The sequence below is a fragment of the Meiothermus sp. genome (assembly GCF_025060375.1).
In the GTDB taxonomy this organism is placed as follows: domain Bacteria; phylum Deinococcota; class Deinococci; order Deinococcales; family Thermaceae; genus Meiothermus.
Genome location: NZ_JANXCG010000093.1, coordinates 1 through 54,447 on the forward strand (window position 1 = coordinate 1; position 54,447 = coordinate 54,447).

At 65.1% G+C, this 54,447-nt stretch carries 54 protein-coding genes and 1 riboswitch (1 of these 55 only partly in view); of the genes, 20 read left to right on the forward strand and 34 right to left on the reverse strand.

Going from position 1 to position 54,447, the window contains the following annotated elements; genetic code table 11:
- Positions 1 to 14 precede the first annotated feature (14 nt).
- From NZ849_RS11265 to NZ849_RS11275, 3 genes are all read left to right on the forward strand, one after another.
- Complete coding sequence (locus NZ849_RS11265) at positions 15 to 920, forward strand: ABC transporter permease (protein ID WP_295407478.1); 906 nt, start codon at positions 15 to 17, stop codon at positions 918 to 920.
- Between the two features lie 64 nt (positions 921 to 984).
- Entirely contained in the window at positions 985 to 1,239 is a 255-nt protein-coding gene (locus tag NZ849_RS11270; protein ID WP_295407481.1) for a hypothetical protein, read from the forward strand.
- On the forward strand, positions 1,239 to 1,667 hold the full coding sequence (locus NZ849_RS11275; RefSeq protein WP_295407483.1) for a hypothetical protein: 429 nt from the start codon (positions 1,239 to 1,241) through the stop codon (positions 1,665 to 1,667). The genes NZ849_RS11270 and NZ849_RS11275 overlap by 1 nt, the downstream gene beginning before the upstream one ends.
- On the opposite strand, the gene NZ849_RS11280 is transcribed toward NZ849_RS11275, so the two are convergent.
- The 4 genes from NZ849_RS11280 to miaA all read right to left on the reverse strand — a co-directional run bounded on the left by NZ849_RS11280 (position 1,668) and on the right by miaA (position 6,016).
- Positions 1,668 to 2,768, reverse strand: a complete 1,101-nt coding sequence (locus tag NZ849_RS11280) for a hypothetical protein (protein WP_295407485.1) — start codon at positions 2,766 to 2,768, stop codon at positions 1,668 to 1,670.
- Positions 2,765 to 3,532 (reverse strand): PolC-type DNA polymerase III, encoded by a 768-nt coding sequence (locus NZ849_RS11285; protein ID WP_295407488.1) that lies wholly within the window; start codon positions 3,530 to 3,532, stop codon positions 2,765 to 2,767. Before NZ849_RS11285 ends, NZ849_RS11280 begins: the two co-directional genes overlap by 4 nt.
- 99 nt (positions 3,533 to 3,631) lie before the next feature.
- Positions 3,632 to 5,065: an Asp-tRNA(Asn)/Glu-tRNA(Gln) amidotransferase subunit GatA gene (gene gatA / locus NZ849_RS11290; protein ID WP_295407491.1), complete on the reverse strand. Its 1,434-nt coding sequence runs from the start codon at positions 5,063 to 5,065 to the stop codon at positions 3,632 to 3,634.
- A 27-nt stretch (positions 5,066 to 5,092) separates the two neighbouring features.
- The gene (miaA, locus tag NZ849_RS11295; RefSeq protein WP_295407776.1) at positions 5,093 to 6,016 is read right to left on the reverse strand and encodes a tRNA (adenosine(37)-N6)-dimethylallyltransferase MiaA; all 924 of its coding nucleotides are present in this window, start codon (positions 6,014 to 6,016) and stop codon (positions 5,093 to 5,095) included.
- A 36-nt stretch (positions 6,017 to 6,052) separates the two neighbouring features.
- Here miaA and NZ849_RS11300 point away from each other — a divergent pair, with 36 nt between their 5' ends.
- The gene (locus NZ849_RS11300; protein ID WP_295407494.1) at positions 6,053 to 6,457 is read left to right on the forward strand and encodes an Hsp20/alpha crystallin family protein; all 405 of its coding nucleotides are present in this window, start codon (positions 6,053 to 6,055) and stop codon (positions 6,455 to 6,457) included.
- 20 nt (positions 6,458 to 6,477) lie between these two features.
- On the opposite strand, the gene NZ849_RS11305 is transcribed toward NZ849_RS11300, so the two are convergent.
- Positions 6,478 to 7,080 carry a thymidine kinase gene (locus NZ849_RS11305; protein WP_295407778.1) on the reverse strand — a complete coding sequence of 201 codons (603 nt, stop codon included), beginning with the start codon at positions 7,078 to 7,080 and terminating at the stop codon, positions 6,478 to 6,480.
- An 82-nt stretch (positions 7,081 to 7,162) separates the two neighbouring features.
- On the opposite strand from NZ849_RS11305, the gene NZ849_RS11310 reads away from it, so the two are divergent.
- The 5 genes from NZ849_RS11310 (at position 7,163) to NZ849_RS11330 (ending at position 10,829) form a co-directional block, all read left to right on the forward strand.
- Complete coding sequence (locus NZ849_RS11310) at positions 7,163 to 7,831, forward strand: response regulator transcription factor (RefSeq protein WP_295407497.1); 669 nt, start codon at positions 7,163 to 7,165, stop codon at positions 7,829 to 7,831.
- Position 7,832: 1 nt separating this feature from the next.
- The gene (locus tag NZ849_RS11315; RefSeq protein ID WP_295407500.1) at positions 7,833 to 8,798 is read left to right on the forward strand and encodes an ATP-binding protein; all 966 of its coding nucleotides are present in this window, start codon (positions 7,833 to 7,835) and stop codon (positions 8,796 to 8,798) included.
- A gap of 19 nt (positions 8,799 to 8,817) precedes the next feature.
- Complete coding sequence (gene phoU / locus NZ849_RS11320; protein WP_295407503.1) at positions 8,818 to 9,480, forward strand: phosphate signaling complex protein PhoU; 663 nt, start codon at positions 8,818 to 8,820, stop codon at positions 9,478 to 9,480.
- A gap of 63 nt (positions 9,481 to 9,543) precedes the next feature.
- Positions 9,544 to 10,299, forward strand: a complete 756-nt coding sequence (gene ubiE / locus NZ849_RS11325; protein ID WP_295407506.1) for a bifunctional demethylmenaquinone methyltransferase/2-methoxy-6-polyprenyl-1,4-benzoquinol methylase UbiE — start codon at positions 9,544 to 9,546, stop codon at positions 10,297 to 10,299.
- Positions 10,296 to 10,829, forward strand: coding sequence for a hypothetical protein (locus NZ849_RS11330; RefSeq protein ID WP_295407508.1), 534 nt, complete (start codon positions 10,296 to 10,298; stop codon positions 10,827 to 10,829). The genes ubiE and NZ849_RS11330 overlap by 4 nt, the downstream gene beginning before the upstream one ends.
- A gap of 16 nt (positions 10,830 to 10,845) precedes the next feature.
- Here the strand turns inward: NZ849_RS11330 and NZ849_RS11335 are convergent, their stop codons facing one another.
- Entirely contained in the window at positions 10,846 to 11,316 is a 471-nt protein-coding gene (locus NZ849_RS11335) for a peptidylprolyl isomerase (protein ID WP_295407512.1), read from the reverse strand.
- Positions 11,317 to 11,431: 115 nt separating this feature from the next.
- Between NZ849_RS11335 and cysK the strand changes: the two genes are divergently transcribed.
- Positions 11,432 to 12,358 carry a cysteine synthase A gene (cysK, locus tag NZ849_RS11340; RefSeq protein ID WP_295407516.1) on the forward strand — a complete coding sequence of 309 codons (927 nt, stop codon included), beginning with the start codon at positions 11,432 to 11,434 and terminating at the stop codon, positions 12,356 to 12,358.
- Here the strand turns inward: cysK and NZ849_RS11345 are convergent.
- The gene (locus NZ849_RS11345; protein WP_295407519.1) at positions 12,348 to 12,629 is read right to left on the reverse strand and encodes a hypothetical protein; all 282 of its coding nucleotides are present in this window, start codon (positions 12,627 to 12,629) and stop codon (positions 12,348 to 12,350) included. The two genes, cysK and NZ849_RS11345, sit on opposite strands and share 11 nt — an antisense overlap.
- A 151-nt stretch (positions 12,630 to 12,780) precedes the next feature.
- Here NZ849_RS11345 and NZ849_RS11350 point away from each other — a divergent pair, with 151 nt between their 5' ends.
- The gene (locus NZ849_RS11350; protein ID WP_295407781.1) at positions 12,781 to 13,881 is read left to right on the forward strand and encodes a type IV pilus twitching motility protein PilT; all 1,101 of its coding nucleotides are present in this window, start codon (positions 12,781 to 12,783) and stop codon (positions 13,879 to 13,881) included.
- Between the two features lie 125 nt (positions 13,882 to 14,006).
- Here NZ849_RS11350 and NZ849_RS11355 read toward each other — a convergent pair whose 3' ends face one another.
- On the reverse strand, positions 14,007 to 17,264 hold the full coding sequence (locus NZ849_RS11355; protein WP_295407522.1) for a BTAD domain-containing putative transcriptional regulator: 3,258 nt from the start codon (positions 17,262 to 17,264) through the stop codon (positions 14,007 to 14,009).
- A 188-nt stretch (positions 17,265 to 17,452) separates the two neighbouring features.
- Positions 17,453 to 19,561 carry an ATP-dependent helicase gene (locus tag NZ849_RS11360; protein WP_295407524.1) on the reverse strand — a complete coding sequence of 703 codons (2,109 nt, stop codon included), beginning with the start codon at positions 19,559 to 19,561 and terminating at the stop codon, positions 17,453 to 17,455.
- A gap of 71 nt (positions 19,562 to 19,632) precedes the next feature.
- On the opposite strand from NZ849_RS11360, the gene hisA reads away from it, so the two are divergent.
- The 3 genes from hisA to NZ849_RS11375 are packed head-to-tail and all read left to right on the forward strand — an operon-like array spanning position 19,633 to position 22,631.
- Entirely contained in the window at positions 19,633 to 20,334 is a 702-nt protein-coding gene (hisA, locus tag NZ849_RS11365; RefSeq protein ID WP_295407527.1) for a 1-(5-phosphoribosyl)-5-[(5-phosphoribosylamino)methylideneamino]imidazole-4-carboxamide isomerase, read from the forward strand.
- 9 nt (positions 20,335 to 20,343) lie between these two features.
- Positions 20,344 to 20,658: a LapA family protein gene (locus NZ849_RS11370; RefSeq protein ID WP_295407530.1), complete on the forward strand. Its 315-nt coding sequence runs from the start codon at positions 20,344 to 20,346 to the stop codon at positions 20,656 to 20,658.
- Positions 20,655 to 22,631 carry a DHH family phosphoesterase gene (locus NZ849_RS11375; RefSeq protein WP_295407532.1) on the forward strand — a complete coding sequence of 659 codons (1,977 nt, stop codon included), beginning with the start codon at positions 20,655 to 20,657 and terminating at the stop codon, positions 22,629 to 22,631. Before NZ849_RS11370 ends, NZ849_RS11375 begins: the two co-directional genes overlap by 4 nt.
- Here NZ849_RS11375 and pdxS read toward each other — a convergent pair.
- Genes pdxS through NZ849_RS11410 form a run of 7 tightly spaced genes read right to left on the reverse strand, consistent with a single transcriptional unit; the run spans position 22,615 to position 28,917 of the window.
- Entirely contained in the window at positions 22,615 to 23,496 is an 882-nt protein-coding gene (pdxS, locus tag NZ849_RS11380; protein ID WP_295407535.1) for a pyridoxal 5'-phosphate synthase lyase subunit PdxS, read from the reverse strand. The genes NZ849_RS11375 and pdxS overlap by 17 nt on opposite strands.
- A 44-nt stretch (positions 23,497 to 23,540) precedes the next feature.
- Positions 23,541 to 24,686: a polysaccharide deacetylase family protein gene (locus NZ849_RS11385; protein WP_295407537.1), complete on the reverse strand. Its 1,146-nt coding sequence runs from the start codon at positions 24,684 to 24,686 to the stop codon at positions 23,541 to 23,543.
- A 14-nt stretch (positions 24,687 to 24,700) separates the two neighbouring features.
- Entirely contained in the window at positions 24,701 to 25,411 is a 711-nt protein-coding gene (locus tag NZ849_RS11390) for a glycosyltransferase (RefSeq protein WP_295407541.1), read from the reverse strand.
- Between the two features lie 13 nt (positions 25,412 to 25,424).
- Positions 25,425 to 26,534: a phosphoglucomutase/phosphomannomutase family protein gene (locus NZ849_RS11395; RefSeq protein WP_295407544.1), complete on the reverse strand. Its 1,110-nt coding sequence runs from the start codon at positions 26,532 to 26,534 to the stop codon at positions 25,425 to 25,427.
- A gap of 46 nt (positions 26,535 to 26,580) precedes the next feature.
- Positions 26,581 to 27,477, reverse strand: coding sequence for an arginase (rocF, locus tag NZ849_RS11400; RefSeq protein WP_295407546.1), 897 nt, complete (start codon positions 27,475 to 27,477; stop codon positions 26,581 to 26,583).
- A 15-nt stretch (positions 27,478 to 27,492) separates the two neighbouring features.
- Complete coding sequence (locus NZ849_RS11405; protein ID WP_295407549.1) at positions 27,493 to 28,227, reverse strand: 2-phosphosulfolactate phosphatase; 735 nt, start codon at positions 28,225 to 28,227, stop codon at positions 27,493 to 27,495.
- A gap of 12 nt (positions 28,228 to 28,239) precedes the next feature.
- Positions 28,240 to 28,917: a Crp/Fnr family transcriptional regulator gene (locus tag NZ849_RS11410; protein WP_295407552.1), complete on the reverse strand. Its 678-nt coding sequence runs from the start codon at positions 28,915 to 28,917 to the stop codon at positions 28,240 to 28,242.
- Between the two features lie 30 nt (positions 28,918 to 28,947).
- Between NZ849_RS11410 and NZ849_RS11415 the strand changes: the two genes are divergently transcribed.
- The 5 genes from NZ849_RS11415 to NZ849_RS11435 are packed head-to-tail and all read left to right on the forward strand — an operon-like array spanning position 28,948 to position 32,234.
- Positions 28,948 to 29,595, forward strand: coding sequence for an ABC transporter ATP-binding protein (locus tag NZ849_RS11415; RefSeq protein ID WP_295407555.1), 648 nt, complete (start codon positions 28,948 to 28,950; stop codon positions 29,593 to 29,595).
- Between the two features lie 25 nt (positions 29,596 to 29,620).
- A complete protein-coding gene (locus NZ849_RS11420) occupies positions 29,621 to 29,902 on the forward strand; it encodes a hypothetical protein (protein WP_295407558.1) in 282 nt (93 codons plus the stop codon).
- A gap of 2 nt (positions 29,903 to 29,904) precedes the next feature.
- A complete protein-coding gene (locus NZ849_RS11425; protein WP_295407561.1) occupies positions 29,905 to 30,687 on the forward strand; it encodes a nitroreductase family protein in 783 nt (260 codons plus the stop codon).
- Entirely contained in the window at positions 30,688 to 31,731 is a 1,044-nt protein-coding gene (locus NZ849_RS11430; RefSeq protein ID WP_295407564.1) for a 3-oxoacyl-[acyl-carrier-protein] synthase III C-terminal domain-containing protein, read from the forward strand.
- Positions 31,732 to 31,745: 14 nt separating this feature from the next.
- Positions 31,746 to 32,234: an isoprenylcysteine carboxylmethyltransferase family protein gene (locus NZ849_RS11435; protein WP_295407567.1), complete on the forward strand. Its 489-nt coding sequence runs from the start codon at positions 31,746 to 31,748 to the stop codon at positions 32,232 to 32,234.
- Between the two features lie 20 nt (positions 32,235 to 32,254).
- Here NZ849_RS11435 and cimA read toward each other — a convergent pair whose 3' ends face one another.
- The 16 genes from cimA to NZ849_RS11515 all read right to left on the reverse strand — a co-directional run bounded on the left by cimA (position 32,255) and on the right by NZ849_RS11515 (position 51,309).
- Positions 32,255 to 33,841 carry a citramalate synthase gene (gene cimA, locus NZ849_RS11440; RefSeq protein WP_295407570.1) on the reverse strand — a complete coding sequence of 529 codons (1,587 nt, stop codon included), beginning with the start codon at positions 33,839 to 33,841 and terminating at the stop codon, positions 32,255 to 32,257.
- Between the two features lie 182 nt (positions 33,842 to 34,023).
- Entirely contained in the window at positions 34,024 to 35,583 is a 1,560-nt protein-coding gene (locus tag NZ849_RS11445) for a 2-isopropylmalate synthase (protein ID WP_295407573.1), read from the reverse strand.
- Between the two features lie 15 nt (positions 35,584 to 35,598).
- Positions 35,599 to 36,618, reverse strand: coding sequence for a ketol-acid reductoisomerase (gene ilvC / locus NZ849_RS11450; RefSeq protein WP_295407576.1), 1,020 nt, complete (start codon positions 36,616 to 36,618; stop codon positions 35,599 to 35,601).
- 38 nt (positions 36,619 to 36,656) lie between these two features.
- On the reverse strand, positions 36,657 to 37,166 hold the full coding sequence (gene ilvN / locus NZ849_RS11455; protein WP_295407578.1) for an acetolactate synthase small subunit: 510 nt from the start codon (positions 37,164 to 37,166) through the stop codon (positions 36,657 to 36,659).
- Positions 37,167 to 37,190: 24 nt separating this feature from the next.
- Positions 37,191 to 38,876 (reverse strand): biosynthetic-type acetolactate synthase large subunit, encoded by a 1,686-nt coding sequence (gene ilvB, locus NZ849_RS11460; RefSeq protein WP_295407583.1) that lies wholly within the window; start codon positions 38,874 to 38,876, stop codon positions 37,191 to 37,193.
- Positions 38,877 to 39,140: 264 nt separating this feature from the next.
- Positions 39,141 to 40,064 (reverse strand): peptidylprolyl isomerase, encoded by a 924-nt coding sequence (locus tag NZ849_RS11465; protein WP_295407586.1) that lies wholly within the window; start codon positions 40,062 to 40,064, stop codon positions 39,141 to 39,143.
- Positions 40,065 to 40,146: 82 nt separating this feature from the next.
- Positions 40,147 to 40,515 (reverse strand): LysR family transcriptional regulator, encoded by a 369-nt coding sequence (locus tag NZ849_RS11470; RefSeq protein ID WP_295407589.1) that lies wholly within the window; start codon positions 40,513 to 40,515, stop codon positions 40,147 to 40,149.
- Positions 40,516 to 40,531: 16 nt separating this feature from the next.
- Entirely contained in the window at positions 40,532 to 41,212 is a 681-nt protein-coding gene (mtnN, locus tag NZ849_RS11475) for a 5'-methylthioadenosine/S-adenosylhomocysteine nucleosidase (RefSeq protein ID WP_295407591.1), read from the reverse strand.
- 2 nt (positions 41,213 to 41,214) lie between these two features.
- Positions 41,215 to 41,682, reverse strand: a complete 468-nt coding sequence (locus tag NZ849_RS11480; RefSeq protein ID WP_295407784.1) for an S-ribosylhomocysteine lyase — start codon at positions 41,680 to 41,682, stop codon at positions 41,215 to 41,217.
- Between the two features lie 32 nt (positions 41,683 to 41,714).
- A complete protein-coding gene (locus tag NZ849_RS11485) occupies positions 41,715 to 43,124 on the reverse strand; it encodes a TrkH family potassium uptake protein (protein ID WP_295407787.1) in 1,410 nt (469 codons plus the stop codon).
- Positions 43,125 to 43,277: 153 nt separating this feature from the next.
- On the reverse strand, positions 43,278 to 44,762 hold the full coding sequence (locus tag NZ849_RS11490; protein WP_295407594.1) for a TrkH family potassium uptake protein: 1,485 nt from the start codon (positions 44,760 to 44,762) through the stop codon (positions 43,278 to 43,280).
- Positions 44,737 to 46,074 (reverse strand): Trk system potassium transporter TrkA, encoded by a 1,338-nt coding sequence (gene trkA / locus NZ849_RS11495; RefSeq protein ID WP_295407596.1) that lies wholly within the window; start codon positions 46,072 to 46,074, stop codon positions 44,737 to 44,739. The genes NZ849_RS11490 and trkA overlap by 26 nt, the downstream gene beginning before the upstream one ends.
- Before the next feature lie 116 nt (positions 46,075 to 46,190).
- On the reverse strand, positions 46,191 to 47,555 hold the full coding sequence (gene rimO / locus NZ849_RS11500) for a 30S ribosomal protein S12 methylthiotransferase RimO (RefSeq protein WP_295407599.1): 1,365 nt from the start codon (positions 47,553 to 47,555) through the stop codon (positions 46,191 to 46,193).
- A 63-nt stretch (positions 47,556 to 47,618) separates the two neighbouring features.
- Positions 47,619 to 48,755 carry a homoserine O-acetyltransferase gene (metX, locus tag NZ849_RS11505; protein WP_295407603.1) on the reverse strand — a complete coding sequence of 379 codons (1,137 nt, stop codon included), beginning with the start codon at positions 48,753 to 48,755 and terminating at the stop codon, positions 47,619 to 47,621.
- A gap of 28 nt (positions 48,756 to 48,783) precedes the next feature.
- Entirely contained in the window at positions 48,784 to 50,076 is a 1,293-nt protein-coding gene (locus NZ849_RS11510) for a PLP-dependent transferase (protein ID WP_363319603.1), read from the reverse strand.
- A gap of 101 nt (positions 50,077 to 50,177) precedes the next feature.
- Positions 50,178 to 50,352: riboswitch (SAM riboswitch) on the reverse strand.
- A gap of 66 nt (positions 50,353 to 50,418) precedes the next feature.
- Complete coding sequence (locus NZ849_RS11515; protein WP_295407606.1) at positions 50,419 to 51,309, reverse strand: NTP transferase domain-containing protein; 891 nt, start codon at positions 51,307 to 51,309, stop codon at positions 50,419 to 50,421.
- Between the two features lie 91 nt (positions 51,310 to 51,400).
- Between NZ849_RS11515 and NZ849_RS11520 the strand changes: the two genes are divergently transcribed.
- Entirely contained in the window at positions 51,401 to 51,850 is a 450-nt protein-coding gene (locus NZ849_RS11520) for a carbon monoxide dehydrogenase subunit G (protein WP_295407610.1), read from the forward strand.
- 6 nt (positions 51,851 to 51,856) lie between these two features.
- On the opposite strand, the gene guaA is transcribed toward NZ849_RS11520, so the two are convergent.
- Both guaA and NZ849_RS11530 read right to left on the reverse strand, forming a co-directional pair.
- On the reverse strand, positions 51,857 to 53,383 hold the full coding sequence (gene guaA / locus NZ849_RS11525) for a glutamine-hydrolyzing GMP synthase (RefSeq protein WP_295407613.1): 1,527 nt from the start codon (positions 53,381 to 53,383) through the stop codon (positions 51,857 to 51,859).
- Positions 53,384 to 53,425: 42 nt separating this feature from the next.
- Positions 53,426 to 54,447 carry the 3' portion of a hypothetical protein gene (locus NZ849_RS11530; protein ID WP_295407616.1) on the reverse strand. 67 nt of this gene lie beyond the right edge of the window, so the window shows 1,022 of its 1,089 coding nt (coding positions 68-1,089); the start codon falls outside the window, past its right edge; it ends in the stop codon at positions 53,426 to 53,428.

Consider the following 54,447-nt stretch of genomic DNA (forward strand, 5'->3'; position numbering starts at 1 on the left):
TCAGGTAGGGCGTTATGGAAATTGCCATCGCACTTCTGTTCTCAACCCTACGTCAGGCCACCCCACTTTTGCTGACCGCCTTAGGCGGCCTCTTCTCGGAGCGCAGCGGGGTGGTCAACATTGCTCTGGAGGGCATGATCCTCTTTGGGGCAGCCGCGGCGGCCATCACAGTCAACCGGCTCGAGGTGGCCACGGGGGGCGAGGTGGCCTTCTGGATTCCCTGGGTGGGCCTCCTGGCAGGGGCCCTGATGGGCGGCCTGGTTGGCCTAATCCACGCTGTTGCCGCCATCAAATACCGTGCCGACCAGATCGTCTCGGGCACCGCCATCAACATCGCCGCCCTAGGCGCACCCTCCATCGTCCTGCAGGTGCTTTACAACAACACCTCAACCTCCCAGGAAGTGGTCAATCGGCTACCTAACGCGGGCCTAGGGCCCGGCAGCATCCTGGTCATCTTCGCTTTTCTTCTGGTTCCTGTGGTCTGGTGGGTGCTCTTCAAAACCCCTTGGGGGCTCCGCCTGCGGGCAGTGGGCGAGCACCCTGAGGCTGCCGAGACCATGGGGATCAACGTAATCCGCATGCGCTACACTGCGGTGGTTCTCTCCGGGGTGCTGGCCGGCATTGCTGGGGCTTATCTATCCATCGGATTTTTGAACCAGTTCATCCGGGCCATGAGCGCCGGAGCCGGCTTCATCGCCTTGGCCGCGCTCATCTTTGGCAAATGGCACCCCCTGGGGGTGCTCGGCGCCACCCTGCTCTTTGGGTTTGCCCAGGCGCTGGCCATCCAGCTGCAAGGCGGAGACCTCCTGCCGGCTACCCTGGTTCAGGCCCTGCCCTTCGTCCTGACCATGATGGTCCTGGCTGGTTTCATCGGGCGAAGCCGCCCCCCCGCGGCAGTAGGAAAGCCCTACGACAAGTAGTAGTAGAATCAGCCCTAAGGAGGCTGGGGTGCTACAACTTATCCTGTTTGCAGGCTTCGCGTTGATGCTATACAACGCGTACGTCGGCTTCCGCATGAAAAGCCGGGTCCCCGGGGGAATCATCGGCGAGCGGCTGACCCAGCTCAACTCCTTTATTGTGCTCTTCGCCCTAGGCTACCTGGCGGCCGGGCTGCTGACCTGGGGGCGGCCTGCCGACTCCCTCCTGCTCATCATGGGCCTAATTCTGCTGTTGGGCGCGGTCTTCGTGTGGCTGGTGTTGCGCCTGGTGGAGGCTGTGCTGGCGGCCGTAGAAGCCTGATGCGGATTTACCGACAGACCCAAAAACCGCTCGGTGTATTCCTGAGCCGGGAGCAGCGGCTCGTCTACAGCCTGTGCCGTGAAGAGGTGAGCGACATCCTCCTGGCCCAGCGAAGTGGCCTGGCCCTGGACCTGGTTCGCGAAATCCTGAAGCAACTCTGCGCCCAGGGCCTGGTGGAGCTGGTGGCCGAGGACCGCGAGGCAGGGGAATCCATCCCGTCCCCCCTGGAAGCCGCTCGAATCCAGCTCCGCGAAGCTCTACAGGCTGCTTTAGGGGAACAGGCTGTCCAGTACCTTCCGGAACTGGAGACCAAGCAGAGCCTGGCCGAGTTGGAGGAGTGGGCCCGCCGACTGCTGATAAAGCTGCGCCTCGCCATCAGCCAGAAGGCTGCATCAATCCTCGAGGCCGAGCTCAAAAAAATCTTCTAGCTACTCCCGCAAAACCCCCTGTAAGCGGCGCTGCATGGCTTGGGCGTATTCCACCCAGTCGGAAAGCGCCTGTTCCACCGACTGCCGCATAAGAAACTCCCCTGGCGAAAGCCGCTTTAGGAGCAGGAAAGGAGGGCTGCTTAGGGTTTCCAGAATGCCCTGCAGATGGTCGGCCTCCAGGCCCATTTCCCGGGCTGCGGGCATCAGGTCAGCCAGAAGAAACACCTGCTGAGGAGGGTAATCGGCCAGCAGGGTTAACACCGCTGAAAAGTGTCCGCGCTCGTGCAGCACGCCGAAAATGTCGCCCTCGAGCCGCTGCACCGCTTCAAAGTCCACCCGCCCTTCCCTAAGCAGACGCTCCACGTCCAGCGGCCCCACAGGAAACCTGCTCCTGAGCCGCACCAAGCGCTGCAGGGCCTCTGGAGAGACGTAGCCCAAGCCCACCTGGGCCAACCCCGAAGGGCGCACAGAGGCGATTTCTGCCAGGGCTTCCTCCTTCACCGACTCCCCAGCCACAATGGCGGCGTACTGCACCCGCCCTTGCTGGCGGTAGGCCAGAAGCTCCCGAGAGGGAATTTCGCCAAACTTGGCCAAGGCCAAATGGAAGGTGCGTCGGCCCAAAGAGGCCCGAAAAACCCAGGGGGCCCCCGCCGACTCCCGAACAAACCCCAGGGCCTCCAGGTCAGCGGAAAAGGCCGGTACTTCCAGCGGCAGGGGCTGGTAGGGAAAGATGACCTCCTTCGGGTAAGGGGTTACCCGGACCCGCTTCTCAGGGACGGGGTCGGGCTGGGGCTTGGGCCGCTCTTCAGGCAGGCGGGGCCGGGGCGGCTTGGCAGAGGGGGTGAGGGCCTCCAGGAGGATCATCTCCCCTTCTAGGTGGAGCGCGATTCGGTCGTTGACCCCCAAGCGGCGCTTGGCGTAGTAGGCCGCCAAGCCCTCCAGACGCCCCTGCTGCCAGTTAATCCGCCCCTCGTAGGTCTCACCTTCCTCATCGCGCAAAAGCACCTGCTCCTTTCCCCGTAGGTACACCCGCAGCGGTTGGATGAGGTTCATGGTTCCACTGTGAAGGCAAGCACTGGTGAGGACGTAGCGCGCGATCATAAGCTTCTCTGCGCCAACTGGCCAACCGCCCTGGGTTTCCCGGCGGTAAGCATATAGTACATTTCGTAGGCCACCTGCAGCGTGGCCTCCGCATCGCCCAAAGCCCGGTGACGGCTTGGAACTTCCAGGTCAAAGGCCCAAGCCAGGGCATCCAGGCCTCGCTTGCTCAGGGCAGGCAAAGCCTTGCGGGCCCAGTCCATCGTGTCCACCACCGGGTTGTCCAGCCTGTAGCCCAGCCGCCCCAAGCGTGGGCGTAAAAACCCCAGATCAAAAGGGGCGTTCTGGATGATCAGGGTAGCCCCCTGCAGCATGGGCCAGGCCTCCTGCAACACGGCGTACACATCTGGAGCACCCCGCACGTCTGTGTTGCGAATCCCGGTGAGCCGGCTGATGAAGGGGGGAATGGGAACACCCGGGTCTACCAGCCGGTGGAAAACCGTCCGGCGACCGTTCTCCAAGCGGATTAGGGCCAGCTCAACAATCTCGCTCTGCTCCGGAGAAAGCCCAGTGGTCTCCACATCCAGCACCACCACCGGCTCCCCCTGAGGAGGGAACCCGTAGCTCCACTCCCAAAGCCCCACCCTTCCCTCCCGTCGCTCAAAACGACCGTCGAGGAGGTCGTTGAGCAAACCCTGGGCCCATCCACCCCGCGGCAGCCCAGGGGCCACCAGCACCTCGGCCAACGCAGGCTCGGTCTGGGGGAAGCCAATACCGCGAAGGTGCCGGGCCAGACGGGTGGAGAGGCGGTAGTGGGTGGGGCTCATCGCAACGCTCCGTAGGGCTTTGCTTACGGCGTCTCGGAGGGAGTATACCCCAGCTCACAGCCCCATGACAGGGCGCTGCGAGGCACAGCACCTTAACACTCAGAGGGGGGCCTGCCGGGCAAACTGGCGCTCGGTGGCCTCCTCAAAGGCCTGGGCTAGGCTGAAGAGCATCTCATCCTGCATGGGGGGCGCCACGAGCTGAAGTCCCACCGGAAGATGGCCCTCAAACCCCGCGGGCAGGCTCATCGCGGGCAGGCCCACCAGGTTGACCGCCACCGTGTCCACATCGGCCAGGTACATGGCCAGGGGGTCGCCGGTCTTCTCCCCCAAGCGGAAGGCTGGGGTGGGGCTGGTGGGGGTAAGGAGCAGGTCGGCTTGGCTAAAGGCCGCCTCCATATCCATCTTCAGCCGGGCTCGAGCCCGCAGAGCCCTGCCGTAGTAGGCGGCGTAGTACCCTGCGGAAAGGACGAAGGTCCCCATCAGGATACGCCGCCTAGCCTCTGGGCCAAAGCCCTTCTCGCGGCTGCGCATCATGGTCGCCACGCTGTCCTCCCCGGGCACCCGAAGGCCATAGAGGGTACCATCGTAGCGGGCCAGGTTGGAGCTGATCTCGGCGGTGTTGACGATGTAATAGGCGGCCAGGGCATACCTCAGGGTGGGCACGCTCACCTCCACAAAGCGCACGCCCCGCCCCTCCATCACCGCCCGGAAGCGCTCCAGGGCCTCCAGCACCCCGGGGGAGTTCCCCTCTGCCAGCGCCTCCCTGACCAACCCAACGGTGAGGCCCCGCACGGAGGCCCCCAGGGCCTGGGCAAAGCGAGGCTCGGCCTCCAGGCTGGTGCTGTCGCGGGGGTCAGGACCGCTCACCACATCGGTGAGAAGGGCCAGGTCAGCTACCGTGCGGGCCAGGGTGCCCACCTGGTCAAGGCTGCTGGCCGTGGCCACTACCCCGTAGCGGGAGATGCGCCCGTAGGTGGGTTTGAAACCGTAAACGCCGCAAAACGCCGCTGGTTGCCGCACGCTACCCCCGGTATCGGTACCCAGGGCCACCGGTGCGAGGTCCGCGGCCACCGCGGCCGCCGAGCCCCCCGAGGTGCCCCCCGGCACCCGCTCCGGGTCCCAGGGGTTCCGGGTAGGGCCGAAGGCCGAGTACTCGGTGGAGGAGCCCATGGCAAACTCATCCATGTTGGTCTTGCCCAGCACCACCGCGCCGGCCTGGCGCAGCCGCTCCACAACCGTGGCATCGTAGGGGGGGACAAAGGAGGCCAGCACCCTCGAGGCGCAGGTGGTTTCTAGACCACGGGTGCAGATGTTGTCCTTGAGGGCCACCGGGACCCCCGCCAGGGGCAGAACCTCCCCCGCTCCAAGGCGCCCCTCAACCTGGCGGGCCTCCTCGAGGGCCCGGGGGTTGAGACGGATGAAGGCGCGAAGTTGGGGCTCGAGCCGCTCAATGCGCGCCAGGTAGGCGTTTAGGACCTCGCTTGGTGTGGTCTGCCCGGAACGGACCAGCTCTGCAATCTCCTGGGCCAGCATACGGCCCCCATGATATAGGGAATCGGCTCACCCACCCCACCAGGGGCCCTGGGTGAACCAACCCCGCACCCCCGCCCAGGCCTCCTCCCCACCCCAGGGCAGGTAGACCGGCTCCCCTGGCTCCTTGCGAAACCAGGTGTACTGCCGCCGGGCGTAGGCCCGGGTAGCCTGGAACACCGCCTCCCTGGCCTGGGCTAGGCCGAGATCCCCCCGCAGGTAGGCGGCCACCTCCTTGTAGCCAATCGCCTGCAGGGCGGTGGACATCCTGGGGTAGGCCCGCAACAACCCCGCTACCTCCTCCACCAGCCCCTGGGCAAACATCCGCTCTACCCTACGGGCAATCCTGGGCTCGAGCCAGGCCCAATCCGGCCACAGGACCAGTTTCCGATAGCGAAAGGCGGGCTGACGCCGGGGAAGCTGAGCCGGAGGAACCCCAGTGCGGCGGAGCACTTCCAGGGCCCGCACCAGACGGCGGGGGTTGCGCCCCACCCGCCGGGCATCGGCCGGACTGCTGGCCTCCAGCTCGGCCAGCAGGGTCTCCATTCCCCGCTCCTCCAGCTCGCGCCAAAGCTCGGCCTGAAGCCCAGGGTGGGGCGGGGGCAGCTCGTGTAGACCCTCGGAGAGGGCCCGTATGTAGTAGCCCGTGCCCCCCACCACCAGCGGGATGGCCCCCCGGGACCAGACTTCCGAGATGGCCGCCTCGGCCCGTTCTACGTAATCGGCCACACTGAAGGGCTGGCTGGGCAGCACCACATCGAGGAGGTGGTGGGGCACCCGGCGCCGCTCCTCAAGGCTCGGCTTTGCAGTACCGATATCCATGCCCTGGTAAACCATGCTGGCATCGGCGGAGACCACCTCTATGGGGAACTCTTCCCCAAGGCGCAAGGAGAGCTCGGTTTTGCCGGTGGCGGTAGGCCCCGTGAGCACCGGAACAACTGCCTGCTCCACCATAACGCCTCCAGGCCCAACCATGATATCCTCAGGTCTATGGCCATAGAACGCTACGACGCCCTCGAGCAGCTCCAGCGAATCCGCCAGCAACTAGACGAGCTCTCGCGGCGCTTCAGCTCGCAGGAGGCCCTTGGTGAGTGGGTACCTCCGGTGGACATCCTGGACGAGGGCGATCGGTACCGCATCCTGGTAGATGTGGCAGGGGTAAAAAACGACGACTTGGAGCTACAGGAGCAGGGGCAGACCATTACCCTAGCCGGGGTGCGGCACCCTCTGGAGGGCCGCTACATCCGCCAGGAGCGCCCCTTGGGCCTGTTCCGCCGAACCCTGAGCCTACCCGAGCCCATCGTGCCCAACAAAGCCCAAGCCTCCCTCAAAGGAGGGGTGCTGGAGCTGGTGCTGCTCAAAGCTCGAAAGCCCGCTCGCAAGGGCAAAAAGTGAGCCCCTTCCGGGCACAGTTCTCACAGTATCTCCTGCACCTCCGGCCTCACCACCACGTGGCAGCGGCGGCAGCGGGGCTCGTAGCTCTCGGCAGCCCCCACCCATATCACCGGGTCGTCGTAGCGGGCCGGCTTTCCGTTTACGAAGCGCTGGGTGCGGGTGGCCGGCCCCCCGCAGACCGGGCAGACCGCGAACAGCTTCTGCACGTACTCCGCTCGAGCCAGAAGCTCGGGCATGATCCCAAAGGGCTCCCCGCGGAAGTCCATGTCCAGCCCTGCGCAGATAACCCGCACACCCCTGTCGGCTAGCTCGAGCACCAGCTTCAGGAGGCCGGGGTCAAAAAATTGCGCTTCGTCCACCGCTACCACATCGGGCAGGGGTTCGGTGAGGTGGCCCCGAAGCTCAGCCGAGTCCCGCACCGCCACAGCCTCGATGCGCCGGCCATCGTGGCTGGCCACGTCGGTGGCGTGGTAGCGGGTGTCCAGTCTGGGCTTGAAGACCATCACCCGCTGGCGAGCAAACAGGGCCCGCTTGACCCGGCGGATGAGCTCATCCGACTTACCCGAGAACATCGGCCCAACCACTACCTCAATCCAACCCGGTTGGTGCGGAAGATGGGGCAGGCTCATAGCGGCACAGCATACCAAAACCTGCCCGATGGGGCATGACACCGGCCTGACGAAGGGAGCGCTAGACTGTTGCTTGATGGCGAAACTGCTCCTGGTAGAGGACGAGCCCTCTGTTCGGATGGGGCTCCGGCTTTCGCTGGCCAAGGCCGGCCACCAGGTGCTGGAGGCCGCCACCGCCCAGGAGGGCTGGGAAAGGCTGGCCCTGGTAGACCTGGTCATCCTAGACTGGATGCTGCCGGATGAACCGGGGGTGCGGCTTCTGGAGAGGATGCGCCGGGACGGTCGGTACGAGAGCCTGCCCGTGCTGATGCTCACCGCCCGGGCAGGGGAAGGGGACCGGGTAGAGGGCCTGACCCGGGGGGCCGATGACTACCTGACCAAGCCCTTCTCTACCCCCGAGCTTGTGGCCCGGGTGCAGGCCCTCCTGCGCCGGGTGGGCAAAAGCGGTCGGATTGAACGGGGCCCCCTCTCCCTTGACCTGGAGCGGCACCAGGCCTTCCTGGAAGGGCACCCCCTTGAGCTCACCCGGCGCGAGTTTGACCTTCTGGCCTTTCTGGCCCGGCACCCCGGCCGGGTCTATACCCGCGAGGAGTTGCTGGAGCGGGTCTGGGGCCAGGAGTTTTTGGGAACCGCCCGCACGGTAGACCAGCATGTGGCCCAACTCCGCGACAAGCTGAACGAGGACCCCAAAAACCCCCGCTTCCTGGAAACCCTGCGGGGCGTAGGCTACCGCTTCAAGGAGTAGCATGAGCCTTGGCCCTCTCCTGCACAGCGCCTGGGAGGCCGCCCGGGAGGGGGTGTTGCTCTTTCAAAACGACCAGGTGCTCTACCTGAACCCTACCGCAGCCCGCCTCCTTGGGGTTGAGCGGGAAAAGGTGGTGGGGCGCCCCCTCCTTCTGGCCCTGCGGGACCACAGGCTGGAAGCCCTCTGCCGAATAGGAGGGGAGGCCACCATTGAGAGCCGCGGCCGTACCCTTTGGGCCAAGGCACTGCCCGGGGTGCTTCTGCTCTGGGACCAAAGCGAGGAAAAAAACCGCCTGGAGGCCCTGGAGGAGTCAAGCCGAACCCTGGCCCACGAGTTCCGCACCCCAGTAGCCGGCATGCTCTCCCTGCTGGAGGCCCTCCAAGGTGGCCTGAAGGGGAAGGAGGCCCAGGAAGCCCTTCAGATGCTCTACCAGGAAGCCCAGCGGTTGCGCCGGCTGGTTGAGGACCTGCCACTCTCCCGCCGACCCGGTCTAGAGCGAACCTTCGCCTTGGAGGAGCTCCAGGGTCGGCTGGAGCGCTTCCTGGCCCCCCTGCTGGCCGAGAAATCAGCCTGGATACGCTGGCACACACCCCACACGGTGCGGGCCAACCCGGACGCGGTCTACCAGGCCCTGCTCAACCTGCTGGAAAATGCCCTCAAGTACGGTGCTGGCAGGGAAATTCAGGTGGTGAGTGAGGAGGTCCTGGAGGGGGTGAGGCTCGAGGTGCGCAATGAGGGAGAACCCCTGAAGGAGTTTGAGCGCCTGTTCCAAGCCGGGCAGCGCGGCGTGCACGCGGCCAACGTGCGGGGCACCGGGCTCGGCCTGGCGCTGGTGCGCAGGCTGGCCGCAGGCTGGGGGGGCAGGGCCTATGGCCGCCCCCTGGAAAACGGCAACGCCTTCGGCCTGATCTTCCCCTCAAAAACCAGCCTCAACCCAGAGAGCCAAAGCACAAAAGCCCCTGTGTAGACTATATGAGGAGAACTCTATGCGCCAGGAACTGGACCGGGAAATCAACCACATCACCGAACAGACCATCCGCATGATCTCCTTGGTGCGCGAGATGGTGGAAAAAAGCGCCCACGCGCTGAGCAAACAAGACCCCCAGCTTGCCCAGGAGGTCATCGGGCTGGACCAGCAGGTAGACGCCCTGGAGCTGGAGGTGGAGGCCGAGGTAATTAGCATGCTGGCCCGACAGGCGCCGGTGGCCTCCGACCTCCGGTTTGCCTTCACCGTTATCAAAGCCCTGACCGACCTGGAGCGGTCCGGGGACTATGCCGCCCACGTGGCCGAGGATGTGGTCCTCCTCTCCAAGGAGCCCCCCCTGAAAAACTACGTTACCCTGCCGGATATGGGGCGCCGCCTGACCCTGATGCTGGACCTCATCTCTAAAGCGTTCGCCGAGCGCGACCTGGAGGCGGCTAAAGAGGTCTTCCGCCGCGATGACGAGATCGACGCCCTTTACGAAGAGGTCTCGCGGGAACTGCTGACCTACATGATGGAAGACCCCCGCACCATCACCAAGGCCCTTACCCTAAGCCGGGTGGCCCGCAGCTACGAGCGCCTAGGAGACCACTTAGAAAACGTCTCGGAGCGGATTCTCTACTGGCTGACGGGCAAGATGGAGAAAAAACCCGAGGACGTCTACTGAGCTTCCCGGCCATCCTCACGTCGCTCCGGGCGAAACCCTTGGGGTCGTGCTAAACTCTTTCCCGTGCGCGACCCAACGGAGGAAAGAGCCCGTGCCGTCCGGCAGATGTTCTCAGAGATTGCCCCCCGCTACGACCTGCTCAACCGCATCCTTTCGGCAGGGGTGGACCGGCGCTGGCGAAGAGCCCTGGTGGAGGCCGCGCTGGAGCGAGGTCCGAGGAGGATTCTTGACCTGGCCACCGGCACCGGCGACGTGGCCCTTCTGCTCAAACGGCTGGCGCCCCAAGCCCAGGTTACCGGCGGCGACTTTGCCCCGCCGATGCTCGAGCTGGCCCGCCAAAAGGCCAAAAGGGCTGGCTTGGAGATTCTCTTTGTCCAGGCCGACGCGCTGGCCTTGCCCTTCCCCGACCATCATTTTGACCTGGTGACCATCGCCTTCGGATTTCGCAACTTTGCCGACCACGAACGGGCCCTAGCCGAGCTTCACCGGGTGATCGCCCCGGGAGGCAGGCTCTGCATCCTGGAGTTCCCCCCACCCCCAAAAGGCGGCCTAGGCATCCTCTATCGGCTCTACTTCACCCGCATTCTTCCCCTAATCGGCGGCGCTGTATCGGGCAACCCGGAGGCGTACCGCTACCTACCCGAATCGGTGGAGCGCTTCCCCGACCCGTCCACTTTGGCTACAATGATGGGCCTGGCCGGCTTTGAGACCCACTACCGGCTTCTCACCGGGGGAATCGCGGCCCTGCACATCGGGGACAAGCGCCCTTGCCCCACACAGGCTACCCGACGGGGAGTTTCCCCCCAACTAAGCCCATGACCTACCTAGAGATAGACCCCCAACCCATCCTGCTGCAAAGCCTAGAGACAGGAGAGACCCCCAACCTAGAAGGCCTCTCCTTAGCCCGCGAATACATCCGGGAAAAGGCCCAAGGCAGCCTGGGTGAAAACGAGATTGTGCGCTGGTCGCACGGACCGGGCGGCTTTTACTACGAGTTCAAGCGGTTCCCCGCGGCCTTTTACGCCCGGCTGGGTCCTGCCCAGGAGCAACGCCTCACCCCAGACCAGGCCCAGGAACTGGTCTGGGAAGCCTTGGTGCGCGCTGAAGAGGAGTGGGCTGAGCTGACCCTTTTCTACACCGCCAACCTAATGCAAACCCCGCAGGACTTCTACATCGCCTACACCCTGGGCGACACCCGGGTTGAGCGGGGCGAGGCCCGGTACGCCCTTCCGCTGTTCATGCGCCTGAAGGACACCCGCCAGCTGTGGGTGCTATTCCGGTCGGGAAGCGGCTTTTTGCACTTCCGGCTCGAGCAGGGCCAGCCACTCTTGCAGGCCCTGCTCGCCTAGCTACGGAAAGCCGCCGCTAGTGGGTGTGGCCGTGTGGGCTGTGGGCGTGGCCGTGCTCGAGTTCCTCTTGCGTGGCTGGACGCACGCCGGTCAGGGTCACGTCAAACTCGAGGGTCTCCCCCGCCAGCACGTGGTTGAAGTCTATGGTTACGCTGTCGCCCTCTACCCCCAGCACCGTGAAGGGCACGGGGTTTCCGTCCGCGTCCTCGGCGTAAAACACCGCCCCCTCTTCCACCTCTGACCCTGGGGGAAAGGCGCTTCGCTCCACCACCTGGACCCCGTCTGGGTCGTAGGGGCCATAGCCTTTATCCGGAGGGACCGAAACCACCACCCGATCCCCAACCGACTTACCCTCCAAGGCCTCCTCCAGCCCCGAGATGATGTTCCGGTAACCGTGCAGGTAGTCCAGCTCCCCCTGGTCTACCAACTCCCCGTCCACACGCAGGGTGTAGCGGATGGAGACCACCTGGCCTTTGCTCGCAGTCATAAGCACTCCTTTCCCGCTGAAACCCGAGGGCATCCACGCGAGATAGGTAAGTATAAACCATCCCAGTGCGGTCTGCGTGAAACGCAAAAGGCCCTTCATGCCCTATGCTCTAGGCATGAACGTGGAGCAGGTCATTGGCAAAACCCCTGTGGTCCGGCTCAAGCGCATCGTGGAACCCAGCATGGCCGAGGTTTGGGTGAAGCTCGAGGGAAACAACCCCGGCGGCTCCATCAAAGACCGCACTGCCTGGTACCTCATCAAAGACGCCGAGGAGCGGGGCATCTTGAAGCCCGGTTCAGGGCAGCTCATCGTGGAGCCCACCAGCGGCAATACCGGGATCGGGCTGGCCATGGTGGCGGCGAGCCGCGGCTACCGTCTTATCCTGACCATGCCAGCCCAGATGTCCGAGGAACGCAAGCGCATCCTGCGGGCCTACGGGGCCGAGCTCATCCTAACCGACCCCAGCCGCCGGATGCTGGCCGCCATCGAAGAGGCGGAGCGAATCGTAGCCGAAAAGGGAGCCTTTATGCCCAACCAATTTGACAACCCCGCCAACGCCCGGGCCCACTACGAGACCACCGGCCCGGAAATCTTTGCCCAAATGGAGGGCCGCCTGGACGCCTTTGTGTACGGCTCAGGCACCGGCGGCACGATCATGGGGGTGGGCCGCTACCTGCGCGAACGGCTGCCCAAGGTGCAGATCATCGCCTGTGAACCCGCCCGCAGCAACGTGCTCTCTGGGGGGCAGATGGGGTCCCACCAGTTCCAGGGAATGGGCCCTGGCTTCATCCCGCCCAACCTGGACGTAAACATGCTGGACCGGGTGATTCAGGTGCTGGAGGAGGACGCCTTCCCACTGGCCAAACCCCTAGCCCAAAAGGAGGGGCTATTCGTGGGCATGAGCGCCACCGGGATGATCTGGGCCGCCCTTCAGGTAGCCCGCGAACTGGGCCCAGGCAAGCGGGTCCTCACCATCGCCTGCGACTCCGGCATGAAATATCTCTCCACACCTCTGTTCGCAGACACCGGGGTTACTTCTTAGGTTGGGACGGCCGGTAGTTGCGCACCGGGCCGAAAATGAAGCGGTTGAAAACAATGTAGGCCGCCAGGTAGGCCCCCATCTGCACCCAGAAGTTGTTGAAAAGGGTCACCCCACTTGCCCCCAGGTAGGTCATGAGCAGGGAGAGGGGCATAATCACCACCAGAGCGCGGAAAAAAAGACCCGGAAACAGCCGCAACATGTCCCGACCGGTAAGGGGCACGCGCTGCTGGGCCCTGCGTTTTAGTTTTTCCTGTCGGCGCCTCTTTCCCATGTGCCCCAAGTTTATTAGGCCCCTCCCCAGCGCGCCAAGGCCCAAGCGAATCCATGTTCATTTGGAATAGGGGGGGCTTCAGGGTGGACTATACTCGTGGGTGGGACAGGCCATACCCATCCTGCACTCATACGCCGTCCCTGAGGAAGCCATGGGCACCCTTCAGACCCCCACCCCGATCGCCGAGCTGCTACGCAGCATGGTGGAAGCTCGAGCCTCCGACATCCACCTGCAGGCCGGGGCACCCCCCACCGTGCGCATTGACGGCAAGCTCAAGCCCTTTACGGGCAAACCTCTCTCCCCAGCGGACGTGGAGCAGATTGTGCGCAGCCTGCTGAGTCCCCTTCAACTGGAGGAGCTCGAGTACAAAAAGGAGATGGACTTCGCCTACACCATCCCAGGCCTGGCCCGCTTCCGCTGCAACCTGCTGCACCAGCGCGGCAGCCTAGGACTGGTGATGCGGGTGGTCTCGGAGAATATCCCCAGCTTTGAAGCCCTGGGGCTTCCCCGTCCAGTAATGGAAGGCCTGGCCTCCAAAGAGCGCGGCCTGGTCTTGGTAACTGGACCCACCGGCTCGGGCAAGTCCACCACGCTCGCGGCCCTAATAGACCACATTAACCTAAACTACCCCAAGAACATCATCACCATCGAAGACCCCATCGAGTTCCTGCACAGGCACAAAAAAAGCCTGGTGGTGCAGCGAGAAGTAGGCGTGGATACCGACTCCTTTGCCTCGGGGCTCAAATACGCCATGCGGCAAGATCCCGATGTGATCCTGATCGGCGAGATGCGCGACCGGGAAACTGTGGAGGCTGCTATCATGGCCGCTCAGACCGGGCACCTGGTCCTCTCCACCCTGCATACCCTGGATGCCATCCGCACCATCAACCGCATCATCGACTTCTTCCCCCTGCACGAACACCTGCAAATTCGCATTCTCCTGGCCGAGTCCCTCCTAGGCATCCTTTCCCAACGCCTGCTGCCACGGGCCGACGGCCAGGGGCGGGTGCTGGCCCTGGAGATACTGCTCGCCACCCCATTTGTGCGCGACCTCATCAAGGACGAAAACAAAACCCCCCAGATCAAGGATGCAATGATGCAGGACAACCTGCGCGGTATGCAGACTTTTGACCAACACCTGGTGGAGCTGTACACGCAGGGGCTTATCAGCCTGGAAGACGCTGAGGCCTCGGCCACCAGCCCCCACGAGTTCAAGCTGATGCTAACCAAGGCCACAGGGCGAGGGTACTGAAGGCCCCGTAAGCCTCGGGTGGGTTGTTTGCCTTGGGCAGTCCCCAGCCGAACCCCTTCAGCCTTGAGGACCCCCTCCACACATCTGCCCGGGGCGTTCCACTCACTCAAACGAACACCCGGGCCTTAGGCCAGGAGGCGGTCCTGCAGCCGGTGAAAGGCCGCAAGGCTCTCCCGGTACTCGCTGGGCGCAGCGGCCAGCTGAGCTTCCCGCAGGGCGCACAGCTCCCTCCCCACCTCCCCTCCTTCTTCGCCCAGCGCCCGACGCACCGCCAAAAGGGCCAGGGGCAAGAGGTCGGGCAGAAAGCCGCTGTAGCCCCTCAAGGCCCCATAAGCCTGGCAGGCCCATTCATGGGCCTCCTCTACCTGCCCCTGCCGAAGGAGGGCTAGGGCCAACCAGGCGGCCTCACTGGGGCCCGAGGCCTTCTGGGCCAGCACCTGGCGCAAGAGAGACTCCGCAGCAGCGGCTTGGCCCTGTAGGAGGAGGCTCGCCGCCAAGTCGGTGGTGGCCTCGAGGGCACTTTGCCTCAAGCCTGCTGCCTCAGCCAAGGCTTTACCCTCCCGAAACCACTCTTCCGCCTTCTGCCAGTTCCCTTGCCACAGGGCCGCCTGCCCCAGGACCAAGAGGGCCTCGGAAGCACCCCTAGGCTCCTGGGTTTCGCGAAAGGTAGCCAGCGCCGCCCGGGCCGTATCCTCAGCCTCCCCAAAAGCCCCTAGGCGCAGGAGCAACCCCGCTCGGTTAATCCTCACCCCTGCCAGGAAGTGAAAGCGACCTAACTCGGCAAAGTAACCCTCCGCCCTTCGGTAGGCCTGCAGGGCCTCGCCCAAGCGCCCCCGTCGGGCCAAGGCCATCCCCAGGAAATTCTCAAAAACGCCCAGGGCGTCCCGGTAGCCCAAGGCCTCGGCCTGAGCCAGAGCGTCCCGCGCCGTGGTCTCCACCCGGAGCAAATCCCCCTGGCCCAAGGCCCTAGCGCAGATAAACTGTTGAAGCCGCACCTTGGCCAGCCCCAAGCTCCCCAGGCGGGCCAGACGGCCCAGCCACTCTTCCAGGGCCCGGTCGTCCTCCTGCACCACCGCTACCTTGGCCAGTAGATAGGCGGCCTCGGCCCGCAGGCTCCAATCCTTGGCCTCTTCCCATACCGCCAAGGCCTCCTCCAGGGCCCCGTTCCGGCCCAAATTGGCCAAGGCATCCGCCCGGTAGAGGCGGGTGCGGGGATGGGGACATAGGGCCAGAACCTCCTCCGCCAAGGCCAAGGCCTCACCCCAGCGACCCTGCATCGCCAAGAAGCGCACCCGGCGAAAACCCACCTCTGCCTGTTGCTCCAGGGGCAGGACCGGTGCCAGGGTCTCTAGGCGCTCCAGTACCGAGGCCTGCTCCTGGAGCCGGGAGAGAACCATAAGGGTCTGCTCAAAACCCAAAAGGAGCTCCGCCTCCTCCTGACAGGTCCCCGAGGAACGCCCAAACCCCTCCAGAGCCCGCCGCCATAGCCCCTCAGCCTGGGCAAAGGCTTGGCGGGCCAGGGCTTCCTGGGCTAGCCGCTGGGCCAACCGCCAAGCCTCCGCGTAGCGGCCCGCTGCCTCCAGGTGGAAAAGAGCCTCTCCCCCCTGTTGCTGGGCCAGGGCCTGGTCTGCCAAGAGGCTGTGGAGGGCCCGGGCGCGGGCTGGGGAGAGGGCCTTGAGCACCGCCTGGCGAAAAAGGTCATGCCGAAAGCGGTAGCCTTCCCGGGTGGCCTCTACGAGCCCGGCAGCCTCTAGCCGCTCCAAGACTGCCACCCGACCAAGCAAGTCCCCACCCAGAAGGGCCCTCAAGCTTCCCGGGTCCAATGGACGGCCGCTCACCGCCAGCACCTCGGCCACCTCGGTAGCCTCGAGGCCCTGCAAATGACGCAAAACCTCCTCCTGAACGCTTTGCGGTAGGTCAAGCTCCCGGTAATCGCCCGTTTCCTCATCGTACGGGGTGTGCCAGGCACCCCCTTCTGCCCAGAGGAGCCCCTTATCGAAGAGATGCTCCAGGGTTTTCAGGAGGAAGAGGGGGTTGCCCCCGGTGGCCTGGTGTAGGCGGCGGGCAAAGAGCACACCCCCTGAGGTCATGCCAGAAAGCTTCCGCACAAGCTGCAAAACGCCTCCCTCGCTGAGATTTTCCAGATGGAGGACATCGGTCAAGCCTTCTCGCTCCAAAGCGGCCACGGCCCGGAACAAGGGAGCCTCTGGGCGGTAGGCCTCGGGTCGCGCAGTGGCCATAACGCGAAGCCCAGCCGACGCTGCTCTACGCACCAGGTAAGGTAGGAACTCCAGGCTGGCGCTATCGGCGTAGTGCAGGTCCTCCCAAAGAACCCAGCCTCCAGAAGGAAGGCCGTGGAGAAGCACACGGCAAAGCCCTTCCCGAAAGGCGCTGAGCGCTGCTTGGGCTTCCGGTCCGCTGTAGCGCGGGGGGGAGGCCGGGGCGAGCTCGGGAACCAGGCGAGCAGCCTCCAGGAGCCAGCACTCCTCCAACCCAGCGAAGCGCTCCCCTCCTTCCCATAGGTGCCTCAGGCTCGCAGCCAGGCCGCCGTAGGGAACCTGGACGTCCTGGAGCTCCTGCCGGATGAGGCGAAAGCCCCGCTGGGTCTGAAGGAACTCGGAAGCCAGGCGGCTTTTGCCCACCCCAGCTTCCCCCAGAAGGAGAACCAGCGGGGCGGAGGTTTGTACCAGGGCGGCCCACAAGAGCTCCCGCTCCACCAAAGGGGGGTGATCCAGGGTGAAGTGGGGGGAGGGCTCGGGTAAGGGTTCACCCCTAGCAATGGCCTCGGCCATGGCGCGGAGGGACCTGGGGGGTTCCAATCCCACCTCCCGCTCCAAAAGCTCAGTGTAGGCACGGAAGTGGGCCAGGGCCCGGGAGGGCTGGTGGGTTCTGGCGTAGAGCCTCAAGGCCACCTCCTGCGCCATCTCCAGGAAGGGGTTGCGCCGGAGTAGGCGCTCCAGAAGCGCCAAGGCTTCGCTAAATCTCCCGGCTTTCTCCAGGGCCAGCACCTGAGCTAAAAGGGCTTCCTCGTAGCGCTCGGCAAGCCGCGCCCGACTGAACTCCAGCCACTCCTCAAACTGGGGGGCCTCCAGCAGGTGAATCCCCTCCAAGAACTCCCCCCGCCAGAGCTCCAAAGCCTCGGTGTAGGATCGGGTAGCGTAGCGGTTGAGAAAGGCCACCACGTCCACCTCCAGTTCGGGAAGGGCCAGCCGGGAGCCCTGGGCAAGGAGGTTCACCCCAGTCTGCCTTAGACGGACCAGCTCGCGCCGCAAGTTAGCCCGGGCGCCGGGGCCCTCCCAAAGGAGGTTGGCCAGGTGTTCGCGGTCTTGGGGTCCCTCCAGGGCCAAGTAGGCCAGGAGGCCCCAGAGCTTGCGTGTGGGCAAGGAACGGCATTCCCCTCCAACCCACAACTCTGGAGCCCCCAAAAGCACGAGCCGGTTCGCTGCGCTGGACACCTACCGCTACCCCGCAGTCTGCAATCCGGGCCCAGTATATCAACCCCCAGAGGCGAGGCCCGCTCATATGAACATCCCTGGTTGACGGGTTGGGGGTCAAGCACCGGCCGCGCGGTTCACTCGAGCCGCTCGAGCCCAGCAAACCTCAGGGCCAGCCGCTTCAGGCCAACCTCGGGAAACATCACCGTCACCTCCTCCCCCATGGCCGCCACCACGGTGCCCTGACCAAACTTGGGGTGGCGCACCTTTTCACCCCCTCTAAACCCCTGGGCAGGCTTCTCGGGCTTGGGAAGACGGGATGGAGCGGCTGAGGTCTCACCAAAAGCCCCCACCTCCTGCAAAAGCTCCCGAGGAATATCCTCTAGGAATCGGCTCGGACGCGTGTACTCCCGTTTCCCGTAGACCTCTCGCTCCTCAGCATAGGAGAGGTAGAGCCGCTCCTGAGCCCTGGTAATGCCTACATAAAAAAGCCGACGTTCCTCCTCTAGGTCCTCCAGCCGGCTCAGGCTGTTGCGGTGGGGAAGGAGGTTTTCCTCTAGGCCGACCAGGAACACGGTGGGAAACTCGAGCCCCTTGGCGTTGTGCAGGGTCATAAGCGTCACCGCCTCGGCAGGAGCCTCGCCCTGAGGCTCTTCGGCCCTAGCGGTAAGGGCCACCGCGTCCAAAAAGTCGGCCAGGCTCCCCCCCTCCTCCTCCTCCCAGTCGCGCGCCGCCCGGAGCAACTCCTCCACGTTTTGCAGCCGGTCCTCCCCGTCGGGCTCCTCCCGCAGAGCCTCACGAAAACCGGTAGCCTCTAGAACCCGCTGGAAAAAGGCCACTGGGCCGCTCTCAAAGGCCGACTCCATCAGCTCCTGCAGAAGCCCGACAAAGGCCTGCACCGGCTGGGGCCGGCTCAGCACTTGCTGGGCGGCGCAAAGGGCCTCGTAAAGGCTGAGGCCAGCCTTCTGGGCATAATCCACCAGCCTGCTCACCGTGCTGGCCCCTATGCCGCGGGGGGGCGTGTTGACAATGCGGCGGAGGTTAATCCCATCCGCAGGGTTGACCGCCACCCGGGCGTAGGCCAGCAGGTCTTTGACCTCGCGCCGCTCAAAAAAACCCACCGCCCCCACCAACCGCACCGGTACCCCTGCCCGCCGCAGGTGTTCTTCCAAAAGGCGCGACTGGGCGTTGGTACGGTAGAGCACCGCAATACCCTGGTAGCCGCCCAGCCGGACAACCTCGCGGGCCACAAAGGCCGCCTCTTCGCGGGCATTGGGGGCCCGGTACAACCGCACCGGCTCACCCCCCTCCTTGGTGGGGCGCAGGACCTTCTCCAAACGCAAGGCGTTTTTCTCAATCACCGCGTTGGCCACCTGAAGGATGGGGCGGCTCGAGCGGTAGTTCTCCTCCAGGCGGATCACCCGCGCCTCCGGGTAGTCCTGGGTGAAGCGAAGGATGTTGTGGATGTCCGCTGCTCGAAAGCCGTAAATGCTCTGGTCAGGGTCCCCCACCACCATCAGGTTGGGCTTTTCCCCGGCCAACAGCCGGGTCAGGCGGTACTGGACTGGGTTGGTGTCCTGGTACTCGTCCACGTGGATGAAGCGGGCCCGCTGCTGCACCTTGTGCAAAACCTCGGGATGGTCCTCAAACAGCTTGATGGCAAGCAGCAACAGGTCGTTGAAGTCTACCGCCCCCTGGACCTTCAGGGCCTCCTGGTACCTGCGGTAGACCTCGGCGGCCACTTCCTTGGGCACCCCTCCAATGTAGTCCGGCGCCTCCCTAAGGAAGGCCGAAAGCTCCTCTCCGCGGTTCTTGATCCGGTCCAGCATGGCCCTAAACGGCCCCGGCCTGGCCTCCAGCCCAAGCTCCTTGAGCACCTCCTTTAAGAGGGCGTTCTGGTCGTCCTCATCGAAAATAACGAAGCCTGGCCTGAGGCCCACATACTCCCCATACACCCGGAGAATCCGCACCGCGGCAGCGTGAAAGGTGGCTACCCAAAGCTCTTTGGCCTGTGGCCCCACCATCCGCACCAGCCGCTCCTTCATCTCACCCGCGGCCTTGTTGGTAAAGGTCACAGCCAGTATCTCGCTGGGGTAGACCCGGCGCTCGCGCATCAGGTAGGCAATCCGGTGAACCACCGTGCGCGTCTTCCCCGAACCCGCCCCTGCCACCACCAGGGCCGGTCCTTCAAAGTGCTTCACAGCCTCCTGCTGGGCCGGGTTGAGGGAGGATAGGAGGTCGGACATAAACGCGGTTAGAAGTCTACCCTACCGTGGCCCTGTCAAATAGGCCCCTCCCGGGATGGTAGAATCCGCTGGTGCTGGTAATTCCTGCCGTGGACATTCAAGCTGGCCGGGCGGTCCGGTTGTACGAGGGCGACCCCGAGCGGCAAACCGTCTACTTTGAAAACCCGGTGGAGGCTGCCCTCCACTGGCAGGGCCAGGGGGCACGGGCGCTGCACCTGGTAGACCTGGACGCAGCTACTGGCCGGGGGGAAAACCGCCCGGCGCTGAAGGCCATCGCAAAGCGGGTCTCGGTGCCCTTCCAGGTGGGGGGTGGGGTGCGCAGCCTGGAGGCAGCGCGGGAAATCCTGGGCCTGGGGGCCAGCCGGGTGGTGGTGGGTACCGTGGCGGTGAAGGCCCCAGAGGTGCTGGAGGCAATGCTGACCGAGCTAGGTCCCGAGCGAATCGCGGTAAGCCTGGACGCGCGGGGGCTGGCGGTGGTGGTCTCCGGCTGGGCTGAGACCACCAACCTTAGCGTGCTGGAGGCCTGCCAAAGGATGTGGGCCATGGGGGTACGCACCCTGGTCTACACCGATGTGCGTCGGGATGGCACCCTGCAAGGCCTGGACCTAGCAACCATCGCCCAGGTGCGCGCGGCCTGGCCGGGCTTCCTAATCGCTGGCGGGGGCATTGCCGGGGAGGAAGACCTGAGGGCACTGAAGACCCTGGGGGTGGAGGGGGCTATTGTGGGCAAGGCCCTCTACGAGGGCCGGGTTGAGCTGGGCCGCTGGGTGTAAACTTCCGGTATGAAGCTGCTGAGCAGTCTGGCCTTCGCCGTTGTGCTGGGGGTGGTGGCCTTCACCTGGGGGCTGTACGTGCTCGAGCCCAACCTCCTCCTGGGAACCCCCTGGGGCCCGGTGCATGTGGCCCTCCTGGTGCTGGCCTCGTTTAGCCTGGGGTTACTGGTCATGGGGCTTTACGTGCTCTCGGGCTGGGTGAACGCCCAGACCGCCCTCTACCGGCGTAGCCGGGAGCTCAAGCAGGTGCGGGAGGAACTCCAAGCCCTAAAGAGGCAGCACCCTGAGGAAATCCCCGTCATTCCCGACCGGTCTGGGCAATGAACTGGAGGTTTCGCCCCTGGCCCCCCCCAGAGCACCTCCGCCCCCTGGTGGAGGGGCTGGAAATTCCCCCGCTGGCCGCGGCGGTGCTCTGGAATCGGGGCTTCCGGCGAAAGGAAGACCTTACCCCTCCGCTCAGGCTCCTGCCCCTAAGGGGCCTCGAGGAGGCAGCCCAGCGGGTAATCACGGCCCTGAGGAAGGGCGAGCGCATCCGGATACACGGCGACTACGACGCCGACGGGCTCACCGGCACGGCCATCCTCATCAAGGGGCTCAGGCGGCTGGGCGCCAACGTCCATCCCTTCATTCCCCACCGGCTGGAGGAGGGGTATGGCGTCCTGATGGAGCGAATCCCCGAGCACCTGGAGGCCTGCGAGCTCTTCATCACCGTAGACTGCGGGATTACCAACCACGCCGAGCTCAAGGAGCTGGTGGAAAACGGGGTCTCCGTGCTGGTCACCGACCATCACTCCCCCGGCCCCAACCCACCCCCAGGCCTGGTCGTCCACCCTGCCCTCACCCCAGACCTCGAGGGGGCCCACCCTACGGGGGCGGGGGTGGCTTTCTTGCTGCTGTGGCAGGTCTACCAGAGCCTGGGGCAGGCACCTCCCTTAGAGTTCGCCGATTTGGCGGCCATCGGCACCATAGCCGACGTAGCCTCGCTGCAGGGCTTCAACCGAGCGCTGGTCCAAGAGGGGCTGCGCCGCCTCAGGGACTCCGCGCACCTGGGCCTGCGCGAGCTGGCCTCCGCGCACTGCCAGGAGTACACCGCCGAAGAGGTGGCCTTCCGCATCGCCCCTCGCATCAACGCCGCCTCGAGGCTCGGCCAGGCCGGGGTGGCCCTCGAGCTGCTCACCACCGAGGACCCCCTTCAGGCCCCTTCCCTAGCCGAGGCCCTCTCCCGCTTCAACGCCCAAAGGCAGCGCATCGAGGAGGAGATGCTAAGGCGCATCGAGGCTCACCTCAACCCCAGCCTCCCAGCCCTGGTCGTCCACGACCCCACAGGGCACCCCGGGGTGATGGGCATTGTGGCCAGCCGGCTGCTGGAACGGCACTACAAACCGGTCTTTATCATCGCCCAGGGCAAGGGCTCGGTTCGCTCCACCCCGGGCATCAGCGCAGTGGGGGCCCTGCGCCACGCCCAGGCCCACCTCAAGCGGTTTGGCGGGCACGCCCAGGCAGCGGGCTTCGCCATTGAGGAGGACCAGATCCCCGCGTTTGAACGCTCCATACAGGAGTATGTGGGCCGTTTTCCTACCCCTGTGCAGGAGGTCGAACTGGACGGCTGGCTGGACGGCGAGGACCTGGCCGCGCTGCACCGGGCCGTAGCCCTCCTCGAGCCTACCGGGGAGGGAAACCCCAAGCCCCTTTTCTACCTGCGGGGCCGCCCAGAGGGGGTGCGCCTTCTGGGGGAAGGCCGCCACCTCTCCTTCCGCCTGGGGGGCCTGAGGGTGGTCAAGTGGCGCGACAGCTGCCAGGAACTGCCGGACCCCCTGGAGCTCGCCGCTGAGCTGGTCCTCAACCGGTGGAACGGGGAGGAGAACCTGGAGCTCCGGGCCGCGGCCTACCGGCCGGCCTCCCCCGAAGCATCCCTGGGAGAGGTCTGGGCAGTCCCGGTTCCCCTGCGGGAGGGGCTCGAGCGGGCCCTAAGGGAAAAGGCCCGGGTGTACGTCCATCCCCAGGGGGCCTCGTGGTTCAGCAAGCGAGGGCTCCAGGTGGTGCCGGCCGACCAGGCCACCTACTGGTTCAGCCTCCCTGAGGCCCCGGCCCGCCCCCCCCAGGTGCGCGTCGTTCTCACCGAAAAGGCCCAAAGCGCCCTGGAAAACCACCCCGACCGCTTGGTCAGGGCCTTTGGGCAGCGGGTCGCCGCGGCCTACCGGGCCGGCTCCGCCGCTTTGCTGAGCGAGAGCCTAGAGCGCTACTGGCAGGCCCTGGTCAGCACCAGGAGCGGCGGGGTGCCTACCAGCCCCGCTTAGCCAGCCGCTCCTCCTCGGTGAGGAAGTCCAGGTTGATGCCCACCATAGGCTCACCTAGGTCCTCGGAAACCTCGGCCAGCACCTCAGGGTTGTTGTAATGGGCCACCGCCCGCACGATGGCCCTGGCCCGCTTGCGGGGATCCCCCGACTTGAAAATGCCCGAGCCCACAAAAACCCCATCCATGCCAAGCTGCATCATAAGGGCGGCATCGGCTGGGGTAGCCACCCCTCCAGCGGCAAAGTTCACCACCGGCAGGCGGCCGTTCTCGTGGACCCAGAGAACCAGCTCGTACGGGGCTCCCAGGCTCTTGGCCAGGGTCATGAGCTCCTCCCGGGGGGTGGCCTGAATCTGGCGGATACCCCCCAGCACCTTGCGGGCGTGGCGTACCGCCTCCACCACGTTTCCGGTGCCGGCCTCGCCCTTGGTACGGATCATGGCCGCCCCCTCACCAATGCGCCGCAGAGCTTCGCCAATGTCGGTGGCCCCACACACAAAGGGCACCCTGAAGGCGTGCTTGTCGATGTGGTAGGCATCGTCGGCGGGGGTGAGCACCTCCGACTCATCGATGAAGTCCACCCCTATGGCCTCCAGTATCTGGGCCTCCACAAAGTGGCCGATCCGACACTTGGCCATTACCGGGATGGAAACCGCCGACATGATTTCCTTGATGAGCTTGGGGTCGGACATGCGGGCCACGCCCCCTTGGGCACGGATATCGGCGGGAACGCGCTCCAGCGCCATCACTGCCACCGCACCAGCTTCTTGGGCAATCTCGGCCTGCTGGGCGTTGACCACATCCATGATCACGCCCCCCTTGAACATCTCCGCAAACCCAGTTTTGACCCGCAGGGTTCCTCTCTCCATCCTTTCCTCCAGGGGAACAGGATACGCCTTTTTGCCTGGGCTTCCTAGGGGGGGCGCTTCCAACGGGCCAGAAACTCCTCGCGAGGGCTGTAGGCCAGCTGGGCAATGGGCACGCCCCGTTTGGGCCGCTCACCCCGGTAAAGCCACAAAAACCACGTGCTGGCGGTGCCGTAAACCAGGCGTTGCCAGGGCGTGACTGGGGCCAGGTGGAAACCAAACACCCGCAGCGCGGTGGCCGCTTGGGATATTCCCCAAACCCCGCGGATTTCCGGCCTTTGCTCTAGGTACTCCGCAAGCAGGGTAAAACCCCGCCGACCCTCACGCAGAAGCTGCATCTGGGTCATGGCCGGGGTGCGCACCGAGTCAAGGTGCACCTCGAGGCTGGGCTCACCCCTGCGAAGCCCCGGCTGGCTGGGCCCCGGGAAGGCACAGGGGCTCACCGCCAGGTAATCAAAGGGACCCAACCCCAGCCGCATAACCCTGTTCTTGCGAAAGTAGCGCTCGTGCCCCCCCTGGCTGGCCCGCATCAACCCCTCGCGCCAGGTCAAGGGACGGGCCCCCAACTCGTCAAGCCGGACCATCTGGTAGCCGAGCTCCTTCAGGCGGGGCAGGATTTCGTCCAGGACAGCCAGAGTCTGGGGGAAACGCTCGTTGTCGTGGAGGAGCACCACCGAACCCGGCCGCACCCAGACCAGCACCCGCTCGGCCAGGGCCTTGGGGTCTGCCGATGTCCAGTCACGCGACTCCACATCCCAAAGGGCCACACTCTTTCCAGCTCGGCGGGCCAGGAAGCGGGTAAAGGGGGTGTGGATGCCGTGGGGTGGGCGGTAATAGCGGCCCGGAACCGCTCGAACCTGACGGGCTTCCTGCCAAGGCAGGAGCCAGAAGGCCGGGCGGTGCACCTCCCCGTGCGACTCCACCTGGTGCCCTTCAGCCCTGATTCTCTCCAGCAGCTCGGGGTACGCCCTAACCTGGGACCCCAGAACGAAGAAGGTGGCCTTCACGCCGTGATGCCGGAGCCGTTCCAAAATGGCCTCGGTGTGGGGCCCCGGCCCATCGTCAAAGGTAAGGGCCAGCTGGGGGCGGCTGCGGTCGCCCCAAGCGATGGCCCCCACCCCCATCCAGCGGTGAAGCACATCGGCCCCCACGTACAGGGCCAGCAGCAAGAAACCCAAAAGCAGGAGCTCCATCCAGCCTCCCGGCCTTACCGGCGCTCCCGGTCTGCGTAGTAGTCCGGACCATAGTCCTGCGGTAGCCCACGCAGACGGGCCCAGATGTTCCTCAGGTGAACGCCGTACATCTTCCACCGCCCCCGCTTGAGCCTGCGCCCTGAGGTAAGGACCCGGGCCTTAGGGGTGTAGACAATCCTGCCCCTTTGCCTGAGTTTCTGCATAAGGCGCATGTCCTCACCGAAGGGCACGTCGTAGCCGCCCACCTCCAGGGCTACCTGGCGACGCACCGCGTGGTTCCCCCCTGCAGCGTTGGGCTGGCCCAACCGATCCATGAGGGCCAGGAAGAGAGGGTAGCCGTAGCGGGAAAGCAAGCGGTCAAAAAGGGGCGCATCGTAAAACTCCAGAGGCCCGTAGGTCTCCACCACCTGGGGGTCGCAAAAGGCTTCCCGAATGGCAGCCACCCAGCCGGGCTCTACCCGGCAGTCGGCGTCGGTGGCGGCCACCACCTCACTGCTGGCGGCCTCGAGCCCGGTCTGACGGGCAATGTGCAGGCCCGGCTGGGGCTGATAGACCACCCGCACCCCAAAACTCCGAGCTATCTCGGCGGTGCGGTCGGTGGAGCCGTTATCCACCACAATGACCTCATCGGGGCCGGGCTCTTGGGCGAGGATGGACTCCAGGCAGGGGCCGATGTAGTCCTCCTCGTTGCGGGCAGGCACCACTACGCTCACACTGGGGTTCATGCCGGGCCCTATTCTACCCTCTGGGGCTTGCCGACAGGCCCATTTCCTCAAGCTGCTGGCCCAGGCTCCGCCCGCTTTGGGCCACCATCTCTAGGAGCAAAAGCCCGGCCAGCAGGCCGTCGCTCTGGGGCAGATGGGGGCCAAAGCAGAACCGCCCTGAGGGCTCCCCCGCCAAAAGCGCCCCCCTTGCCCGAAGCACCTCGGTGGGGCTGGAGGCAGTCTCAAACTCCAGGCCCAAGCGGCCCGCCAACCGGCCCAGCACCCCCCCTTCGCCAAAGCCAGAGACCACCCGCCCGCGCAAGCCTTTCTGATGCAGGTGGTAGAGCAACAGGGCAAAAACCTCCTCTGCCGAGAGAAGCCGCCCTCCCGCCAGAACCACCCCCAGCCGGCTCCCATCCCCATCGTGGACCACCGCAAAGGTGGGATCCTGCTCGGCCCGAAGCAAGGTGGTCGCGGTGAAGAGGCTCTTGGCCTCAGGGACGGGCACCACACCGTAGAAAAGCACGTCAGGAACTGCGTGCAACTCGCGCAGCTCGAGCCGAAGACCAGCCTCCTTGACGAAGCCCGAAACCCACCCTCCAGTAGCCCCGCCCAGGCTCTCGTGGTAGAGCACCCCCTCGTAGGCTCCCAAAGATTCCCGGTCAAGATGGGCCAGCAGGGCCTGGTAGTAGGGCCGCCGCAGGTCAAAGGTCTGGTAGGTCCCCTCCCTCTCCAAAGCAGTCGGCTGAACCCGCTCCCCCACAACGGCCAGAGCCTCGGGAGCAAGGGAAGCCCCCTCCCGGTCCCTGAAGGCCAGGCCCAGGTACTCAGCAGGCCGGCCCCCTCCCGTAACCATCACCCCTCCATCGGCCTCCAGGTGCCGAACCGCAAAGGAGAGGACCGGAGCAGGCAGAGAGGTCTTGGCTAGGTACACCTCCAGGCCTTCTGCCGAGAGCACCCCAGCCACCCGCTCAGCAAAACGGGGGCTCAGGAAACGGGTATCGTAGCCCACCACCACCCTCCGCCCCCCCTGCTCGAGCAGGTAGGCCGCATAGGCCCGGGCAAGCCGGGCCGCATTCTCAAAGGTAAAAGCCTCAGCGATGACCGCCTGCCAACCCTCGCTGTCCATCCGAATCTCCGCCATACCTGCCCCACTATAACGACTGAGCGGGGCGGCACGGGCCAACCAATCAGAAAATCCGCTTCCCAAGAAGGCTACCGGCCAGCTCTACCATGGTCCGGCCGGTGCGGTTGGCCACATCCAGGATGGGATTGACCTCCACCAGGTCCAGGCTCGTCACCAGGTTGGCATCGGAGAAGAGCTCCATCAGCAGGTGGGCCTCCCGATAGGTAAGGCCTCCGGGAACCGGGGTGCCCACACCCGGGGCTATCTCTGGGTCGAGCGCATCCGCATCGAGGGATAGGTGAACCCTGGGAAGCCCGCGCATCTTGGCGACCACCGCTTGGGCGATGGCGGGTATTCCCAGCACGTCCACCTCCTTCATGGTGTAGACCGTCACCCCCCGTTCCCGCAGCAGGCCCACCTCTCCCCTATCCAGGCTCCGCACCCCAATCAGCACCACATCCTCAGGCCGCACCGCCGGTCCCTGACCCCCCAGGTTGACCAAACGGGCATCGCCGAGGCCGCAGAGGTGGGCCAGAGGCATGCCGTGGATGTTGCCGCTGGGACTGGTCTCGGGGGTGTTGAAGTCGGCGTGGGCGTCCACCCAAATAACCCCCACGCGCTCGCCCCGGCTAGCCCCCACCACCGAACCCATGGCAATGGAGTGGTCGCCGCCCAGCACCACCGGTAGAACCTCCGGGGGCATCTGGCGCAGCACCTCCAGGGTCTCCAAGCAGGCCGCACGAATGGCTTCGAGGTAGGCCATCCCTCCCGGCCCTTGGCCCTGCCGGCGCAGGCTTTCCACCACCGGCACCCGGACATCGCCGTAGTCCTCCACCCGGTGGCCTAGGGCCTCCAGGGTTTCCTGAAGACGGCCGTAGCGGATGGCGCTAGGGCCCATGTCCACCCCTCGGCGGCCTTGGCCGAGGTCCATCGGCACCCCCAGGATGGCGACCCGCCTCATAACCGACGGCTCTACCTAGCCGCTGTTGCCCGGGCGCTGGGCACGCTCAAAGATGAGGGCTTCTCCTACCCGGCCCACCAACATCCCCACCGCAGGGGAGGCAGCCACCTGGGCGCAAAAGGGAACATCAGCCTCCAGACCCACCTGGCGCAAGGCCGCGGCCGCGGCAGAGAGGTGCAGGGGCTCCAGGGGGTCGGGGTAGGTGCGGCGGGTGGTGAGGGCGATGAGGGCCCCATCCTCCAGCTCGTATGAGCCCATGATCTGCAGGTACTCGGCCAGCACACCGGCGGTGTACACGTCGTCAAGGCCGATGCGCCCCTCCTTGCCTGCGCAAAGCACGGCCACCTCCTCCGTGGCGAGCTGATGGGCCAACCGAGCCGCGGCGTGGGCATTGTACAGGGAGGCCAGAAGCACATGCTTGGCGCTTCGGGCTGCCAGGTGGGCGGTGCGGGTGCCATTGGTGGTGCTCATCACCACGATTTTGCCGCCCACCGGGGCCTGCTGGGCCTCGCGGGGGGAGTTGCCGTAATCAAAGCCCGCAGGCCTCACGCCCCCCTCCTCCCCTGCCAGCACCACGTCCTCGTCGCGGAAGGCTCGAGCGCTCTCCAGGCTTGGGGTAAGGTAGAGGGCTCGAGCCCCAGCCTCCAGAAAGGCCGAGGCCGTGGTGGTCGCACGAATCACGTCCACCACCAGGACCACGTCTATGTAGCTCAAGTTCTCCTGGGGAAGCAAGTCCACCCGCAATCGCATAGGGTCCCCAGGCTAGCGAAGGCCGAAGAGTACCTCTTCCAAGCCCGCAGGGTCCAGGATTTCCACGTACCCAGGACCCACCCGAACCAGCTGCTCCTCCCGCAGGGCGTGCAGCACCCGGGTCACCGTCTCGCGGCTGGTACCGGAAAGCTGGGCCAGTTCCTGGTGGGTGAGCTTCATCCGGGTTCCGTCCCCATAGCGCTGTTTGCGCAGCTTGGTGAGGGCATAGGCCACCCGGCCCCGGGCTTCCTCAAAGGAGAGGACCTCCAGCTCGAGGTCGGCCTCGCGGAGCCGACGGGCGAGAATGGTGGCCAGGTTGTGCAGAATCTCCGGCCACTTGCGCACCAGGCTCCAGTAGGCGTCCTGGTACAGCACCAGAAGCACCGAATCCACCGTGGTCTCGGCCGAGGCACTGCGGGGTTGGTCGTCCAGCAGGCTCATCTCACCGAAGACCTCCCCCGGACCCAGGTAGGCGAACATCCGCTCCCGGCCATCCAGGTAGGTCCGGTAGATGCGCACCTGGCCGCTTTGCACAATGTAGAGCGCGGCCCCCACATCCCCAGCCTCAAACACCTTCTTCCCGGCCGGGTAGTTGCGGGTCACAAAGGCCTCGCGGGCAACCTCGAGGGCTTGCGGCGGCACTTTGTGAAATAGAGGGGTCTTGGCCAGCACCTGGGTGTCCACCAACATCAGGTACACTCTACAAGGGTGCGTAACGGTTTGCCAATAGCGGGTAACACCCCGGTTTTGGAGGCGCTGGAGCTGGGTTTTCGCTACGGCGAGGTGGAGCTCTTTTGGGGGCTGAGCTTCACCCTGCAAAGGGCCCAGGCGCGGGTGGTGCTGGGGCCCTCCGGAAGCGGCAAGACCACCTTGTTGCACCTTCTGGCCGGGCTTTTGAGGATTCAGGTGGGCGATGTGCGCTGGGAAGGCAGGAGCATCCGCCAGGAAGGCGAGGAAAAGCTAGCCCAGCGGCGCCTTCACACCATTGGCCTGGTTTTCCAGCACCACTACCTACAGCCTGAGCTTACCGCGCTGGAAAACGTGCTGGTGCCGGGCTACCTGGCGGACCGCGTGGACATCGGCTGGGGCCTGGAGCTGTTAGAGCGGGTGGGCCTCGGAGAGCGGGCTCACCTGCTGCCCAAAGCGCTATCCGGAGGGGAACGCCAGCGGGTGGCGCTGGCTCGAGCCCTCTACAATCGGCCTAAGGTCCTCCTAGCCGACGAGCCCACCGGCAGCCTCGACCGGCGCAACGCGGAAAGGGTGATGGCGCTGATGCTCTCGCTGTCCCAAGAGCTTGGCACCGCCCTCCTTCTGGCCACCCACGATGAGCACCTGGTGGCGGGCCTGCCGGAGATTCGCCTAGGTTGAGGGGATCTCTGCTAACCTGAGATCGATGTCCCCCTGGCTCTCCTTGGGCCTAGCCCTCTACCTGGCCAACCTGATGGTAGGCCTCTTGGCCCAGCTCGGCCTGGGCCGCTTTGGTGTGTGGCACCACCTGCTCTACCTGGGGGTTTTCGTCAGCGCAGCGGCGGCGCTGCTTCTGGCCCGCGAACCCTGGCTTCTGCTGACCGTAGCCTGCTTGGGCGTCTTTCCCAAAGCCCGGCCCCATACCTGGCTCCACCCCACCCTGGCGGCGGTGGGCCTGGTGGGGTACCTGCTCGCGGCCTGGGGGTAGTTATGGAGTTCCTGGAAGTCCTAAACAAACGCAAAACCACCAACGGCCCCTTTCTGGATAGGCCCGTGGCCAAGGAACACCAGCGCCTCCTGATGGAGGCGGCCAGCCGGGCCCCCAGCCACTTCAACTCCCAACCCTGGCGCTTTGTCCTCATCGAAGACCCGGCCAAGCGGGAGCAGATCGCCGAGATTGGGGGGCGCACCATGCGGCAGCTCATCGCCGATGGCCGCTTTTTTGAGCGCTACCGCCGCTACTTCCGCTTCAGCCAAAAGGAGATGGAGGAAAGGCGGGACGGCATCCTAATTGACCATCTGCCCTCGCTCCTGCGCCCGTTCACCCGCCAGGCCATGCGCCCTTGGGCCACCAGGTTGCTGCGGCTGTTGCGGGTTCCCGAAATCCTGGGGGAGGACAACCGGAGGCTGGTGGCAGGCTCCCCCCTCCTGCTGGCGGCCCTTCTGGACAAGGAGGAGTATCGGCCCGGGGAGCTGTCCGGCTTCTACAGCCTGCTGGCCCTTGGAATGGCCATTGAAAACATCTGGCTGACCACGGTCGAGCTGGGCATGGGCATCCAGTTCATCTCCACGCCCATGGAGGTGCCCGAGGCCTGGGAGGAGGTCAAGCAGCTGCTGGAGGTGCCAGAGAACCTCGAGCTCATGGCCCTGTACCGCCTGGGCTACCTACCCCCGGAGCCCCCGAGACCCCGCATAGACTGGCAGTCCCACCAGCGCAAGCGCCTATCCCAGTTCGTCTTCCGGGACTCCTGCAGCACCCCTGAGGAGGACTAGATGGACCTCCCACGCGTCCTGGCCGTAGCCACCGCCGCACCCCCCCACGCGGTGACCCAGGCTGAGGTGCGGCAGGCGGTGGAGGCGCTGTTCTCCCCGATGGTGGGCCTGGAGCGGATGCTGGCGGTTTTCGAAAATACCGGGATTGTCAAGCGCCACCTGTCGGCCCCCCTGAACTGGTTCAGGCAGACCCGGAGCTTTGCTGAGAAAAACCAGGTCTGGTTTGAGGTAGCGCTTGGGCTTTGTGAGAGGGCGGCCAAAGAAGCCCTTGCCAAAGCCCAGGTTCCTCCCCAGGAGGTGGGGGCGGTGGTGCTTGTCACCACCACCGGCATCGCCACCCCCAGCCTAGAAGCCCACCTACTCCAGCGGCTCGGCCTTCCCCTGGGGGCTCTGCGGCTACCCCTGTGGGGCCTGGGCTGCGCCGGAGGAGCCGCAGGGCTGGCCCGGGCCGCTGACCTGGCCCGGCTCTACCCCAACCGGCCCGTGCTGCTGCTGGCGGTGGAGCTTTGCAGCCTGACCTTCCTGCAGGGCGACCTGAGCAAGAGCAACCTGGTGGCCACCAGCCTCTTCGCCGACGGGGCGGCTGCGGTCCTGCTGGGGATGGGGGAAGGCCCTGGACCCCGGGTTCTGGGGGGCTTCAGCCAGCTAATGCCCCAAAGCTACGATGTGATGGGCTGGGATGTGGTGGAGGAGGGCCTCAAGGTGCGCTTTTCAAGGAGCATACCGGCCCTGGTGCGAAACCACCTGCCCGCCCTGGTCCGGGAAGGGCTAGCCCAGCACGGGTTATCCCCGGAGGAAATCGGGGCCTGGACGCTGCACCCTGGGGGTGCCAAGGTGCTCCAGGCCTACCAGGAGGGTCTGGGGATAGACGCCGGGAGCCTGGAGGTGGCCTGGGCGGTGCTCAGGGAATTCGGCAACATGTCAAGCCCCACCGTACTCTTCGTCCTGGCCGAACAGATGCGCGGGGCACCCCCGCCTGGCCCTGGGGTGCTGCTCGCCTTGGGCCCGGGGTTTGCCGCTGAGGGGGTGGTGCTCCTCTGGTAACCCTCTGGCTGGCGGTGGGCTTCGTGGCCCTGCAGCGGCTCACCGAGCTATGGCTGGCCGAGCGCAACCGCCGATGGGCCCTGGCTCGAGGGGCCAAGGAGTACGGGCAGGGGCACTATCCCCTCTTCTTCGCCTTACACCTGGGCTGGCTGATGGGCTGGGTCCTGGAGGGCCTGTGGCGGGGCCAGCCCTCCGGCCTGTGGGGGCTCTGGCTGGCGGTCTTCCTGCTGGCCCAGGGGCTGCGCTACTGGGCCATTGCCACCCTGGGGCCCTACTGGAACACCCGTATTCTCATTGTCCCTGGGGGAAGGCGGATCCAGGAAGGACCCTACCGCTACCTGCGCCACCCAAACTACCTGGCGGTCTCCCTCGAGCTCGTGGCCCTGCCGCTCATCTTCAACGCCTGGATTACCGCCTTGGTAACCAGCCTGCTCAACGCCTGGCTGCTCCTGAGGGTACGCATCCCCGCCGAGGAAGCAGCCCTGCGAGGCTACCAAGAGTAGGCCCAGCCCCGGCGGGCCCCTCAACCCTTGAAGACGGGCTGGTCCTTCACCAAAGGGTAGGCATACCCATCGGTGAGGGCCTTGAGGGAGGCCTCCAGGTTGTTCTTGCTGGCCCCCACGGTGCTCCAGCGCTCCCCCCCCCGGCGCATCTCAATCATCACCCGCACCCCCGAGGCCGTTCCCGCCTCCTGGCCCGAGAGGATGCGCACCTTGTAGTCCGACAGCTCAATCTCCCCAATCTCCGGGTAAAAGGGCTCAATCGCCTTACGGAAAGCCTTGTCCAGGGCGGAGACCGGGCCGTACTGGCTCTCGGCCGCGGTGTGCTGCAGCGTGTCCCCCACCCGCACCCGCACGGTAGCCTCAGCCCAGGTGGGGGTCTCGGGGTCGGCGTCGGCCACGTGCACGAAGACCGTAAAGCCCTCCACACTAAAGGGCATCACGCCCCCCCGCAAGCGATGGGCCAACAGGTAGAAGCTGGCCTCGGCCCCCTCAAAGGCATACCCGGCGTGCTCGAGCTGCTTCACCTCGCTCAAAAGCGCCCCCGCGGCCTCCTTGGGCACCTCCACCCCTACCTCGGCCAGCTTGGCCAGCAGGTTGCTTCGGCCCGAAAGGTCGGATACCAAGACCCGCCGGGTATTCCCCACCACCTCGGGCGGGATATGCTCGTAGGTGCGGGGGTCCTTGAGCACCGCTGAGACGTGAATACCTCCCTTGTGGGCGAAGGCCGCATCCCCCACATAGGGGGCCCGGAGATTGGGGGTCAGGTTGGCCCGCTCGTCCACAAAGTGGGAAACCTCGCGAAGCTGGGTCAGCTTAGCCCTGCTGAGCCCCTTCAGCTCGAGGCCGTACTTGAGCATCAGGTTGGGAATTGCGCTGGTCAGGTTCAGATTTCCGCAGCGCTCCCCATAGCCGTTGATGGTGCCTTGCACATGGGTCGCCCCAGCCCGCACCGCAGCCAGGGCATTGGCCACCGCCAGCTCGGCGTCGTTGTGAGGGTGGATGCCAATGGTCAGCCCAGGGAAGGCCTCGCGCACAGCCTTGGTGATCTCGTAGACCTCCTCCGGAAGGCTACCCCCGTTGGTATCGCATAGGCAAAGCGTGTCGGCCCCTCCCCGCACCGCGGCCTCCAGCGTCTCCATCGCGTAGGCCCGGTTGGCCTTGTAGCCATCGAAGAAGTGCTCGGCGTCGTGAATTACCCGCTTTCCCTTCTCTACCAGGTAGCGGTAGGTCTCCTCGATCATGCGGAGGTTTTCCTCCAAGGAGACCTCCAGCGCGTGAAGCACGTGGAAGTCCCAGCTCTTGGCCACCACCGTAACCACCGGGGTACCCGCCTCCACCATGGCCACCACTGAGGGGTCTTCCTCGGGCCGCAGCCCCTTGCGCCGGGTAGAGCCAAAGGCGCAAAGCTGGGTCTCCCCCAGGTCTACCCCCTTCATGCGGGCAAAGAACTCCGCATCCTTGGGGTTAGAACCAGGCCAGCCGCCCTCAATGAGGGGAATCCCAAAGGCCGCCAACCGCTTGGCAATAGCAACCTTGTCGTCCGAGGAAAGGCTCACCGCCTCACCTTGGGTGCCGTCGCGCAGGGTGGTATCCAGAATCTCAATCAAGCCCTACCCCCTCAAAATCAGACCAACCACAAAGATGGCCGCTACAGGGTCTTCAGCCACAGCCCTCCGGTCCCCGCGTCGGCGCTGAAAAGCTGGCCATATCGCCCGTCAGGGCCTCCGGGAGCGCGGGAAGTCCGCCGCGAGGGTGCATTCGCCGAACCTCAGGCACCCGGGGGCCAACCCTACTTCCCCAGCCCCGAGCGCTGCACCTCTTCTAGCGACCTCGGGTGCCGTGCCGACTGGCCGGTGGCCAGCTTGTTGGCCGCATCCAGGTAGGCCCGGGCCGAGGCCTCGATGATGTCGGGGGACACGCCATGGCCGGTGGCAAGCACCTCACCCAGCTTGAGCTTGACCGTCACCTCGCCCAGCGCCTCGGTGGTGCCGGTGACCGCCTCCACCCGGTAGAGCTCGAGCTCCGGCTTGAAGCCGATAGCCTCCGAGAGCGCCTTGTACACCGCGTCCACCGGGCCATCGCCAATTGCGGTGGTGGTCACGAGGCCCTTGGGCGTCTCCAGGCTCACCGTAGCGGTGGGCAGCATCCCATAGCCGGAGAAGAACTGAAGCCGCTCCAGGCGGAAAAGATGAGGGGTGGTCACCGACTCGCTTTCCACCAGGGCCCGCAACTCCTCTGCCTCAATGGGACCCTTGCGCTCCACAATCTCCCGGAAGCGGGCAAACACCGCATTGAGCTGGGCGTCGTCCAGCTTGTAACCCAGGTCGGCCAGGGCTTTTTTAACCGCTGCCCGGCCAGAGTGCTTGCCCAGGACCAACACCGCTGGCTGACGACCCACCAGCTCGGCGTTCATAATCTCGTAGGTCTCCTTGTTCTTTATGACGCCGTCTTGGTGGATGCCTGACTCGTGGGCAAAGGCGTTGTCCCCCACAATGGCCTTGTTGGGCGGCACCACCATCCCGGTGTAGCGCTCCACCATCCGGCTCATGCGGTAGAGCTCCCGGGTGTTGATCTGGGTGTAGGCCTGGTAGTGGTCGCGCCGCACGTACAGCGCCATCACCACCTCCTCCAAGCTGGTGTTCCCGGCCCGCTCGCCGATGCCGTTGATGGTGCACTCAATCTGGGTAGCCCCATTCTCCACTGCGGCCAGAGCGTTGGCCGTGGCCAGGCCCAAGTCGTCATGGCAGTGGGCCGAGATGTGCACATCCCGCCCCCGCACCACCTCCTCCTTGATGCGCCGGATGAGGGCTCCGTACTCCTGTGGGGTCCCATACCCAGTGGTATCGGGGATGTTGATGGTGGTAGCCCCAGCGTTGATGGCGGTGTCGTAAAGTTTCAAAACGAAGTCTATGTCCGCCCGCATCACATCCTGCGCGCTAAATTCAACATCGTCGGTGAACTGGCGGGCGTAGCGCACCATGGCGTCGGAGATCTCCAGAATCTCCTCAGGGGTCTTCCTGAGCATGTACTCCAGGTGCACCCTGGAGGCGCTGGTGAACACGTGAATCCGCCTCTTCTCGGCCTTCTCCAAGGCCGCCGCGGCCCGTTCGATGTCGAGCTTGTGGGTGCGGGCCAAAGCACAGATCACCGGGCCTTTGACCTCAGCAGCAATGCGGGACACGCACTCAAACTCGCTGGCCCCGTTGACCGGAAAGCCCGCCTCAATGATGTCCACATTAAGCCGGGCCAGCCCCTGGGCAATCTCCAGCTTTTGCTGGAGCGAGAGGGCTACCCCAGGGCTTTGCTCACCGTCCCGCAAGGTGGTGTCAAAAATTCGGATGTGCCGCATGAAACCTCCCCTACCTCAACCGCTGACCTCTTCCTTGGAGAAGCGCGCTTTGAGAAAAGGCATCATGGCCCTGAGCCTGGGGCCTACCTGCTCGATGGGGTGATCCTTCCAGTACCGGCGGCCCGCCTCCAGGGTGGGCTGGCCTACCAGGTTCTCCAACATCCACTCCCGGGCAAACTCCCCTTGCTGAATCTGCCGCAACACCTCCCGCATGCGAGCCTTGGTCTCCTCCCGGTCAATCACCATGGGGCCTCGGGTGTAGTCGCCGTACTCCGCGGTGTTGGAGATGCTGTAGCGCATCCCGGCAAAGCCCGACTCGTAGATGAGATCCACGATCAGCTTGACCTCGTGCAGGCACTCGAAGTAGGCCATCTCGGGGGGGTAGCCCGCCTCCACCAGGGTCTCAAAGCCCGCCGCGATGAGCTGGGTCAGCCCACCGCACAGCACGGTCTGCTCGCCGAAGAGGTCGGTCTCGGTCTCGTCTTTGAAGGTGGTGGCGATCACCCCTGCGCGGGTGCCGCCGTTAGCCTTGGCGTAGGCCAGCGCCGTAGGGAAGGCTGAACCCGACGCATCCTGATGGACGGCCACCAGCGAGGGCACCCCCGAGCCCTTCTCGTACTCCGAGCGCACCAGGTGGCCCGGGCCCTTGGGGGCCACCATCCAGACATCGAGGTCACGGCGGGGCTTAATCTGGCCGAAGTGGATGTTGAAGCCGTGGGCAAAGGCCAAGGCCGCCCCTTCCTTGAGGTTGGGTTCTATCTCCGCCCGGTACACCGCCCCCTGGGTTTCATCCGGCAGGAGCACCATCACCACGTCAGCCCGCCGCACCGCTTCAGCCACGGGGAGCACCTCGAGCCCCGCCCGACGAGCCTTCTCCTCATTGCGGCTCCCCGGCCGCAGGCCCACCACCACCTTTACCCCCGAGTCGCGCAGGTTCAGGGCGTGGGCATGCCCCTGGGAGCCAAAGCCCAAGATCGCTACCGTCTTCTCCTTGATAAAGCCAATATCCGCATCCTGGTCGTAATAGATCTTCATCTTCCACCCCTCACAACAAAAGGTGGGCCAAGCCCACCTTAGACCGCCTTTTTCTCCCGTACTTTGAGCACCTGTTCCCCGCGAGACATCCCCACAGCGCCGGTGCGCATGACCTCTAAAAGCCCGTAAGGCCGCAGGGCCTCGATGAAATTGCTCACCTTGGTGGAGTCGCCCGTGAGCTCAAAGATGATGGAGCGTTTGGCCACATCCACGATGCGCGCACGGAAAGCTTCGGCGATGTCCTTGACCTCCATGCGCTCCTCCATCCCGGCGATATTCACCTTGACCAGGGCCAGCTCGCGCTCAACGTGGGGCTCGGCGTGGTCCGTGACCTTGATAACCTCTATGAGGCGGTTGAGCTGCTTCTCCACCTGCTCTAAAACCGCATCGTCCCCTGAAACCACTAGGGATATACGCGAGAGGCCCTCCTGATGGGTGCGCCCCACCGCTAGCGACTCTATGTTGAACCCACGCCGGGCGAGCAAGCCGGCCACCCGCTGTAAAACGCCTGGGTGATCCTGCACCAAAACCGAGACCAGATGCCGCATACCAAAACCTCCTCGACCCTGGGGTTAGTCCCCGGCCACCGCCTCTCTGGGGTTCTCGATGATCATATCCTCGGCGGCCCCACCCGAAGGGATCATGGGGAAGACCCCTTCCTCGTGGTGCACCCGGGCCTCCAAGAGCACCGGGCCGGGCTGGGTCAGCACCTCTCTGACCGCCTCCTGCAGCTGGGCCTTGTCGGTCAAGGTAAAACCAGGAATCCCGTAGGCCTCAGCCAGCTTGGCAAAGTCGGGGTTGGAGTCGGCCAGGTAGACCTCGCTGTAGCGCCGGGCGTGGAAGAGGTCCTGCCACTGGCGCACCATGCCTAGGAAACCGTTGTTGAGGATGACGATCTTAACGTTGAGGTTGAGCTTCTTGAGGGTGGCCAGCTCCTGCAGGGTCATCTGGAAGCTGCCGTCGCCGTCAAAGTCAATGACCAGCTCATCCGGCCGCGCCAAGGCCGCCCCGATGGCGAAGGGCAGGCCCACCCCCATGGTGCCCAGGCCCCCGGAGTTAATCCAGGTACGCGGGCGGTCAAACTTGAAAAACTGCGCCACGAACATCTGGTGCTGGCCCACCCCGGAGGTCACGATGGCCCGGCCCCCCGTAGCCTCCCAGAAGGCCTGGATGACCTCCTGGCTCTGCAGGTAGGGCTTGGGCTTCCAGGCGAAGGGGTATTTGCTCTTCCACTCCTCGAGCTGGGCCCACCACTTGCTGAGGTTAAGCCGCTTGGCCCCCTTGACCAGCTCAGCCGCCACCCACTTGGCATCCCCCACCACCGGAATCGAGGTCTTGACCAGCTTTCCAATTTCCGCAGGGTCTATGTCCACGTGGATCACGGTGTGGGCGTTTGGCGCGAAGCGGGAAATCTTCCCGGTTACCCGGTCGTCAAAGCGAAGCCCGATGGCCAGAATGGTATCGGCGTACTGGATGGCCCGGTTGGCCGCCACCGAGCCGTGCATCCCGGGCATACCCAGGCACTGCGGATGGGTTCCAGGGAAAGCCCCCAAACCCATCAGGGTGGGGATCACCGGTAGCCCGGTCTTGAGGGCCAGCTCGGTAACCTCAGCGGAGGCATGCTGGGCGCCCCCACCGATCATCAGCACCGGCCTCTCCGCGCGGCTCAGGGCCTCCAAGGCCCGCTCAATCTGGCGCGGGTGCCCCTTGTAGGTGGGCTTGTAACCGGGCAGGTCTATCTTCACATCAAAACTACCGGTGAACTCAGCCAGCTGCACGTCCTTGGGGAAGTCCAGGAGCACCGGGCCGGGGCGGCCTGTAGAGGCGATGTAGAAAGCCTCGGCTATAGCCCGGGGGATATCGTTGACGTTTCGCACCTGCATATTGTGCTTGGTAACGGGCTGGGTAATGCCCACCACATCGGCCTCCTGGAAAGCATCGGTGCCAATCAAGTGCTGCGGCACATTGCCGGTAATCGCCACCACCGGGGTAGAGTCCATCAGAGCGTCTTGCAGCCCAGTGACCAGGTTTAGAGCCCCGGGACCCGAAGTGGCCATGACCACCCCCACCCGTCCCGAAGCCCGGGCGTAGCCAGTGGCAGCGTGAATCCCGCCCTGTTCGTGGCGCACCAACACGTGGCGGATGGGCGAGTCGTACAGGGCATCGTAGGTCGGCATGATGGTGCCCCCAGGGTGCCCAAAGATGATCTCCACCCCCTGCATCTCTAAGGCCTTCAGTATGGCTTTGGCTCCGTTCATGATCCCTCCCCCAAAAAGCTGCCCCCCGGGGCTCGGGGGGCTTCAGGATGCGCTTGCTGGCTGCGCTAAACCGTATCCCCCGCCGGCCTAATAATCACTAGGCCGACTACCGCTAGGGATAGGTAAGCGAAGAGCATCTTGGGCTAGAGTCTACGGTGTATTGGTATACCGTGTCAACACCCAGGGCGGACCCATTGCCCTTCCAGCGGGTCCCAGCCCTTCGAGATGCGCCGATCGGTAGGGGCGGAGCTTTCCGCAGGGGGACTAGAGGTTTTCCGGGAAAAGCCGAATGGGGGTCCGCTGAACGACGCTGGTAAGCAGGCTTTGCAGGGCCTGATCCCTCAGGGAAGTAAGCAGGCTACCTCGAGCCTCCGCAAAAGGCTGAAGCCCGGGGGGTTCCACCCGCAAGAGCTGGATTACGTGAAACCCGTACTCCGTCTGCACCGGGGTCTTGGTAACCTCCCCCGGTTTCAGGCCCAGGAGGGCCCGCTCGAAGGGGGCCACGTAGGTTCCTCGAGGCTCGCAGCCCAGGCTACCCCCTACCGCCCGGCTCCCGGGGTCTTGGGAGAGCTCCTTGGCCAAATCCGCGAAGTTCTCCCCCTGGGCCAGGCGCTGGATAACCCGGCGGGCCTCCTGCGCGGTCTTCAGAAGAATATGGGCTGAGCAGTAGCGCCGGGGCAGCTCAAAGCGGGATTTGGAGAGCAGGTAAAGCGCCCTAAGCGCCCCCTCGCTGAACTGCAGGCGAGCCCCAAGGTGCTCGAGGTAGGCCTCATAGGTCAACACCTCATAGACCAAGGCGCGGTAGGTCTCCAGGCCTGGTACCCCCGCCTCCTCCAAGGCCTGGGCAAACTCGGCTTCGCTCTCAAACTCAGCCTGGCTCTCCTCAACAGCCCTGCGCACGGCCTCTTCCCGGGCCGCAAGCCCTGCCTGCTCAGCGGCCAGGATCACCGCCCGGTCCTGGGCCATCCGCCTTAGGTAGAGGGGCCTGAGCTGAACGAAGAGGCCCTCCGCTTCAGGGGTGTAGGGCTGGCCTTGCCGGCGCAACAAGTCCCGCACAAAAAGGCCAAACTGCAGGTCAAACTGCCCTTTGGTGATAACGGTCGGCCCGACCACCGCCACCACCGGCCCGCCTTGGGCCATCGCCAGGCCCAGCCAAAACCAGAACAACACCACAGCGCTCCTGAACATCCCCACCTCCCGCAGTCCCACCCGCCGAAACCGGCTATGGAGCCGCTTGCCGGGCCATGCTAGCACGTTTTCTTCCCTAGGGCTATTTAGCCGCCTCTACGGGCACCTTCGCGGTCCAGTCGCCAAAAACCTCCCTGAAGCGAACTTCCAGCTCCTCCTCCAAACCCTCCACAAAGCGCCGGTACCGCTCTACCAGCTCCAAAGCCTCAGGCGTAAGGGTACTGCCACCACCCCCTTCCCCCCCCGAGCGCCGCTCCACCAGAGGGAAGCCCAGGGCCTTCTCGGCGCGATTGAGCCGGGCCCAAGCGGTCCGGTAACCCAAGCGGACGGCCCGGGCCCCCGCCTTCAAACTACCCCGCTCCTCCACAGCCAGCAGCAACCGCAGGGTACCGGGCCCCAGCAAAAACCCCCCCTGGTCCGACTCGAGCCAGAATTTAGCCCTAATCCGCATAACCCCTCATCAAACCCTACTCACTCAGCACCCTCTGCATCACACCCGCAAGCCGCTCAGCAGCGCTTCTCAAAAAAGCCTCAAATCCCCCTGCCGAGCCGCCGTCTGCAAAGTCGGTGATGGCCCGTAGAAGCGCCATCGGTACGCCCATGCGCCGGGCAGTCCACAAAGCGGCTGCCCCCTCCATCTCCACCGCATCGGCCCCAAAGACCCGGCGCACCTCCTCTGCTTGTGCTTGGTCGGCCAAAAACCGGTCGGCGCTTCCGATGCGCCCCAGAAGAACCGGTAGGCCCATGGACAAAACAGCCCGAAGAACCCTGGAGGTGAGGACCGGGTCAGCGGGGATGAACCGCTCGCCGGTAGCCAGCTCACCCGGCATCCGACCAAAAGCGGTGATATCCACGTCGTACTGCACCGCGTCCTGAGCCACCACCAGGTCCAAGGGCTTGAGGCTGGGGTTGAGGCCACCCGCCACCCCCACCCAGAAGGACTGGGCGGGATTGAAGCGGAGCTTGGCGTAGGCCACCGCGGCGGCCGCAGCAGCTTTTCCCACCCCGGTCTCGATGAGCACCACCCCGTAGCGCCCCACCTCCCCTTGATGGATGCTCCAAGGGCCATCCAGGAGCTGGTTTAGCCCCAGGTGCTGGCGGAGGGCCGAGGCCTCAGCCCCCTCAGCGGCGAAGATCACCACGAGCATGCTCAATCCGAAATCTCGACGGTCTCCTGGACCCGCAGCCCCTGGTCCAGCACCCGCCGGGCCCACGCCTTAGCCCCTTCCAGGTTGTGGTCGCGGTAGTTGCCGCACTCGAGCTCGCTTGCCCCCGGAACCACATCGGTATGCAGGGCCACCTGCTCTAAGCTGGCCCGAAAGGCCTCCAGCACCCTAGCCGGACCGGGCTCACCCAGAACCACCAGGTAAAACCCGGTGCGGCAGCCCATGGGGGAAACATCCACCACCCCTTCCAGGTGCCCCCGCAGGTAGGTGGCCAACAGATGCTCGAGGGTGTGCAGGCTGCCGGTATCCAGCGCTTCTAGGTTGGGCTGGGCCAACCGCAGATCGTACTTCTCTATCCGGTCGCCCCGTGGGGTTTCCCTCACCCCCGCAAGCCGCACATAGGGCGCCCGAACCTTCCTGTGGTCAAGGCGAAAGGACTCAGGTAGCGAAATGGGCCTCATACACCCCAGTTTACCGCCTGGGCTCAACCCCTGAGCTTCCTCCAAAGCTGAGGGGAGAACAGAAGGAAAACCGGCACCAGCTCAATCCGCCCCGCCCACATCTGGAAAATTAGGATGAGCTTGGAGAGGGGTTCCAGCCCAGCATAGCTGCCCATCGGACCCACCTCGCCCAACCCCGGCCCGATGTTGCCCACAGCTTGGGCGCTGGCGGTAAACCCCAGCACCAAGTCGTTCTCCAAAAGGGCAATTCCTACCGCCCCCACAGCCACCAGCCCCAGGTAAAGGGTGATAAAAGCTGCCACAGAACGCATCACCTCCTCGCCCAGGTTCCTGGAGCCAACACGAAGGGGCAGTATGGCCTGGGGGTGCAAGGAGCGCACCAATTCCCGCCGCACAAAGGCCCCCACCACCAGCCAGCGGATTATCTTTATACCCCCCGCCCCCGAACCCGCACACCCCCCCACGAACATCGCCATCACCAGGATGGCCTGAGCGGCCGGCGCCCAAAGGGCGAAATCAGCGCTGGCGTAGCCAGTGGTGGTCACGATGGAGGTGACGTTGAAAAAAGCGTGCCGGATGGCTTCGCTCCAGGTATAGTCCATGTCCTTGGCGTGGTGGGTCATGAGAAAAAGCGCCAATACCAGGCTGAGAGCAAGCACAATCAGGGTGTAGAACCTGAACTCTACATCCCTAAGCAGGGGACGAAGATCACGGGTAAAGAACAAGCGGTACTGCAAGACAAACCCCGCCCCACCCAAAAACATGAAGAGGGTACCAAACCACTGGGCCATTGGGCTGTACTCCTCAAAGCTACGGGGATTGGGACTGAACCCCGCGGCGGGCAGGGTAGTGAGGGCATTGCAGAGGGCCTCGAAGGGGGGCACCCCTGCAGCCCAGTAGCAGAGCGCGGCCCCCAAGGTAAGCAAAGCATAAACCTTGAGGATGCTCCGGGCGGTGGTGCGCAGGCGTGGGGTAAAGGGCTCCTTCTGCACCCCGGTGCTCTCAGCGATGAAGAGCTGACGCCCAGCCACCGCCAGATGGGTCAGAAGGGCCGCCACCAGCACCAGAAAGCCCACCCCTCCAAACCACTGCATGAGGCTGCGCCAAAAGAAAAGGCTGTAGCCAAACTGGGAGAAGTCGCTCAGAGCGGTTGCCCCGGTGGTGGTAAACCCCGACATGGCCTCGAAAAGAGCGTCTAGATAGGGCATGCCCCCCGAAATGTGAAAGGGGATGGCCCCCAGGACCGGCACCAACAACCAGATAAGGGCGATGGACAAGAGGGCCTCAGCACGCCCCGGCTCATGCCGGGGGTTCCCCATCCGGAGAAAGCCCAGGCCGAACAAAAGCCCCACAACCGCGCCAAACAAAAACCCCCAGGGGGACTCCCCTAAAACAAGGGCGAGCAGCTCGAGGGCCAGCATGACCAGGCCCATAGCCAGGTAGACCACACCCAAGAAGTGGTAGGCAAACCCCAGGTGGGCGATCAACCAAGGCCGGGCCCTCACGTTGAGCCTGGTCCCCCCTCTCGAGGAAGCCGCAAGCCGACTGCGCAAAAAACCAGTCCAAAGACCCCAAAACCCCATACCCTAAGCCCGCAGCCTGCGCCAGAGTTCGGGTGTGAAAAGGGCAAAGACCGCTATCAGCTCGATGCGACCGGCCCACATCTGAAAAATCATCACCGCCTTGGAAACGGGGTGTAGCTCGCCGTAGTGGCTCATGGGCCCCACTGCGCCTAGGCCAGGGCCCACATTGCCCACCGCCGCTGCTGAGGCAGTAAACGCTACCACAAAGTCTTCCTCCAGCATCCCAATCACCAAAGCCCCCAAGGCGAAAAGGGCCACATAAAGGGTGATAAAGGCCGAAACTGCGCGCAACACGTCTTCTCCAAGGCTCTTGTTGCCCACCCGCAAGGGCAGTACGGCCTGAGGGTGAAGGGCCCTTTGCAGCTCTCGCCGCACTAGGGCCCCAACGATGAGCCAGCGGATTACCTTGATGCTGCCCCCCACACTCCCTGCACTGCCCCCAACGAACATCAGCAGCACCAACAGCACCTGGGCCGGTACCACCCACTGGGCAAAATCGGCGGAGGCAAAGCCGGTGCCCGTCACAATGGAAGCGGTCTGAAAGAAAGCGTGCCGAAGGGCAGGCTCGAGGTCGTAGTCGTGGCGCAGGTAGAGGATGGAGGCTAGCAAAAGACCCACCAAAAACACAATCAGGGCGTACGCGCGAAACTCTGGGTCGCGCAGCGGCGCCCGAAACTCCCGCCCGAAAAAGAAGCGGTACTGGAGGAGCAGGTTCACGCCGGTCAGGAACATCACCCCTGCGGCCACCCACTGGGTAAGGGGCGCATAGTCGGCAAAGCTCCTCGGGTTAGGGCTAAATCCTCCCGCGGAAACGCTGGAGAGGGTGTTGGTCAAGGCCTCAAAGAAGGGTACCCCCGTGAGCAGATAGGCGAAAAAGGTCAAAAGGGTCAAAAGTAGGTAGACCCGGAGAATATTGGTGGCGGTCTGGCGCAGCTTGGGGGTGAGTTGCTGCTTTTGCACCCCGGTTACCTCGGCAAAAAACATCTGCCGCCCTGCCAGGGCCAGATGGGGCAGGACCACAATGAAGAGGAGCAGGATGCCCATCCCCCCAAACCACTGGCTCAGGCTGCGCCAGAAGAAAAGGCCGTGGCTGAAGAGGCTGAAGTCGTCCAAAACCGTGGCTCCCGTAGTGCTAAAACCCGAGGTGGCCTCAAAAAGGGCGTCCAGGTAGCCAAGTCCCCCCGATATCCAAAAGGGAATCGCCCCCAAGGCAGGCACCAAAATCCACAGCCCGGCCACCGTCAGAAGCGCCTCGGCACGGCGCGGTTCGGCCTGAGGGCTGCCCAGCCGCCGCAGGAGAAAGCCCACCGAAAGGCCCACCGCAGCCCCCACAAAAAACCCTCGAGCGTCCTCCCCCAAAAGGGCATCCACCAGGGCCAAAAGGCCCATAACCCCCCCCAACGCCAGGTAGACCGTGCCGGTGATGTAGGTGGCCACCGGGATAGGGTTGGCCGCCTTGGCCTTAGCGAACTTGGGCCAGGACTTCATGGGCCACCTGCCGGTCGGCGAGAACCAGCAATTTGTCGCCGCCCGCTGCAGCCAGCATCGGGGAGCGCAGGTAAACCCGGGTGCCCCGCTCGAGGGCCACGGCCACCGCGCCCCTGGGCAAGGGCAGCTTGTCGAAAGGGGTCTCCCGGAAATCAGGGGGCAGCTCAAACTCCAGAAGCTCCACCTGGTCTTCAATCAGGGCTAGGTGATCCACGTTGTCCGGGGCAATCCAGTCCACCACCTCTCGCACCGCGGCGGCGCGAGGGGTCAGGGGAATGTCAATGCCCACATGCTCGAATAACCGGCGGTTCTCCCCCCGGTTGACCCGGGTGATCACCTTAGGCACCCCCACCTGCTTGGCCAAAAGCGAGACCAGCAGGTTCTTCTCGTCGTTCTCGGTCACGGCCACCAGCACGTCCATCTGGTCCAGCCCTTCAGACTCCAGAAGCTCCAGGTCGGTGCCGTCTCCCTCCAGCACCAGGGCCCCAGGCAGGTGCTCGGCCAGCCAGGCGCAGCGCTCAGGGTTGCGGTCGATGATGGTGACCTCGAGCCGGTGCTTCAGGAGCTCCTGGGCCACCATGTAGCCCACATTCCCCCCACCCACCACCATCACCCGCCGCACCCGCTCCCGGGGAGCAAAGCAGGCCTGGATGGCGTCAAAGCCCTGGGGGGTGGTCATGAAGAAGATGCGGTCCTCGGGCTCCACCGCGAGCTCTTTGAACTCCGGGTCGGTCGCGGCGATGAACCTGCCCTCCCGCATCAGCCCGGCCAGGAAGCTGCCCTCGGGCCAGTCCAGAAGGGCCAGCCGCTTGCCCACGTAAAATCCCCCCTCCCGCACCTGGTACTCCACAAAGCGCAGCCTCCCGCCGGCCAGCACCTCGGTATCCACCGCGCCGGGGATGCGGATGACCTCCACTATCTCCCTGGCCAAGGAGCGCTGGGGCCAGAAGACCTGGTCAATGCGGGTGCCCAGGATTTCCACCGTGCGGGGGTCGGTCAGAATGTCCACGTAGGACTGCTTCCCCACGAAGCAGAGCACCTCCTTGGCCCCCAGCCCTTTGGCCAGCATGCAGGCAATCAGGTTGACCTCATCCCAGTTGGTTGTGGCGATGAAGGTATCGCACAGGTCTACCTTGGCCTCCCGCAGCACCTCAGGGTCGGTCACGCTGCCGATGATGACTTGGGCATCAAGCCCCCCAAGCCGCTCCTTGGCCTCGGGGTTGGTATCCACCACCACCAGGTCGTGTTGGGTGTGGAGGGCTTTAGCAATCTGGGAGCCAATCTCACCGCCACCCGCAATCACAATGTACATAGGCCATCACACCCCAGAACCGCAAAAAGCCTCTTCGGGGTTATGTCTGCAAGCTGTGGGGAAAGACCTAAACCGCACGCAGGCTGTGCAGGCTTCATACCCTTGCCGCTAACAGATTACACCCTCCCGGCCCCTACGGCCATCGGGAAGGCAGGCTTCCAGGAAACCCGACCCACCATCTGGCCGAAGAGGTCGTAGGCCCCGGCCTGGCTCACCCTGACCTGGATGATGTCCCCTATCTTGACCGTTCCATCGGTCTCCACGTACACCTGGTTGTCAATCCCCGGAGCATCGTAGCGGGTGCGGCCCACCACCTGGCCCGGCAACTCGCCGTAGTCGTCCACGATGACCTCGAGGGTCTGCCCCACCCGGGCCTGGTTTTTCTCCAGGCTAATCCGCTGTTGCAGGGCCATGAGGCGAGCCTTGCGCTCCTCTTTGACCTCCTCAGGCACCGCCCCCGGCAGAGCGTTGGCCTCCGCTCCCTCCACCTCGGAGTAGGTGAAGCAGCCAACCCGGTCAAGCCGGGCTTCCCCCAAAAAGTCCAGCAGGAGCGAGAAGTCCTCCTCGGTTTCTCCCGGGAAGCCCACAATGAAGCTCGAGCGAATGGCCAGGTCGGGCACCATGGCACGCCACTCGGCTATGGTCTTGAGATGCCCCTCAATCCCCCCCGGACGGCGCATGGCCTTGAGGATTCTAGGCGATGCGTGCTGCAGGGGCACGTCCAGGTAGGGCAACAGCCGACCCTCAGCCATCAAGGCCACCAGCTCGCGCACGTGGGGGTAGGGGTAAACGTAGTGAAGGCGCAACCAGGCCCCAAACTGGGAGAGTTCCCGCACCAGGTCAACCAGGTGGGCCCGCACCTGCCGTCCGGCGTACTCCGAGGCGCGGTGGTGAAGGTCCACCCCATAGGCCGAGGTGTCCTGGGCGATAACCAGGAGCTCCTTGGTCCCGGTAGCCACCAGACGGGCCGCCTCGGCCAGGATGTCGGCGGCTTCGCGGCTTCTCTGCAACCCCCGCAGCTTTGGAATAATGCAGAAACTGCACCGGTGGTTGCAACCCTCGGCAATCTTCAGGTAGGCGTAGTGCCGCGGGGTGAGCTTAACCTGAGGGGGAATGAGGGCAGTGTAGGGGTTAGGGTCGGGTGGAACCACCTGGTGCACCGCCGCGATAACCCTATCAATCTCCCCAGGACCGGTAACCTCCAGCACCTGGGGATGGGCTCTCCGAATCACCTCGGGCCGAGCGCCCAAGCACCCCGTCACAATCACCCTGCCGTTTTCCGCCAGGGCCTCTCCGATGGCCGAGAGCGACTCCTCCACAGCTGGGGTAATGAAACCGCAGGTGTTGACCACCACCACATCGGCTTCCTGGTAGGTGGGTACGGTCTCATACCCCTCGGCCCTAAGGCGGGAGATGATCTGCTCCGAGTCCACCAGGGCTTTGGGGCAGCCCAGACTGACAAAACCGACCTTGCCTGCCATTGCCTCTCCCGCGCGCCAAAGGCGCAACAACACCGCCGAGTATAGCAGGCTTTCCCGGTTCGGCTACAGGAAGTCTCCTAGAATGGCCTCCACCTGATCGGTTTCTATCAGGAAGGCGTCATGCCCGTGTGGGCTTCTAATCTCCCGGTACTGACCCCCAGCCAGAAGCGCCGCCTCCCGCACCTCGGCGGCGGTGTAGAGCAGGTCGGTGTCAATCCCCACGAAGAGGCTTGGAATTCCCCGAAGCCGACGCAGGGCGGCCTCTACCCCACCCCGGCCCCGGCCCACATCGTGGGTGTCCATGGCCTCTGAAAGCACCAGGTAGGCGTTGGCGTCAAAGCGCCGAGCAAACTTCTCGCCCTGGTAGAGCACGTAGCTCTCCCCTCGCTCGGGGTGGGCCTGCCAACGCAGGCGAAAGGACGCGGGTGAGCGGAAGGAGAGCATAGCGATAGCCCGTCCAAGCTGTAGCCCAAAGGGCTGCTCGGTATAGTAGCCGTTCCGATAGGCGGGGTCGGCCCGCACCGCCTCGCGGGAGAGGCGGTTGAAGGCTCGAGCCCACGGGCCGTGCACTGCAGGGGCCGCCAACACCACCAGCTTGTTGACCCGCTCAGGGAACATCAGGGCGAACTCCAGGGCCACCATCCCCCCCAGGCTGCCCCCAAGCAGGCTTACCCGTTCAATCCCCAAAAAGTCCAGCAACCGGGCCTGGGCCTTGGCCAGGTCGCGCACGGTGAGCTTGGGAAAATCCGGCCCGTAGGGGCGCCCGGTCCTTGGGTTGTGGGAAAGGGGACCAGTAGAACCGTAGCAACTGCCGATGTGGTTGGCGCAGAGGACGAAGTACCTGTCCGTATCCAGCATCCGCCCCGGCCCCGCCAACTCATCCCACCAACCCTCCGGCCCAAAGGCCTGGTCAAGCTCGGGAAGGCTTCTGAGCGTCTCTGGCGTGTAGGTACCCGCCAGGTGAGCCGAACCCGTCCAGGCATGGAAAACCAGCACCGCATTGCTGCGCGAGGAGTTCAAGCGGCCGTAGGTCTCGTAGCGCAGCACCACCTCGGGCAGGACATCCCCGTGCTCGAGGCGAAACTCGGTAGCCACCCGAGCCTCTGCGGGCACCGGCGGTGGCACCCGGCCTCGGCTCTTGGGCGGCTTGATGAGCAGGGCTTCGTGGTCGCCCCAGGCCTCCTGGATGAGGTCGGTCATATCCCCCTCCTTCCGCCCAGGCACCCGCTCAGACCACAACCCTATCCTGCATGGCCTGCTTGAGGTCGTCCTGAAGGTCCTCCAGGGCCTCCAGCCCCACGCTGAGGCGCACCAGCTCAGGGCTTACCCCGGCCCGAAGCTGCTCCTCGGGGGAGAGCTGGGAGTGGGTGGTGGAGGCCGGGTGGATGGCCAGCGTGCGGGTGTCGCCCACGTTGGCCAGGTGGGAGACGAGCCGCAGGCGGTTGATAAACCGCTTGGCCGCCTCATACCCTCCCTTGAGCCCAAAGGTGAGCACCGAGCCGGGCCGGCCCCTGAAGTACTTCTGGGCCTTGGCGTAGCTCGGATGGTCGTCCAGGCCGGGGTAGTTAACCCAGGCCACCTGGGGTTGCTCGCGCAGCCAGTGGGCCAGGGCCAGGGTGTTCGCCACGTGGCGCTCCGAGCGGAGGGAGAGGGTCTCCACTCCCAAAAGCAGCAAGAAGGCCTCAAAAGGCCCCAAGCACTGCCCCTGGTCCCGCAGGCCGTCTATCCGGGCCTTCACAATGAAGGCCAGGGAGCCCACCGCCTCAGGGAGCCGCAGGCCGTGGTAGCCCGGCTGGGGCTCGGAAATGAGGGGATAGCGTCCGTTGTCCCAGTTGAAGTTGCCCCCATCCACGATGAGCCCTGCGATGGCCGCCCCATGCCCACCAATCCACTTGGTGCCGGAGTGGGTCACCACGTTGGCCCCCCACTCGATCGGCCGAAAGAGGTACCCCCCGTGGCCAAAGGTGTTGTCCACGATAAGCGCAATTCCCCGCTCTTGGGCGGCCGCCGCAATGGTCTCAAATTCGGGGATGTTCAAAGCAGGGTTGCCCAGGGACTCCAGGTACCAAAACCGGGTCTTTTCGTCGCTGAGGCGGATAAAGTCGTCCACGCTCTCTGCGCTGTCGGTAAAGCGGCTCTCAATGCCCAGGCGGGGCAGGGTGACCTTGAACTGGTTCACGCTGCCGCCGTAGAGGTTGGGGGTAGATACGAAGTTGTCCCCGGCTTGGGCAATGGTGGTGATCGCCAAAAACTGCGCGGCGTGGCCTGAGCTGGTGGCCAGAGCCGCCGCCCCTCCCTCCAACGCCGCAATACGCTTTTCCAGCACGTCCGTGGTGGGGTTCATGATGCGGGTGTAGATGTTGCCCGGCTCGGCCAAGGCAAAAAGCCGGGCCGCGTGGTCGGCATCCTTGAACTGATAGGAGGTGGTGGCGTAGATGGGCACCTGGCGCGCACCGGTGGTGGGGTCGGGGCTGTAGCCGGCGTGAAGCTGAAGTGTCTCGAAGCGCAGTTTTTCGGACATACGACCTCCTACCGCGGGGGCTTGGACGCTTGGGGGTAGGAGAAAACCCCCAACCAGACGTTCTTTTACTGGAAGGGGGATGCGCTTGCGAGGTTCCCCTTCTCTTATCTCCCTCGAGCCGCCCGCTATGCCTAGCGTTGAGCCCCGTGTGCCTACAGGACTCGGCGGTCGAGCCGGAATTAGCACCCTGCAGGAAGCTACTGGCAATGTTCAGCTGCCTCCTGTGGGTTGCTGCGGCTTCGCTGGGCCGGTTCCCTCCGCCGCTCTGGATAAAAGAACGGTCGCTTTTTGGCCGCGCCCCGGCGCGGATAAGTGAGAGTCTAGGTGGGAAGCTCCCCTCTGTCAACACCCCGCTTCCCGCCGCAAAAGCCAGAGCACTGCCCGGCGCAAGAGGCCAAGATAGGCCTCGGGCGTGGGGGCCGGCCCCTCGAGGAGGCTGTGGACCCCCCGGTAGGGCTCTTCAAGCTCGAGCCAACGGACGGTCTTCCCGGGCACCAACAGGACGCCCGGCGCAAGGGGCGCTGCCCCCGCCCTGAGGGCGGCCTCAATCCGGCCGGCGGCCTCCGCCAAGCCTACCCGCTGGGTTGCGAATGGCTCAGCTGGCTCACGGGCCCAGCCCAGAGCCTGGGCCACCCTCACGTACTGCTCCCAGGTGTCCACATCAGCAAACCAGGGCCCTCTACCCCACTCCAGGAAAACCACCCGCTCCCGCCGGACCCGGAGGAGCGCCCTAGCCCCCTGGTCGCCCTCTAGGCGGGCCACCTCGGGGAACAGCCCAGCCCCAACAAAAACCGGGGGACGGGGCTCCCCGTCCTCGCAGGGGGCCACCGCCAGGCACGAAGGCGGCCGGTCCTCCACGGCCCGCTTGAGTTCCAAAAGCCGCCCCTCCTCCAAAGCAGGCATGTCGGCCAAGAAGACCAAAGCCCCCTCCGAAGCCCCCAAGGCCCCCACCCCACACTTCAGCGAGCTGCTCTGCCCGGCGGCGTAGGCCGGGTTTTCCACCACCTGGACCCGACCTGCTGCAGGGTGGTCCGCCAGCCACACCCCCAGCGCGTACCGGGCCAGCTCCGCCGCGTGGCCCACCACCACCACCACCCGCCCATCGGCCACCCCCAGGGCCTGGTCCAGCGCCCGTGTCAGGAGCACCTGCCCCGGCCCGGCAGGCAGCAGGAACTTCGGGACCCCGAACCTCGAGGCCCGCCCTGCGGAGAGGACCAAAGCGTCCAGCGCCACGAACCCATGCTACAATCCGACCTGAGCAACAGGCCCCCCGGTGTCCCTCCGGGCGGAAACCCCGCAAACAGCAACCTGTTAGACTACGGCCATGAAGCTCGAGTACAGCGGACAGGAAAGGGTACAGGCCGAAGCGGATAAGGTGTGGCGCTTCATCCAAGACCCCCAGAAGGTAGCCTCGTGCCTGCCCGACCTAACGTCGGTGGAGATCAAGGACGAAAAGAACATGGTGGCCACGGTAGGGGTGGCGGTAGGCCCAGTCCGGGGCACCTTCAGGTTCAACATTGAGCTCGACCCGCGGCCTGAGGAGAACAAGGTGATGGTGCGTCTGCGGGGCGGGGGATTGGGCAGCGCAGTGGACCTAACCGCCAGCGCCTCCATCACCGACCAGGGTGACCAGACCACCCTGCTGGACTGGCAGGGCCAGGCCACCGTAAGCGGCCCTGCGGCCTCCCTGGGCGGGCGGGTGCTGGATGCCCAGGCCAAGAAGCTCATCCAAACCGTGTTTGCCAACCTGAGCCAGCGGATGAGCGAGGCTTGAGCCAGCCTACTCCCACTCAATGGTGGCCGGGGGTTTGCTGGTGATGTCGTAGACCACCCGGCCCACCTCGGGCACCTGGCGGGTAATCTTTCGGGCCACCTCGTCCAGAAACTCCAGGGGCAGCCTGGCCCAATCAGCGGTCATGAAGTCCACCGTGGTCACCGCCCGCAGGGCTAGCACATACCCGTAGCTCCGCTCGTCCCCTACCACCCCCACGCTCTGCAGAGGGGTGAGGATGGCCGCAGCCTGGGAGACCTGGTCGTAGAGGTTCCAGTCGCGCAGGGCGGAGATGAAAATGTCGTCGGCCCGCCGCAGAACCTCCAGCCTTTCTGGGGTTACCTCGCCCAGAATGCGGATGGCCAGGCCCGGGCCAGGAAAAGGGTGCCGACGGCGGATGGGCTCAGGCAGGCCCAGGAGAAGGGCGAGTTCTCGAACCTCGTCCTTGAAGAGATGGCGGAAGGGTTCCAAAAGCTCAAACTGCAGGTCGGGCGGCAACCCCCCCACATTGTGGTGGCTTTTGATGTTGGCGCTGCCCACACCCCCCCCCGCCGACTCAATGACGTCGGGGTAAAGGGTACCCTGGGCCAGCCAGCGGCAGCCTTGGGCCGACAGGGTTCGGGCCTCCCGCTCAAAGACCCGGATGAACTCCCGGCCCACCACCCTGCGCTTTTCCTCAGGATCAACGACCCCTTCAAGGGCCCCAAGAAACTGTTCCGAAGCCTCCACTACCCTCAGGGCCGGGCCCAAAGGGCGCAAGGCCTGCTCTACCTCCTGCCGCTCCCCCAGCCGGAGCAGGCCGTGGTCCACGAACACTGCGGTAAGCTGATCCCCAATGGCCCGGTGGAGGAGCAGGGCCAGGGTAGAGGAGTCCACCCCCCCCGAGACCGCCAGCAAAACCCGCTCCTGACCCACCTTGTTGCGAATCTCGGCGGTCAGGGCTTCCAGGGTGTGCTCAGGGGTCCAGTCGCGCCTCACCCCGGCCAGCTCCAAAAAGTTCTCCAACACCTGCATTCCCTTGGGGCTGTGAGCCACCTCCGGGTGAAACTGCACCCCAAAGGTGCGGCCGTCAGGGGCGGCAATGGCCGCAATGGGGTTCTCCTCAGTACGGGCCACCACCTGCCAGCCTTCGGGGAGCAGCGTAACCGCGTCGGAGTGGGACATCCAGACCTGCACCTCGCCCTCTATGCCCGCGAAAAGCGGGCCCTGGCAGAAGGTGAGCAGGGCCTTGCCGTACTCCCGCCGCCCACCACGCTCCACCCGACCGCCAAAGTGCTGGGCCAGGTACTGCATCCCGTAGCAGATACCCAGCACCGGCCAGCCCTGTTCTAGCACCCCCGGGGCGGGTTTGGGGCTGGCAGGGTCAAAAACCGAGGCTGGGCCACCGGATAGGATGAGGGCCTCCGGTCTTTCGGCCCGAATCCGCTCCAGGCTTGCAGTACCCGGCAAAATCACCGAGTAGGCCCGCAACTCACGGACACGGCGGGCGATGAGCCTTGTGTACTGCGAACCGAAATCGAGAATAACCACGCTCATGCCCGAAGCATAAAGCCCCAGGCAGCTCCAGCCAAGCGCGCCTCACCGCAGTTGGATGCTTATTCCGCCAGGGCTGGGCACCTCTATCAACGATTCCACCGGAACCCGGCCCGGCACACGGATGCGAATCCGGTAAACCCCCGGCCGGTCAAAGACCACCACCCCAGGCACCTCCGCAAGCTCCACCCCCACCGGCATCTGGGAGCCCTCAGGGGCTTCCAGCACCGCCACGCTGGCCTTAGGCCCAGGCGGCTCGAGCCGGAACTCCACCGGGTAGAGGGCCGGCCCGGCGGGGGTAGGGGCGCGACCGCGCCACCAGAGGCCCATTCCCCCCAGCAGCAAGACCAAAGGAAGCAGCCACAGCCAGCGGAGGCGCCTGCGCTCGGGGGGGACTACAACCTCGAAAGGGGGCTCCGTACGCTCCTCAATGCGGATGCGGCGGGGAGGGGTGGCCTGGGCTGGAGGCGGTGGAGGGGGCTCGTTGACCTGGACCCTCAGGTGCCCTTTGGCCCTGGCCTCAGGGGGAGGCTCCGAGGGAGGAGCCCCCTCCAAGGGAACCACCGAGAGGGGGGACGGTTCGGCGGGTGGGGCCTCGAGCTGGGCGTAGAAGGTCGCGGCCTCGAGCTGCCCGGTGGCATAGGCTTCCAGCGCTTCCCGCCAAGGCAGGGCTGGGTAAAGCTCTCCCGCCAAGGCGCGAACGGTCTGCAAGAAGCCTTCATAGTCCCATCGCTGCTCAGGGCGGCCCACCCCCAGGCCTCCCAACCAGACCCGTCTTCCCCGGGTCCAGATCAGCTCTGGGACCACATAACCCACCGGAACTCCCGCTTCCCGGGCCTTTTCCAAGGCCTCCGAAAGCTGCCTGACCCATTGGGCAAGCCGGCCGGGCTCCACCTGTCCAGCCAACCAGGTAGCCCGCACCGCGCCCACGGGCACCTCTGCCACCCAGGCCCCTTCTAGGCAGTCAATCCAGGGTAGGGCACAAGGCAGGGCGAGCTGGGGCGGCGTTCCCTCGAGGGGCCGGAAGACCACCACCTCCAAGCCTGTGCGGGCGTCCTGGCCCTCGT

What these genes read in the sequence shown, in the direction of transcription:
- NZ849_RS11265 (WP_295407478.1), top strand. Translation starts at nt 15, where the DNA reads ATGGAAATTGCCATCGCACTTCTGTTCTCAACCCTACGTCAGGCCACC.
- NZ849_RS11270 (WP_295407481.1), top strand. Translation starts at nt 985, where the DNA reads ATGCTATACAACGCGTACGTCGGCTTCCGCATGAAAAGCCGGGTCCCC.
- NZ849_RS11275 (WP_295407483.1), top strand. Translation starts at nt 1,239, where the DNA reads ATGCGGATTTACCGACAGACCCAAAAACCGCTCGGTGTATTCCTGAGC.
- NZ849_RS11280 (WP_295407485.1), bottom strand. Translation starts at nt 2,768, where the DNA reads ATGATCGCGCGCTACGTCCTCACCAGTGCTTGCCTTCACAGTGGAACC.
- NZ849_RS11285 (WP_295407488.1), bottom strand. Translation starts at nt 3,532, where the DNA reads ATGAGCCCCACCCACTACCGCCTCTCCACCCGTCTGGCCCGGCACCTT.
- gatA (WP_295407491.1), bottom strand. Translation starts at nt 5,065, where the DNA reads ATGCTGGCCCAGGAGATTGCAGAGCTGGTCCGTTCCGGGCAGACCACA.
- miaA (WP_295407776.1), bottom strand. Translation starts at nt 6,016, where the DNA reads ATGGTGGAGCAGGCAGTTGTTCCGGTGCTCACGGGGCCTACCGCCACC.
- NZ849_RS11300 (WP_295407494.1), top strand. Translation starts at nt 6,053, where the DNA reads ATGGCCATAGAACGCTACGACGCCCTCGAGCAGCTCCAGCGAATCCGC.
- NZ849_RS11310 (WP_295407497.1), top strand. Translation starts at nt 7,163, where the DNA reads ATGGCGAAACTGCTCCTGGTAGAGGACGAGCCCTCTGTTCGGATGGGG.
- NZ849_RS11315 (WP_295407500.1), top strand. Translation starts at nt 7,833, where the DNA reads ATGAGCCTTGGCCCTCTCCTGCACAGCGCCTGGGAGGCCGCCCGGGAG.
- phoU (WP_295407503.1), top strand. Translation starts at nt 8,818, where the DNA reads ATGCGCCAGGAACTGGACCGGGAAATCAACCACATCACCGAACAGACC.
- NZ849_RS11330 (WP_295407508.1), top strand. Translation starts at nt 10,296, where the DNA reads ATGACCTACCTAGAGATAGACCCCCAACCCATCCTGCTGCAAAGCCTA.
- NZ849_RS11335 (WP_295407512.1), bottom strand. Translation starts at nt 11,316, where the DNA reads ATGACTGCGAGCAAAGGCCAGGTGGTCTCCATCCGCTACACCCTGCGT.
- cysK (WP_295407516.1), top strand. Translation starts at nt 11,432, where the DNA reads ATGAACGTGGAGCAGGTCATTGGCAAAACCCCTGTGGTCCGGCTCAAG.
- NZ849_RS11345 (WP_295407519.1), bottom strand. Translation starts at nt 12,629, where the DNA reads ATGGGAAAGAGGCGCCGACAGGAAAAACTAAAACGCAGGGCCCAGCAG.
- NZ849_RS11350 (WP_295407781.1), top strand. Translation starts at nt 12,781, where the DNA reads ATGGGCACCCTTCAGACCCCCACCCCGATCGCCGAGCTGCTACGCAGC.
- NZ849_RS11360 (WP_295407524.1), bottom strand. Translation starts at nt 19,561, where the DNA reads ATGTCCGACCTCCTATCCTCCCTCAACCCGGCCCAGCAGGAGGCTGTG.
- NZ849_RS11370 (WP_295407530.1), top strand. Translation starts at nt 20,344, where the DNA reads ATGAAGCTGCTGAGCAGTCTGGCCTTCGCCGTTGTGCTGGGGGTGGTG.
- NZ849_RS11375 (WP_295407532.1), top strand. Translation starts at nt 20,655, where the DNA reads ATGAACTGGAGGTTTCGCCCCTGGCCCCCCCCAGAGCACCTCCGCCCC.
- pdxS (WP_295407535.1), bottom strand. Translation starts at nt 23,496, where the DNA reads ATGGAGAGAGGAACCCTGCGGGTCAAAACTGGGTTTGCGGAGATGTTC.
- NZ849_RS11385 (WP_295407537.1), bottom strand. Translation starts at nt 24,686, where the DNA reads ATGGAGCTCCTGCTTTTGGGTTTCTTGCTGCTGGCCCTGTACGTGGGG.
- NZ849_RS11390 (WP_295407541.1), bottom strand. Translation starts at nt 25,411, where the DNA reads ATGAACCCCAGTGTGAGCGTAGTGGTGCCTGCCCGCAACGAGGAGGAC.
- NZ849_RS11395 (WP_295407544.1), bottom strand. Translation starts at nt 26,534, where the DNA reads ATGGCGGAGATTCGGATGGACAGCGAGGGTTGGCAGGCGGTCATCGCT.
- rocF (WP_295407546.1), bottom strand. Translation starts at nt 27,477, where the DNA reads ATGAGGCGGGTCGCCATCCTGGGGGTGCCGATGGACCTCGGCCAAGGC.
- NZ849_RS11405 (WP_295407549.1), bottom strand. Translation starts at nt 28,227, where the DNA reads ATGCGATTGCGGGTGGACTTGCTTCCCCAGGAGAACTTGAGCTACATA.
- NZ849_RS11410 (WP_295407552.1), bottom strand. Translation starts at nt 28,917, where the DNA reads ATGTTGGTGGACACCCAGGTGCTGGCCAAGACCCCTCTATTTCACAAA.
- NZ849_RS11420 (WP_295407558.1), top strand. Translation starts at nt 29,621, where the DNA reads ATGTCCCCCTGGCTCTCCTTGGGCCTAGCCCTCTACCTGGCCAACCTG.
- NZ849_RS11425 (WP_295407561.1), top strand. Translation starts at nt 29,905, where the DNA reads ATGGAGTTCCTGGAAGTCCTAAACAAACGCAAAACCACCAACGGCCCC.
- NZ849_RS11430 (WP_295407564.1), top strand. Translation starts at nt 30,688, where the DNA reads ATGGACCTCCCACGCGTCCTGGCCGTAGCCACCGCCGCACCCCCCCAC.
- NZ849_RS11445 (WP_295407573.1), bottom strand. Translation starts at nt 35,583, where the DNA reads ATGCGGCACATCCGAATTTTTGACACCACCTTGCGGGACGGTGAGCAA.
- ilvC (WP_295407576.1), bottom strand. Translation starts at nt 36,618, where the DNA reads ATGAAGATCTATTACGACCAGGATGCGGATATTGGCTTTATCAAGGAG.
- ilvN (WP_295407578.1), bottom strand. Translation starts at nt 37,166, where the DNA reads ATGCGGCATCTGGTCTCGGTTTTGGTGCAGGATCACCCAGGCGTTTTA.
- ilvB (WP_295407583.1), bottom strand. Translation starts at nt 38,876, where the DNA reads ATGAACGGAGCCAAAGCCATACTGAAGGCCTTAGAGATGCAGGGGGTG.
- NZ849_RS11465 (WP_295407586.1), bottom strand. Translation starts at nt 40,064, where the DNA reads ATGTTCAGGAGCGCTGTGGTGTTGTTCTGGTTTTGGCTGGGCCTGGCG.
- NZ849_RS11470 (WP_295407589.1), bottom strand. Translation starts at nt 40,515, where the DNA reads ATGCGGATTAGGGCTAAATTCTGGCTCGAGTCGGACCAGGGGGGGTTT.
- mtnN (WP_295407591.1), bottom strand. Translation starts at nt 41,212, where the DNA reads ATGCTCGTGGTGATCTTCGCCGCTGAGGGGGCTGAGGCCTCGGCCCTC.
- NZ849_RS11485 (WP_295407787.1), bottom strand. Translation starts at nt 43,124, where the DNA reads ATGGGCCTGGTCATGCTGGCCCTCGAGCTGCTCGCCCTTGTTTTAGGG.
- NZ849_RS11490 (WP_295407594.1), bottom strand. Translation starts at nt 44,762, where the DNA reads ATGAAGTCCTGGCCCAAGTTCGCTAAGGCCAAGGCGGCCAACCCTATC.
- trkA (WP_295407596.1), bottom strand. Translation starts at nt 46,074, where the DNA reads ATGTACATTGTGATTGCGGGTGGCGGTGAGATTGGCTCCCAGATTGCT.
- rimO (WP_295407599.1), bottom strand. Translation starts at nt 47,555, where the DNA reads ATGGCAGGCAAGGTCGGTTTTGTCAGTCTGGGCTGCCCCAAAGCCCTG.
- metX (WP_295407603.1), bottom strand. Translation starts at nt 48,755, where the DNA reads ATGACCGACCTCATCCAGGAGGCCTGGGGCGACCACGAAGCCCTGCTC.
- NZ849_RS11510 (WP_363319603.1), bottom strand. Translation starts at nt 50,076, where the DNA reads ATGTCCGAAAAACTGCGCTTCGAGACACTTCAGCTTCACGCCGGCTAC.
- NZ849_RS11520 (WP_295407610.1), top strand. Translation starts at nt 51,401, where the DNA reads ATGAAGCTCGAGTACAGCGGACAGGAAAGGGTACAGGCCGAAGCGGAT.
- guaA (WP_295407613.1), bottom strand. Translation starts at nt 53,383, where the DNA reads ATGAGCGTGGTTATTCTCGATTTCGGTTCGCAGTACACAAGGCTCATC.